Raw genomic sequence first — 40,466 nt, 5'->3', positions numbered from 1 at the left:
GGCCGCCACGTCGTCGATCGCAGCATTGGTGGCGAACAGTTGCGAGCCGTTGATCGCATCGGTCGAGGTCCCGGAGATCCGGCCGGCCGCCACGTTGGTGATCGTGCGCTCGTTGCCCACGCTGCCCACGCTCACGGTGCTCGTGGGGTTGGTGCCCTGGAAGTTGTAGGTCGTGCCGCCGATGGTCACGCTGGGCGTGCCCACGGCCGTGGTGGTGACCGAGCCGGAGCCCAGCGCCACATCGCCTGCATTGGCGCTCGCCGTCGCCGCATCGCCGATGGCCACGCCGCCCGCCTTGCCCACCGCGCCGGCCGTCGAGCCGTTGCCCAGCGCCACAGAGCCTTGGCCGATCGCCTTGTTCCCGTTGCCGATCGCGACCGCACCATTGGCCTGGTTGGCTGCCGTGGCCGAGGCCGTGCCGTCGCTGTTGGCGATGTTGTCGGCGCCGCCGGTGAAGGCACCGTTACCGCTGGCAAAGCTCGGATCGCCGATCGCGACGGCCCCGTTGCCGTAGGCGGTGTTGCCCGAACCGATGGACACGGCCTTGCCTCCGGTGGCGGTGGCGTTGGTGCCGATTGCAACCGCTTGAGCCGAATCCGCGCGGGCATTGCTGCCGGCTGCGATGGTGTTCAGGGCCGTGGCGCTGGCCAAGCGGCCGATCGCGATCGCTTCCGTCTGGGTCGCGGACGACTCTCCACCGATGGCGATGGCACTGGTTCCCGCTGCATTGGCGCCCGCGGTCGCGTTGCCGCCCAACGCCAGAGAACCGGAGCCCGAGGCGCGCACGGCCGTGGCGGCATTGGTCCCGCCCGAGCCGAGCGCGGTGGCGTTGTCGGCAGCCGCGGCGGCCCGGGTACCGAGCGCGAGGGCGTCGACTCCGGCAGCGCGGGTCGCGACGCCCATTGCGACGGCGCGAGCCTGAGACGCTTCCACGTCCGTGCCGACGGCGATGGCCGCCTCGGCCGTGGCGCCCGTTCCTGCAACCGTGCGTGCGCCAAGATTGATGGAGTTGATCTGGGAGGCGATCGACTGGAAGCCGATCGCGATGGCGTTGCGGCCGCCCGCGCTGGCGCTGCTGCCTTGCGCGACGGCATCCAGTGCTGAGGCGCTTGCCTGGGTACCGATCGCGATCGCGTTGCCCACGCTCGCTTTGGCGTTCAGGCCGATCGACGTCGTCGCGTTGCTCGCGACGCCGATGCCTGCGTTGGTGCCGATGGCGATGTTGTCGTTGCCGCTGACCAGATTGCCTGCCGAGGCTTTCAGGGTGGCATCGTAGGCGACCGTGCCGTCTCCTGTGCCGAAGGCGACGTTGCGCGTGCCCGTGACGCCCGAACCTGCGCCCCGCATCGCACTCGCGATGCCTCCCCCCATGGCGGTGTTCTGCGCGCCGCTGACCAGCGTTCCGGCGGCAATGCCCACTGCGGCCGAACCCGTATTGGCGCTCGTCGAGCCCGCGCCCGCGCCTTGGCCGACCGCGACTGTGCTGGCCCCGCTTGCGACCGACTGGGCTCCGAGTGCGAGCGAACTATTCCCCAGCGCCCGAGCGGCATTTCCTACGGCAGTGGCTGCTTCGTCGGTCGCCCTTGCGGTGGAGCCGATGGCGGTTGCCGTCTGGGCGGTCGACGCGGCTTGTACACCGATGGCAACGGCAGCGTTACCGCTTGCGGTTACGTCCGTACCGATTGCGATCGAACTCTCACTCAATGCGCCTGTCCCCGGAGCGGTACGTGCGCCGAGGTAAAGGGCATTGATCGCAGAAGCAATGGCGCCGAAGCCGACAGTCACGGCATTCAGTTGTGTACTGCTGGCGCCATAACCTATGGCAGTGGCTCCACCTGCAGTCGCTTGAGACTGCTGGCCCGCGCACGTGGCGGAGCCGCTGTAATAGTTGTATGGCGCCGTGGTGCATATCGCCGACTGCGCCTGCGCCAGCGACGGCGCGGCCACGCCACCCAGTGTCATCAGCGCCGTCATGAGCCCCGCGCGCAAGTGCCCGGAGGCGAGCAACGTGAGCGCGCCGGGCGCAGCCGCCACGCGGCTGCCGCCCCGCTTGCCTCGGGCGCGGGTGTTTTCCGACGCCGCGACCCAGGCGCCAAGGGATTCATTCCAAATTGAACAATAAGTCGTATTCATGGGGCTCCGTCCATTCGATTTAAACCGCGTCTCCCTGGAAATTGCTCTATTAACTGTTGTTTACAACTATTGACGACGGAGTTAACGATTGCAACTTGGCCTGTTGCTTTTCGGAGGAATTTGGTCGAACAGATTTAGATTTCCATATAAAAATCGAAAACCAATAGTAATATAAAGTTACTAATTAATTAAATTACTTACCTCATTTTTGGCCTTTTGAGATGTGACTTCCTTGTCGTTTTTTTGTTCTTTCATCGAAGACCCGATGAATAGCTGCCGCTTTTCGTGGCGTATTGCCGCGATTGCAGGAAAGTTGCGGCCGGGAGGCGACGGCGGACGGAGAAACGCCCGCGCTAGCGGTTTGGAAGAGGCCCCGGCGTCGCTGGGACAGCGTCCTCGACGCGAAGTCGCATCAGCGAACCACCTGCCACATGGGCCTGCAGGCCCTGACGCCCGCTGACGCTCTGCGGCAGGCCAGTTGCCTCGATGGAGTGGGGTCACCCGCCAAGCGCCCCAGCCCACACGGGATGTGTTTCCTCCAGCGATCGCCAGGATGGAGGGCGCCCGGCGCGAAGTCGTGACCGCCCGGCAAGAGCTTGAAGTGGCTGAACGCAGTTCCTGCAACGGCATTTCGCGATCACCTGGATGTTTCTGCGGGTGCCTACCTTCTCAAATTACCTCGCCGGCAGCCAGCACCAAATGGATCCGCCTTGCAAGGCATGGCGCGCCATATTCAAGGGCTTTTTCGATCAATATCTCCCCGGAAGCCGTTGCTCATACGCAACGACTTCCGGGTAAAGCTCTCGCAACCAAGGGTCTGCGTAGCGATTACATCGAAAAATGAATTGGTGAATGTCAATTTTGATATGAATAAAAAACCACAAACCCCGTTAAGCCGCTCACGATGCATGCCCGAAAGAAATCAATTTATTTAATTTCACGCGTCGTTGCCCCTGCCTCACGGTCGCGAATTCGAGAAGCTTGGGTGCCTCTGATGGACTGCGGTCCGACACAGACCACCTGCTGAGAGGATGCGTTTTGCAGGGTCAGATCAGGGCTCCAAGCGCTGCTGTGGCTGGTTGTCCGACCAGGGGCGGGGTTCTCGAGCGGGGCCTTCATGGCTTGGGCTGTTGCACGCAGCGTTCGGCATCTGCTCAACGACGCGGGCCGTCTGCGCCCAGAACGCCGACATCGAGAAATTCAACGGCAAGGTCCGCGACGAAGGTCTGAACAAGCAGTGATTCGAATCGCTTGCGCAGGCCGGCGAAAGGTCACCCGGCGGCGGCGCGACTACAACGAGAAGCGGCCCCACATTTCGCTGGGCCGCACCCGGCCGGCCAGGTTCGCCACCTGGCATCCCCGCCGGGCTCAGGATTCCATGGAAATCAACATCCGCGCCATTCGGGGAGCAGCAACATCCCCTTCCCTGGGGCCTCTCAAGAAGGACCGTGCAACTCACCCATGGGCGATGGGCCAGGATCTGAGCGTGGCGGTGCTTCTCCGATCAGCCCAGGCGCCACCTGCACGTTGTTGCGCCCCGCTCCCTTGGCCTGGTAGAGCATCTCGTCGGCCTGCTTGACGAGCGCGGCCGCCGTCGTGGCGCCGCCCCGGTAGAACGCCAGGCCGATGCTCGTGCTGATGGCGATCGTGCGCTGCTCGACGGCGAACGGTGCCTGCATCGCCACGATCAGCTTCTGGGCTGCGGACACCGCGCCATTCGGGTCGGGCAGGCCTTCCATGATCACCGTGAACTCGTCCCCGCCCAGGCGTGCGCGCACATCGCCGGCGCGCAGCGCCTGCGACAGCCTGCCCGCAAAGCCCCGCAGCAGTTCGTCTCCCGCCTGGTGTCCGAACTGGTCGTTGATCCGCTTGAACCCGTCGATGTCCAGGTACATCAGCGCCATCAGCTCGCCGGGCGATCCGTCGACCTGCCATGACTCGCCGGAGGGAGTGCCGCCAGTTTCGCCCCGGCACACCATCACGGTCAGTGTCGACGCACCACTCAGGCAGATTCAGCGCCTGCCGGGTGCGCAGACCGGTCGCAATACTCGATCAGGAGCTCGGTGAGGACCCGCACCTTCCGCGCGGGATGCGGACCTGGCGGGCGGATGACATAGGCACCGGCCGGAGGTGGTGGATGACGTGTCATGACCGGCACGAGTGCCCCGGAAGCCACATGTTCATGGGTGAGCCAATCGGGCAGGTAGGCAATCCCGAGTCCTGCTGTGGCTGCGGCGACCAAAGCAGTGCCGTTGTCGGCCTTGAAGCGCCCCTGCGGACGGACCGTGATGACCTTGTCGCCGTCTATGAGTTGCCAGGCCTCGGTTCCCTGCATGAGAGCCTGATGGGCGACGAGTTCCTCCGGTGTCTCGGGCGATCCATGCGCCTTGACATAGTCCGGACTCGCGACGAGCTTCCCGTGGATCGGGCCGATGCGTCTTGCAATCAAGTTGGAGTCCGGAAGATAGCCAACCCGTATCGCACAGTCGTAACCCTCCGCGATGAGGTCAACGAAGCGATCGCTGTAGCAGGTCTGGATATGAAGCCGAGGGTGGCGTCGTGCCATTTCCGCAAGGATGGGAGCGAAGTGAGTCGGGCCCAGAGAAAACGGCACGGCAACACGCAGGCGGCCACGAAGTTCACCGGCGGGCAGGATCGTTTCCCGGGCCGCGTCAATCTCGGCGCAGACCCTGGCTGCGTGGTCCCGGAACGTGGTCCCGGCTTCAGTGAGCGCAGCGCCGCGGGTGGATCGCGCAAGCAACTGGACACCGAGTTCCGCTTCAAGCCGAAAGAGGCGACGGCTGACGATGGACTTGGACACGCCGAGCCGGAGCGCGGCGGCCGAAACCCCGCCGGCATCGGCGACTTCCACGAACGTCCGCAGCTCTTCGATGTCCAACTCGGTGTTCCTCTTTCTGCGACACAGCTCGCCGCGGGATGGTACTACCGCGTCAAAAAGGGGAACAACACAATCCTGAGCTCGGGCTGCATCGCCGACGACGCATGTTTCCCGAAGAGCAATTCCGCTCACACCGGCACAAAGGATCCATCCATGACTTTTCGCAACGGCCTTGCTTCGCTTCTTCGTCCCGAAGACTCGGTACTCGTTCTCATCGACCACCAGCCCTACCAGCTCGCCAATCTGAACAGCCACGACCCGCAGGCGGTGGTGAACAACACGACCGCCTTGGCCAAGTCCGCCAAGGCCTTCGGCGTCCCCACCATCCTGACCAGTGTGATCGCGGCTCGAGGTGGTCTGATCTTCCCGCACGTCACGGACGTGTTCCCCGATCAGGAAGTGATCGACCGGACCTTCATCAACACCTGGGAGGATCGGAAGGTTGTCGATGCGGTCAAGGCAACGGGGCGCAAGCAACTGATCATCGCCGGCCTGTGGACCGAGGTCTGTGTCGCGATGCCGGCGATCCAGGCGCTGGGCGAGGGCTGGGATGTGACGGTGGTCACGGATGCGTCGGGCGGCACTTCGGTGGAGGCCCACGAGGTCGCGATCCAGCGCATGATCCGCGCGGGCGCGAACATGATGACGTGGTTGGCGGTGGTCTCGGAGTGGCAGCGTGACTGGGCCAGGACGGAACATGTCGCAGAGCTGACCGAAGTGCTCAAGCAGCACGTCGGCGGCAGCGGTATCGCGTACCTGTGGGAACAGCAACTGCTCAACACGCCTGTGCCAGGCAACGCAGGATGATCCGAGCGGGAACGAAGGGCCGGGATGCATTGCAGGCGCCGGTCGCCGAGCGGTCGCAGGCCCTCTACCGCGAACCCGTCTGCGCCGAACCCGGCCTGAACTGAAGGCGACTTCGTCGCTGTGCGCGGCCACATCCACTGCTGAGCGGACGAACTGCTGGTGCGCACACCAGACAGTGCCTCAGATCGAATAGCCGAGGACCATCGCGATGCCGGCCTGCTTGTTCGGCCGGACAAAACTGTCGCGCGTCAGGCGCCCCATCTTGATCGTGAGCGTATCGGTCTTGAACCACTTGTCGTAAAGCGCGTTGATCTGGCCGCTCGCATACAACTGCGCGAGGCTGCGATCGACGGCCGCCAAGAGCGCGGTGTCGCCATGGCGCACCATCACCGCATAGGGTTCGACCGACAGGGCGAGGCTGCTCAAGTTCAGCTTGTCGAGCGCCCTGTCATTCGAGGCCAGGCCTTGCAACAGCGAATCATCCTGCGCAAAGGCGCGCACCTTGCCTTCTTTGAGCGCCTTGTAGGCTTCGCCGTTGTTCTCGTAGGTGATGAGCTTCGCCTCGCGCAGATCTGTACCGGCGAGTTGCTTGAAGAGCTTTTCGGATGTCGAGCCCTTGCTCAGCGCCACGGGAAGGCCATTGAGGTCCTTCACTGCCGCCACATGCAGATCCTTGCCCGTGAGCACACGCATCCCGGCCACGAAGAAGGTGTAGCTGAAGTCGACCTTCTCCTGGCGAGCCACGGTGTTGGTCGTCGAGCCGCACTCCAGGTCGATGTCGCCGGCGAGCAGCTTCGGGATGCGTTCCGGCCCGGTCACGAGCTTGTACTGGATCTTGATGTCGGGCAGCTTGAGTTCGCGCTTGATCTCTTCGACGGCATTCAGGCACAAGTCGATCGAATAGCCAGCAGGCTGCTTTTGTGCATTGACGAACGAAAAGGGTGGCACGGCCTCGCGCACACCGAGCACGATCGTGCGCGTTTCACGAATCTTGCTCATCGTGTCGCCAGCAGCCTGTGCCGGCGACGCTGCCAGCGCGACAACGAGCGGAATCATCGTGGCGCGCACCACATGCATGGGGGAAAAGTACATAGGGACTGCGAGAACCTCAACGGGTATCTATGGGCTCGGCCCGTCCAGCGGGAGGACGCTCGGCCGCGAGTGCGTGTCGAGTTCCGCCTGCATGCGTCATCGAGAAGTGCGCGGCGATTATTTGCAGACCGCACGCTTTCTACTAGCCCTGAAGAATGGAATGCAGGTACTCATTTTTCAAAGCAATCGACGGTAGCGCGAGCGTCTCGCAGACCGTCAGGACGGGCCTGCGAGACGCTTGCCTTCATGCGTCGAAGCGCACGATGAGCTGAGTCCCCGTGTAAGTCGGCGTGACCTTGAAGCCCGGCGCATTGATGGCCGAGAAGCGGCCGGTCAGGGCGCCGCTGCTGATGACCGTGAGCGTGTCGCCCGCGCCGGGCGCGAAGCCGGGCTTGAAGCTCAGGTTCAGCGTGCCATCCAGGGCGGCCACCCCGGCCACGTTCAGCCTGCCGGCGCCGTTGCCGCCCAGATTCAGTTGCAGCGTCGTGCCCGCCAGTTGCGTGTAGGCGCCCGCCATGGTGATCGTCGAGGGCGCGTTGCAGACCAGCGTGCCGCCACCGACATAGACGTTGCCCTGGCCGAAGGCCCCAGCGGCATCCGCCTGCAGCGTGCCCGCCACGAGCTGCGTGCCGCCGGTGTAGCTGTTGCTGCCGCCGAGCGCGAGCGTGCCGCTGCCCTTCTTCGTGAGCTTGCCGGCGCCGGAGATGTTGTTGCGCCAGCTGTCCAGCGCGTTGAAGCCGCCGAGGCCGGCGTCCATGGTCACGACCACATCGCCGTTGAAGACGCCGTAGCCATCGGCTGCGTCGAACAGGTTCAGCCGGCCCCAGCCTTCGGGATCGTCCATCACCGGATAGCCCGAGGCCACGGCCGTGGTCTTGAGCACCACGCGGCGCTGCGTCGCGTCGAGGTAAGGCAGGCGCGTTTCGAGCAGCACCTCGGCTCCCTTGGGCACCACGGCGGGCTTGGTGGTGTCGCCCACCGGCTTGAAGCCGAAGGTCAGCCGGCGCAGGTAGTCGGCCTTGCTCGCGGCATGGTCCGCAAAGCGGTCGGTGGCGGTGCCTTGCGAATGGGCAAAGGCGTTGAAGGCGGCGGCATCGCCCGCGCCCACCGCGGCCGTCAGCACGCTCTGCGCCTGGGCATAGGCCGCGGCCTTGCGCGCGGCGTTGGCGCCGGTGGAAAGGCTCGCGGTCGCCACGGCCTGTCCGTGCAGGCGTCCGCCGACCACATCGAGCGGCGAATGCATGCCCGCGAGGATGCGGTTCTCGCCGAGCTCGAGGCCGCGCGCCACCATTTCCTGGAAGCGCTGCGGCACGACGTAGGCGGAGGCGATGGCGTCGCGCACGGCCTCGGCCGTGTGGCCGCTGACGAAGCCGCCGTCCGTGGCCGGAGTGCCGCTCTTGGCAGGCTCCAGCGCGGGCACCACCTTCACGCTGTTGCTCCAGCGCCAGGGCCGTGCGTACTTGTAGAAGCGCTTGGCGGGCTCGGTGGAGCCGTTCTCGCCGATGTTCTTGAGCAGGTCGACCACCGTGCCGAAGCCCGGGTTCGCGGCGCCGGCCACGCCCACGTCGTTGCCGCCGTCGTTGTAGAGCACCGTGGTGGCGTCCGCTGCGATGCCGGTGATGGTGGTGACCTGCTGCGTGGCCGTGCGCCAGGCGCTCGTGAGCGGGCCCATGCCGTCGCTGATGCTGTAGCCCTTGCCGCGGCGGTCGTCGAGGTAGGCGGCCAGTTCCTGCGCACTGGTGCGTGCGTTGGTGGCGTCGACGACGTACTGGATGTTGCGGTTCAGCACATCGGTGTTGAGCATCTTTCCATCGGTGGCGTCGCCCGGGACGCCGCTCCATGTGGAGGCGACGACCGCCGGAAAGCTTCCCTGCGCGGGGGCCGACACGCCTGCGTCGACCAGCAGCGTGCTGGGCTGCCAGAAGTCGAGGAAGCCGGCGACCACGCGCACGCCGGCATTGGTGTCCTTGGTCGCGTAGCGCGCATCGCCGCGCTGGTTGGTCGCGACGTTGTCGACGAAGGGCGGCACGGCGACGGCATCGGGAACGGGCGCCGTGTCGGTGAAGCCCAGGTCCTTCGGCGGACCTGCCACGACGACGGCGGGCGGATTGGTCGCAGCCGGTGGCGTTGCGGCGATCGGGAACGAGACGCCGCTGCCGCCTCCACCACCGCAGGCCGAGAGGCACAGGGCTGCGACGAGGGTGATGGCAAAGGGACGGGCGGAGGGCAGGAGATGGGCCATGGAGAAATGAATGGAGGGAGAAGTGAAGGCTCTGCGCAGAGCGAGCGATGCCCGCGGCCCCGGCAATCTAGGGACACAAGAAGTCATTCCCATGAACGCCGACGCACGGCGCCCCATCGTGTGGTGCCGGTGCCCCGAAAGCGGCTGAATTGACCGATCCGAGCCATCCGGTCAGCCACGCGTCAGATCAATTCCTTAATTGCCAAAAATCAATTTGCCGATTACCCGGAATATTGAGGCAATGGCCTTTGAATACGCGAATTTATGCGGCAATAAATTCACGAAAGCATCATATTCAATCCATAAAGTTTGCGCCTTCCGGATTCACCAAGCACCGGAAAAAGAATTTGATGCATTCCGAATTCAGATGCCATGACAAAACACATATCCCTCGATAGCAAGAACATAGATCTCCATCAATTGGCACGCGTCCCCGAAAACAGGCGCCGCGAGTTGCTGAAGCTGATGCTGGCCGGCTCTGTCACGGGCGTGGCGGCTGCCGCGCTGCCGGGCTGCGGTGGCGGCGGCAGCAATGGCGCCAGCGTACTTCCATTTCCGGCGACAGGGACCGGCGGCACATCGCCCACGAACTCGCCTGCCAGCGCCCCGCCTGCTGCACCGGGTGCCACGTCCCAGAAAATATCCAGCTTCACGATTTCCGTGCTTCCGGATACCCAGTTCTATCCCCGCTATGCGTCGGAAAAGATGGGCGAGCTCTACCAGAAGCTTTATGCGGGAATTGATCCCAAATACGACAACCCCTTCAAGACCCAGACGCAATGGATCGCACAGAACGCCAGCCAGCTGAAAATGCCGTTCACGATCCATCTGGGCGATATCGTCGACCAGTCCTGGTACTACAAGGCCGAAGGCTCGACGCCCTGGAGCGCCACGACCGACCTCGTGGGCAACGGCCAGATCGGCAACGGGCAGGTCACGAAGGAATGGGAGCTTGCAAGCCAGGCGATGCAGGTGCTCGAGGCCGCCAAGTGCCCCTACTCCATCTGCGCCGGCAACCATGACGTGGGCGCCATCGGCTCGGACATGCAGTGGGGACCCGACTGGGGCGTCGGCGTCACGGGCTTCGCCAACAACGACGGCTACCAGGACGGCGGCAGCCACCGCGTGGGCCTGTTCGAGCCCTACCTGCAGGTGTTTCCCGCGGACCGCGCGAAGCGGCAGGCCACCTTCGGGGGACGGCACGCATCCGGCTTTCACGAATACCACGTCTTCGAAGCCGAGGGGAACAAGTTCCTGGTGCTCTCGATGTCGTGGCGGGCGTCGGACGACGCGATCGCCTGGGCCAACCAGGTCATCCAGGCCAACAAGACGATCCCCGTCATCCTGGTCAATCACCAGCTGGTCGGCATCGGCAGCGACGGCAGGACCGCGGCGGACACGGCCTACTCGAACTACATGTGGGACAAGCTGATCAAGGACAACGACCAGATCTTCATGGCCGTCAGCGGCCACTACCACGGCTCGTGCATCGGCACGAAGAAGAACTCCCGCGGCAACGATGTCCACCTGATGGTGGTGGACTACCAGATGGCCTACATGGGCGGCAACGGCCTGATGCGCATGTTCGAGTTCGACCTGACCAACAAGAAGATCGTCGCCAGTTCGTTCTCGCCTTGGGTGCCGCTGAAGCCGGCCGCGACGCTCAACGAATTCGACGCCGCGTGGCTGTCCGATTCGAACCAGTCGTTCACGCTGGACATGGACTTCGCACAGCGGTTTTCTGCCTTCAATCCCGGCTTCTCCGTGCCCGCGGGGTCGATGGACGGCAGCCTGACCGATGCGGCCAAGAAGCTCATCCTGACGAACTACAGCCAGCCTCCGCAGAAGGCGGCCGCACTGCCGTCGGGCCCCGACGACTATCCGAAGGTCGACAACACGCTCGCCCATTGGCGCTTCTTCAACGCGACGGCCGCGGAGGGCGATCTCTTCCCCTATCAGCCCGGACAGCAGATCCAGGACGTCTCCGCGGGAGGCAAGAACCCCGTCTCGGTGAACACGTGGGCAGGACAATCAGGCGACCTGGTCTGGTCGAAAAGCCATCACCCGCTGTCGGCCGCGCCCGGCAGCCTGCGCTTCCTGAACGCCACGAAAACCAGGTTCACCTACTTCACCACCGACCAGGCCTCGACACTGAACGTGGAGACCTTCCCCAAGGGCTACACCATCGAGGCGTTCGTGTACATCGACCCGGGTTTCGACGCGACGAAGAACGGCTGGATGGGCATCCTGTACCGCCTGGGGGCGCGGTCGAACCTGCCTGGCTTCGCCTCGGACGATGGCGACTGCGCGCTGATGTTCGCCTTCTCGAACCTGATGGAATTCCAGTGGGAGGTCGCTCCGGTGAACCAGGCGACCAACCTGACCTGCTGGTCGGGCGGCGTGTCGGCCGGCCAATGGCTGCACGTCGCCATCGTCAACGACCCCGCAGCTTCATATGCGACCACCATGTACGTGGAGGGTGCGCCCGTCCTGCGCAACAACACCAACATGCAGGGCATCCAGTTCGTGGCCCCCACGCAGCAGCTCGCGATCGGCTGCGGGCAGTGGGCCGGCAACATGTCGACGGGCTTCCTGGGAAGCATCGGCGAGATGCGCATCGTCGGCGTGCCCCTGACTGCCGACAAGTGGCTGACGGCGCGGGCCTCCTGATCTGACTGTCTGCTCCCCTCGGGCCAGCCTGCCGGTGGCGGACAACGACGGCAGCGGTGTGACCGAAGCCTTGCAGGCCAGCTGTGGATTCCCGCGCGCGATCGACCCACACTTCCATCGAGCGTTGCTCCATTGAAATGTCCTTCCTGATCATTGTTCATCAGGCAGGCTGAGCTCTGCATGCGGATCAACGCCTCACGGAAAGCTGGGGCACTTCGAGATGGAAATCAACAGGAAGGATGCAGGTCGCTGGCCCGCGGCCTTCGTCGGCGTACTCGATGTGGACTTCGGTACCGTCGCGCGCCGAAGGGTAGGTGATCAGCTTTCGGGGCCACGCGGGCCTGCGTCGCAGCCTGTGCAGTGGTGTTTGTTGTCTCCATGCCCGAAGTCTTTCCGGGACCCGGACCAAGGGTAAGCACATGGCGCCTATGGCAGCCATGTTTTTCGCCTATTCATCGCCGTTTGCCGATGCGCGGCAGCGAAGCCGGCTTGCACGCGTTCATCCTCCCAGTCCCTGCAGTTCACCCGCCCGGTCCAGCGACCAGATGTTGCGCAGCAGCGTGCGCGCGCGCTCGATGCCGATCACCGGCGCCGCCAGCTCCAGGAGCTTGTCCTCGAGCTCCGCGTCCGACAGCGGCAGCTCGGGGTCGCCCTTGCGGTCAGGCTGCAGCCAGACGTGGCGCTGGCCGTCGACCGTCTCGATCTCCACGCGCGCCGAGCGGCGCCCGGGGAAGGCAGCATCGAGTTCGGGATCGACCGCGGTCGCGACGCGCGCCATCATGGCGCGCGTGTCTGCATCCACCAGCCGCTCGGGCGTGTACGCCGAGAGCCGCACGCTGCCATGCACCAGCGCCGTGGCCACCACGAAACGCATGCTGAAGCGTGCTTCGTTCTCCGTGCGCGGGTCCTCGTAGCAGGCGATGTCCAGCGCGGGACCATAGGTGGCCACGTGAACGCGCTGGATGTCCGAGGGCCGCAGGCCATGCCGGCGCACCAGTTCGAGCGCGGCGTCGATGGCGGCGAAGGTATGGCCGCAGCCGATGTGGTTCTTGAAGGTCAGCCGCGTGATGTGGAAGTCGCGCCCCAGCGTGTCGCCCACCGCCGACCAGTCCGGAGCGTCGCTCATGGCGCGGCCGAAGCCCGCCTCGCCCTCGAGCACATCGAGCGAGCCCGTCACGCCTTGCGCGGCCAGTTGCGCGGCGAGCACACCACCTTCGGCAGCGCGGCCCGCATGCAGAGGCTTGGACATCGAATCCATGCGGAAAGCCTGCTGCAGCCCCGCCGCGAAGGTGGCGGCCGTGGCCAGCGCATGGGCGAAGGACGCGCCGTGCAGCCCCAGCAGGCCGGCAGCGGAAGCGGCCGCGCCCAAGGTGCCCACGGTGCCGGTGTTGTGCCAATGGCGATAGTGCGCCCGCCCCATCGCCACGCCAATGCGGGTCGAGACCTCGTAGCCGAGCACCACGCCCCGCAGGAATTCAAGGCCGCTCGCGCCTCGATCCTGCGCGATGGCCAGCGCGGCCGCCACCGTGGCCGCGCCGGGGTGGTACATGGCATCGCGGAAGCTGTCGTCCACCTCGGCTGCGTGGGCGGCGGTGCCGTTGAGCAGGGCGGCCGCGCGAGGTGTCGCGAGGCGGCCGTCGGGCAGGCGGGCGCGCCCACGGTCGAGGTCCTCGGCAAGCAGCGCGCGAAGCTGCGGCATGGGCGCCACTTCCAGGCCGGGGAACAGCGCGGCATGCCAGTCGATCACCGCGCGCTTGGCGTGATGCAGCACCTCGTCGTCCAGCCGGGCCTGGCGGAATTCGGTGGCGTAGCGGGCGAATACTTCGGTGGCGTGCACGGGATGTCCGATCGGTTCGAGAAGAAGAGAAAAAGAAGACGGGAGGCGACAGCGCGTGCTGCCGGCCAACCGCTCAGGCCAGCACGGCCACCCCGTCGGCGGCACGCACGCCCAGCCCCTGCGGCAGCACGAAGACAGGATTGATCTCCGCCTCCACGAGCCGCTCGCCGAGCTGCGCCGCCATCCCCGAGAAGGCGACGATCGCATCGACCAACGCCTCGACGTCGGCCTTCGGCCTGCCCCGAAAGCCGTCCAGCAGCGGCCAGGTCTTGAGGTCCTGCGCCATCGACAGCGCCTCGGCACGGCCCAGCGGCTTCAGCCCCTGCGCGTCCTGCGGCAGCAGCCGCATGGCGGTGTCCTTGAAGAGTTCCGCCGTCACGCCGCCCATGCCCAGCAGGATGGCCGTGCCCAGCGCATCGCGGTGCATGCCCAGGATCAGCTCCGTGCCGCCCGACACCATTTCCTGCACGAGGAAGCGCTGCGGATGCACGCCGGTGCGGGCCTTCACCTCGGCCGCCATGCGGCCGATGCGCTCGCCGATGGTGTCGCCGGTCAGCCCGACCGCGACGCCGCCCACGTCGCTCTTGTGCGTGATCTCCGACGACAGGATCTTGAGCACGACGCGCCCGCCCAGTTCGCGCGCGGCGGCTTCCGCCTCGGCCGGCGCAGCGACCACCCGTTCCGCGGCGCACGGTACGCCGAAGCGCGAGAACAGCTGCTTGGCCTGCGCCTCGTCCAGCGAGCCGGAGGGCAGTTCGCCGATGTCCGCCGGCGGCGATGACGCATCGTCTCCCTCGGGCGCCACGAAGCGCTGCACGCGCAGCATGCCGGCCAGCGCGGCGGTGCAGCTCTCGGCGGCCGTGAATGCCGGCACGCCGCGCCGCGTAAGCAGTGCTCCCACTTCGGGCGCATGCGGGCTCACGTAGGCCATCACCGGCTTGTCGGAGTTCGGCAGGCATTCCTGGATGGCACCGGCCAGCAGCTCGGGCATGGCCAGGCTGGAGGAGCCGACGATGATCACCAGCGCGTCGTAGCTCGGGCTCGCCAGAAGCGCATCGATGGCGCCGCGCAGCAGGTCGGGGCGCAGGCCTGCGAGCGTCACGTCGATGGGGTTGCGGTCCAGCACGGCCTCGCTGCCGGTCTGCAGCGCGCGCAGCGTGTCGGCGGTGGCAACGTCGGGCGCGGGCGTGTCGAAACCCGCCACGCCCAGGTCGTCCGACACCAACGTGCCGGCGCCGCCGGTGGAAGTAAGGATGGCGACGCGCCTGCCGCGCAGCTTGCGGCCCGTGCACAGCGCGGCCGGAATGTCCAGCAGGTCGGAAAAGCTCTGCGCCCTGATCACGCCGACCTGCCTGAACAGCGCGTCGTACATGCTGTCGGCGCCCGCCATCGCGCCGGTGTGCGACACGGCGGCCTTGGCGCCCGCTTCCGAGCGACCGATCTTGAAGGCCACCACCGGCTTGCCGAGTCGCGCGGCCTTCAGGCATGCGGCGCGGAACCTGCCGGGGTCGCGCACGGTTTCGACATAGAGCGCGATCACCTTCGTGGCCGGATCCTCGGCCAGGTGGTCGATGAAATCGGCCAGTTCGAGGTCGACTTCGTTGCTCGTGGAGATCAGCTTCGACAGGCCGATGCCGCGCGCCGCGGCACGCGACAGCAGCGAGCCCAGGATGCCTCCGCTTTGCGAAACCACGCCGATGCCGCCGGCCTGGAACTCGTCCATCTCCAGCGCACCGGACGGCGACAGGACGATGTTGTCCGTGAGGTTGACGAGCCCGATGGTATTGGGCCCCAGGATGCGCATCGGCCCCGCCGCCTCGACCAGCTGCTGCTGGCGCCGCGCGCCCTCCTCGCCGGTCTCGGTGTAGCCGCTGGCCAGCACGATGGCCGCGGCGCAGCCGCGCTGCGATAACTCCTTCACCGCCAGGTGCGCGCGCTCGGCGCCGAGCAGCACGACGGCGACGTCCGGCACTTCCGGCAGCGACGCGATGTCGGGATAGCACGGCAGCTCGCCGATGCGCTCGACCTTGGGGTTCACCGGCATGATCCGCCCCGCGAAGCCGTGCTTCTGCAGGTAGGCCACGGGCCGGCCCGTGGTCTTCTTGGGATCGGCCGAGGCGCCGATGACGGCGACGCTGCGCGGGGAAAGCAGTTTGGCGATGGCTTCGTTCATGGCCTCACTCCTTCGAAGCCGTCCTGGCCAGGAAGGCCTCGACCGACGCGCGGTGCTCGCTGCTGGTGTAGCAGATGCCCTGCGCCTGGCTGCCCTGCGCGAACACGTCGTGCGAGGAGAGCTCGAAGCTCTGGTTCAGGATGGTCTTCGTCAGCGCCAGCGCGGTGGAGGACGCGGACGACAGTTCGCGCGCCCATGCCTGCGCGTCGGCCAGCAGGGTCTCGCCGCTGGTCTTGCGATCGACGATGCCCAGCGCGAGGGCTTCGTCCACCTTCACCTGCCGGCCGGTGAAAATCAGTTCCTTCGCCTTGGGCAGGCCCACGCGGCGCGGCAGGAAGTACATGCCGCCGCCATCGGGAATGATGCCGCGCAGCACATAGCTCCAGGCGAAGCTGGCCCACTCGCTGGCAATGACGAAGTCGCAGGCCATCGCGGTGTCCGCCCCAAGCCCGGAAGCAGCGCCGTTGACTGCCGCGATCACCGGCTTGGGCATGGTGTGGAGCAGTGCCTGCACATGGTGCACGCGCTGCTGGCGATGCCAGCCGTTGAAACCAACCTCGCCCGCCGGCGCGTTCATGCGCTTCTGCATCCCGCTGATGTCGCCGCCGGCGCAGAAGCCCTTGCCCGCGCCGGTCAGCACCATCGCCCGGATGGCCTTGTCGGCGGTCACGCGCTCCAGCACGTCGATGAATTCGGTGCGCATGTCGTCGCTCATGGCGTTGCGCTTGTCCGGGCGGTTGAATGTCACGGTCGCGATGGCGTCCGTCACCTGGAAGTCGATGAGGGTGTAGGTCATTTGCTGTTTTCCTGGGCTGGCCGAGTCAGCCGTTCAATCGGGCTTGATGCCGTTTTCCTTGATGACGCGCGCCCACCGCTCTTCCTCGGTTCGCACGTAGCTGTCGAGTTCCGCCGGCGCTCCGGCATTGATCGCAAGACCTTCGTGCTCGATCTTCCGCACGAAGTCGGGTGCGCGGGCGGCCTTGCGGCCGGCTGCGTTGAGGCGCTCGATGACCGCGGGCGGCGTACCGGCCGGCACGTACAGGCCGTACCAGCTCTCCACCAGGTAGCCAGGCACGCTGGCGGCGATGGCCGGAACGCCCTTGAATGCCGGCGACGGCTCGGCCGTGGTCACGCCCAGCGCGCGCAGCTTGCCGGTGTCGACGAAGGTGGACACCGCCGCCGCGGTGGCGAACATCATGTCGACCTGCCCGCCCAGCAGATCGGTCAGTGCGGGACCCGCGCCCCGGTAGGGAATGTGCGAGAGCTTGACCTTCGCGAGGTTGGCGAACATCTCGCCGGCCAGGTGGGCGGAGGTGCCAGCGCCCTGCGATGCGAAGGTCAGCTTGCCGGGATTGGCCTTCGCGGCGGCGAGCAGGTCGGCCACGGACTTGTAGGGGCTGTCGGGGCGCACCACCAGCACGTTGGGTCCGCGACCGATGAGGAGGACGGGCGCGAAGGCATTGTTGCTGCCATAGGGAAGCCTGGGCTGCAGCGCCGGGTTGACGGCATGGGCGAACGAGGCGACCACGACGCTGTAGCCGTCAGGCGCACTCTTGGCCACGTTGTCCGTACCGATCAGCGTTCCGGCGCCCGGCTTGTTGTCGACGATCACGGGCTGGCCGAGATCCTTGGACATCTCCGCACCCAGCGTCCGGGCGATCAGGTCGGTTCCTCCGCCCGGCGCGAAGGGCACGACCATGCGGATGGGCTTGTCCGGATAGGCGAATGCCACGCCGAACGCGGCGAGGCCGAGGAAAAGAAAGAAAAGCGCGCGCAGTCGGCGCAAGCCATAGGCAACCATGATCTGATGTCTCCAGAGCCAAGCAATGAATCCCTTGTGGTCGCGAGCGTTCTTGGCTACGCCGCGGGTGGGTTCATGAACTTTAGGAGGAAGTGATTCATTCAGGGCAGCCCAATTCCACTGGTTGGAATTATCCTAAGATGGCCCACGCCGGAAAGAGCTCGCTCGGCTCGGAACCATGTGATCAACGAGAGCGGGTCATGAGCCGGCCTCGCAAAGCCGCTGCATCTCACGACATGACTGACCAAGCTCGCCATTTCCTCGACCAAAAGCCCGGTCGATCACCCACGAACCGCTCGCTGGAACGGGGAATAGAGATCCTTCGCGCATTCCGTCCCGGCTCCGAGTTGCTGGGCAATGGCGAACTGGCCGAGCGCACCGGCCTGTCCAAGGCCACGGTGAGCAGGCTCACGCAAACGCTGGTGGGCAGCGGCATGCTGCAACTCGACAAAGCCGAACGGGCCTACCGGTTGGCGCCAGCGGTCCTGAGCCTTTCTCATGCGATGCGGACCGCGTCGCGCGTCTTGCAGGCAGCGGCCCCGCTCATGCTGGAGTTGGCCAGGCATCGCCATATCAACGTAGGACTGGCCGCGCCCGACAGGGAGGAAATGGTTTACCTGGAATCCATTCGCTACGCCAAGCGTGCGGCGCTGCGCCACGTGGTCTCCGGCCAACGCGTGCCGATGGAACTGACTTCGCTCGGACGCGCATACCTGGCTGTGCTCGCGCCGCAGCACAGGGCCCAGCTCATGCGGCTTCTTTCACAACGCCGCGTGCGCTGGAAGCAAATCGAGACCGAGATCGGGCAAGCGTGCGCCGATGTGCGCACCAAAGGCTTTTGCGCCGCGGCCTGGCAACCCGAGGTCGTCGCGCTGGCCACGCCGCTGCAGGTGGAAGGCACCATCTACGTACTGAACGTCAGCCTTTCGACCCGGGAGTCGATTGCTGCGATCGCGCAGGACCTGGGACCGGCGCTTCTCGGCTTGGCGCAAGCCGTCCGTCATGAACTGCTTCTGCAGGAGCCGAGGTCCGGTTGAGTCATCCGATGGCCTGCCGATTCCTCAACCACGCGCGTCGGGATGTTCGTGGCGGCTGACCGCCTACTGACAAATCAATCCGCGCGTCCGGCCTACCTTCGACGTGAAACAGACGCCGAAGATGTTCGATCCCGAGGTAGACAGGCCAGAGCATGACCCGGTCACGTCCGCGTTGCGCATCGGGGACGGTCTTTTCGTTGGCCCGGAACGCCCATCAACTCGCGCAGCAAAGGTCGACATTGCCGTCTTTTGAGCGCGCGAGACTTCCCCCGGGGCGAAATGTCGTTGAGCGTTTCGCTTTCGTCGTGGTGACAAGCTACGTCGGGATTCGCCCCGGCCAGGTGCAGACACGGCCGTCGGGACGAGGTCTGAGGCATCCGGTGCTAACCAGCGCCGAAGCGCATCTATACGCCTCGGCGCTGATGCCGCTCAGGCCACTTCGACGTTGATCCGCCTCGGCTTCGCGTGCTCTGCCTTGGGTATCCGCAGCTTGAGCACACCTTGCACCAGTTCAGCGGCCACCTTCTCGGTGTCCAGTTCCTTGCTGAGCGTGAAGACGCGCTGGAAACGCCCCATCCCGACCTCGGTGTGGCTGGTCTTCAGGCCATCGGGCACGGTCAGGCTCGACTCCGCTTCGATGGTCAGGGTCTCCGCTTCCACATGCAGGCTCAGGTTCTCGCGCGAGACGCCCGGAAGGTCGGCATAGAGAGTGATACCGCCCGCGTCCTCGACCACGTCGACGGGAGGCGTGAGTGCGGCGCTGCCGTAGCGCGACGCCTTCTGCCGGGGATCGGTGCTGGCCGGAGCACCGGAAGAACGAGTCTGGATGTCGTTGTTCATGGTGTTCATCTCCTTGATTTCACTGGACGGTGATGCGTCGCGGCTGCGCCGACGCGCGGCGGCGAACGGTGATGTGAAGTACGCCGTCGCGCAGCTTGGCGTCGACCGCTTCGGGGTCTGCGTCGTCGGGCAGCGTGAGCATGCGGCGGAACGCTCCCTCGAAGCGCTCGTTGATGTGCACGGCTGCCTTCGCGTCCGCCCCGGGCAGCACGCTCTTGCGCTCGCCGGCGATCGTCAGCAGACCGCGCTCGAGGTGGACCTCCAGGGTGGCCGGGTCGACGCCAGGCGCAAAGGCATAGATTTCCACAGCCTGAGCAGTCGCGCCGACATTCAGTGCCGGGAAACCGTTGCTGCCGAAGCCCCGGATGGTGGGGGCCAGGTCGAACGCCTGCTGCATGTCCCGCTGCAGGCGATCCATTTCCGCGAGCATGTCGCGCGGGAAGAAAGATCGGTACATGGCTGAGCCTCCAAATATCTGGAACGAGTAAGACCTGAAAACGGACCGAGGTCCTTAATGGGGCAGATGTTGCGAACTGCTCGACTGTGGAGGCCCGCTCGCGTAGGAGCGAGCCCGTGCCGTGAAGCGCGGCGAGCGGTATCGCCAGCGCGGAGGTCGCGATTCCGGATAGTTGAATTTCGCCAGTTCCTCACGCCCCTTCTGGGTGATGGCCAGCACTTGCGCGGCCGAGGCGGAACCGGACATGGACAGCGGATCCGAGGGCGATGGCACCAGGGCTACGACAAGCCCGGCGGCCCGAAGTATCCGGACCTGATCAATGTCCCCGCTGCGATAGAACGTGACAGGTAGGCGAGAGCCGGCGATTTGCTTGAGCAAGTTCATGGTCATTGCAGTACCTCCTTTTCGGTCGACCAGTTTCCGACGGAGGAGAAGATAGGCGATGCTTCGCCGATTTCAAGATGGAAATTTTTCTATCGGGTTGAAGCGCTGATAGTGCTGATCACCCTTTCTCCCTGGCGGCGCCGTTAGGTTGGCTACGGCGTGGGAGAAAGAGGCCGCCTTCGGACGGTTTCTTATGACGAAGGCCCCCTGAGATCGACTCGCGCGTGCTGAGCTCAGCGGTCGTTCGTCACTTTTGTTCAACACGCCAGCTCAGACCCGAGCTTCTCACGTTGCTTGCGCGACTGCGCAGACTCGCAGCACGGCAATCCCTTTGAGGCGGCTCATTCATACCTGCGAAACGGCGTCGCCATGGCCCACGCGAGGAAGCCGTGCGCCCTGTCCCTGAATCACTCCTCGTCGGTGTGCACGCCGGCCCACTTGGTTCGCAACCGGCCCGCCAGACAGCCGCCCATCGGCCGCTGGCTTCGCTCCGGCTAGCGAAGACATGGACGAAGCGCCTGCCGGACTCCAAGATTCGGAGCCGCTCGGAAAAAGGTGGCGGATCGCATTGGCCGGGCATCCGGAGCCGACCGCCGTCTTCCTGAGTTCTTCGCTCGGTGACGCCCGACGGGTGCGGGGACGGGACAGCAAGGGGGAAGCCTTCGTCACGCGCAGCGTGATGAACACCCCCTTGCAGGCGAAGCCGGTGCCCCGGCACCGGGCCCGCACAGTCACCGCGCAAGGCGAAGGACGAGGTAAGACGGACCACGGCCCCTGCCACGGACCGCGGCGCACCGCCACAGCCACAGCCACCGCCGTGCGGCGAGCGCCCTCACCTGCCGCGGGCAGGTCCGATCGAGAAAGGGATGTCCAAGGCAGCGCCAGCCCCCGCCCGCGCCAGGGATGCGCAAGGTGGCCGCAGGCCGTCCCCGCAAGGGGATGTGCGCGCCTGCGCGAACCTGCAGCAGCCCGACGGAGGCGAAGCCGCCGGGGCGCCCGCATCGATGCCCCTCACCACCGCGTCGCCCGCCATGGGGTGCATGTGTGTCCGCAGCGTGAACATCCCCCGTTCCGGTGATGTTTTAGTTCCAGCGAACCCCTACCCACGCTCCTCTTTTTAGGACGTTTGGTTACATGCAATCTGTTTTGGTTGCATTTTCAAACGCGTCCCGAATCCGGTTTTTTTCACTCAGGAGCAGGTAAAGACGATGGACCGCAGAAAGTTTTCGCTCACGATGGTCGGCGCAGCCGTATTGGCCGGATGCGGAGGTGGTGGTGGAGGCAGCAGTGGCGGATTCGCCTTCCCAGCGATCGCGAGCGCGCCGCCACCGGCACCAGCGCCCGCGCCTGCATCGGCACCCGCCCCCGCGGTCGATCCCGGCCCGGTCGTGCCCGCGGGCCCCGAGTTCGCCACGGCGACGGCCCTGCCGGCCGGTGCGGCCTTCCTGCAGACCATCGACGCGACCGATGGCGATGGCTATATCTCGCCCGGACAGGCCAACATTTGGGACCTGAACCAGGACTTCTCCATCGAGGACGGAGGCAATGACCAGTTCGATGGCGCCCTGCATCTGACGGTCGATGTCGGCGGCACGCAGGCACCGTTCCCGTCGGACCAGGTCTACGCGGAACTGAGCGCCCTGGGCCCGGAGATGGGCGCGTCGGACGGCGTCAAGTCCGTGCCCTTCACCTCGGACGCCCAATTCCTGAAAACCTCCGGCGGCTACGCCTTCCTGCATGCTGGCGCGGAGGTGCGCCTGCAGCAGACGCTGAACTTGGCCAGCGCCGTCGGCGGGGTGACGCTCGCCTGGAGCGGCGTCCCCAGCCAGGGCAACGCCGGCAGTCCGCTGGCGGATCCCGGCCAGTACGGCCAGGTGGTGGTGCGCGACACGGCGGGGGCGTTGCTGGCAACGCTCTTCAGGGTCGACGGCTCGGGAACGACAGGCGCGTGGGGCTCGGGCTCGCTGACGGCGTTCGCCGGCCAGACCGTGGTGCTGTCGTTCGAGCAGCGGGTCTGGGCGCAGGGCTCGGCGATCGACAACGTGTCCGTCCAGGATGCCAACAACACGGAGTTCGTCATCAACGGCGATTTCGAAGCCCAGGGCACGGGCTGGACGGTGACGGCCGCCAAGCTCGCGCAGAACGTGCGCACGGGCGTGCGCACGCTCAACGGCCTGGAGGTGCAGCGCACCTTCTTCACGCAGCCGAACCTGCTGTGGGCGCGCATCACGGACGTCTTCCACAACCCCAGCGCCGCGACGATCGACGCCGTGGTGTCCTACGACACCGACCTCGGCTCCGACGGCGGGGGCATCATCTACCCCACGCCGGGCGCCACGCAGAAGGCGCTGAGCACGTGGGACGGCACCACCGGCGACCGTGACATCGGCTTTGCTTTCGGCACCGCGGACAGTGTCATCTACACCTCCGCCACGACGCTGGGCATCCGAGACGGCAGCGAGAACGTCAGCGTCAGGTTCAACATCTCGGTGCCGGCCGGCGGCACCGTCACGCTGATGAACTTCGTGGTGCTGACGGGCACGGACACGGGGCTCACCGCCACGGACATCACGGCGCGGGCGACCCAGGCGGACACGCAGGCCGCGGACATCGCCAACAACTTCCGCACGAACTTCGCCTACCAGCGCGGCCTCACGCAGGCCCAGCTGGACACGCTGAAGAACTTCTAGGCGGGCGGCGACGGCGTCGAGGCGCCAGGCCCACCGGCATCGCGCCTTACGGGAATGTCTCGTCGAGCTCGTGCCAATCGGCGCCGGCTGATTGACCTTGGCATGAGCCAGTCGCTACATTGTTTCGGTGGAGCTTGGGAGAGACGGATTGCCCGGAAATTGGTACTACGTGCTTTCATGCATCGCCGCGGCGGTGCTCGCAGGCAATCTGTTCGCGACAGTGGTCGTGCTGCGCAGCGACTTCTATTCCCCGCTTCAGCAGCGCCTGCAACTGGCCCTGGTGTGGCTGATTCCCGTGCTGGGTGCGGCCTGCTGCGCGAGCTTCGCATCCATCCACGGGCGCGCGGTGCCCAAGCCCGACGAGCGCTTCCCGAAGCCCGATACCTTCGACCTCCCCGGTGGTGAGGGCAACAGTCTCTGAGTCCGTCGACGCCTGCAGCCGTCATCGGCGATGGCCCCGCGCACCGCTTTCCGAAATTCCCTCTCAAGGCACAACAAGGAGCAGATGAAAATGATGAGTTGGTCGATGGAGCACTGGCTCGTTCTTCTGGCCACAGCGGTGATCTTCGGGATACCACTGTGGCGGATCGTCGCGCGCACCGGGCATCCCTGTGTCATGGCGATCCTGTTCTTCATCCCGTTGATCAACGTTGGCATGCTCTGGTGGCTTGCCTGCGGGAAGTGGCCCAGCGCGCCGGATCGGTCCTGACGCATGCCGGTGTTCGCCGATGCCCAAGCCTTGCGCGAGTCGCTGCGCAAGGCCGGGCTGAACGACCATGCTCGCGGCATCGGGGCCTCCGTGCGGCCCGTGCTGCTGTTCGTTCGCCGCCAGGAGAAGGACGACACGTTACCCGTGGGCACCAGCAAGATGGCCGGCAACCCCGACCTGCCGCCTGGCATGCCATGGCCTATGCGTCCCGCGCTGGCCTCGCCCGAGCGCCATATGGCGCAGCTTCGCAAGCAGATCGAGGACATCCGCAATCCCAGGCCATCGATGTCCGAGACCGACATCGAGCACTTGCTGCAAACGATGCGTGCCAGCGGCGCCACGCGGAAGGACCTGGAACTCATGCGCGACGCGCTGCGCGGCCAGACGCAGCGCAACCCGAAGATGGACGCGAGCCGCATCGCGTGGCTAGAGGCTCGCATGGTCGCGCTGCAGACCGAATTTCCGCTGGCCTTCATCGCACAACTCGATCTGGGCCAGCTGTCCGCACTCCCCGGGTTCGATCCGGCCCTGCCGCGCCGCGGCGTGCTCTCCATCTTCATGGACGCGATCGGCGACGACGATGGCAAGACGCCGCTTCACCGCGTGTACTGGCACGATGTGAAGCCGGTTGCGCTGCGGCGGCGCGAGTGGCCGGTCGAGCTCCAGCGCTGGAGCGACCGCTGGACCTCCTATGGCCATCCCGCGCAACCCGAAGAGGCCTGGTCCCGTCTTGCGATGGCCGACCGTCTGCTGCCGCATTCAGGCCTCAGCGTGCCGCATCACTGGAAGACGGCCCTGCCGGAGCACAGCAGCAAGGCGATCTGGGCCTGGTTTCAGAAGCCGGACGCCCTGCAGCTGCTGCCTCGCCTGCCCCCGGGCGATACTGCGCCCGGAGGCAATTTCGGCGACCGCCTGGGCGGCTGGCCCGATGACATCCAGGGCCACGCCGAAGATGAGGTGGATCCGGCGGGCCGACACATCGTCGCGCCCGGGCGCACGCCCTGGAGGCATCTGTTCTCCTATGGCGGCGAATACCATGCCGGCGCTCGTCGCATGGACCCCGTGGCCAGCGGCGACGGCAACCACTTCCTCATGATCCGCGACGAAGACCTCGCACGGCGTCGGTTCGAGCGCGTGCGCGACGTCTATCAGTCGACCTGAGCGCCAGGCTCGGATCGGCAGGAGGCAGGTGATGCCGTGATCGAGCTAACCGAAGCCCGATGCCGTGTTTCCTGCCACCTACATCGGTGGGCGCCTGGAGCTCGACACCGACGTGATCAAGGAAGAAATGCGGGAGATGACGCACGAGTTCATGCGCACCTGCCCGAACCCCGGCGCCATCCTTTTCGAATGCACGAACATGTGCCCCTTCAGCGCTTTCGTCGCCGAGGAGTCCGGCCTGGCGGTGTTCGACCGCCACACGCTGATCAACACCTTCTACAGCGCGGTGAATCCGAGGAAGTATCTCTAGGTCCGCGCCACGGGCGGCCGCCAATTGATCTGACCTCCCTGGAGTGCGAGTGGCACGCCGCCTTGGTCGACCGCTTGGGAAACCTGCCTGCTTGTCACGCTGAACTGCTTGCCGCCCGGTGCGCCTATCGAAGGAAGCGCCCGGGCGCGAACGGCAGCGGATCGATGTCGCACGGCTCGCCGCGCATCAGCGACGCCAGCAGGCGAGCGGTTCCCGGCCCGGTGCTGAAGCCGATGTGCTGATGGCCGAACGCGAGCCACAGACCGGGGTGCCGGGGACATTCGCCGACGATGGGCCGGCTGTCCGGCAGGGTGGGCCGGCTTCCCATCCAGGCCTGCGCTTCGAGACGGCTTTCCAGAGGAAACGCTTCACGCGCCGCGCGCTCCGCCAGCTCGAGCTGAACAAGATTCCTCGGTGCATCGCGCTGAGCGAGTTGCACGCCGGTGGACAGGCGCAGGCCTTGTGCCATGGGCGAAAGCACGTAGGCGCCGCCCGTGTCGTACACGGGCCGTCCGAGCGAGGCGTTGCCCACCGCGTTGTAGTGCATGTGATAGCCGCGCTCGAAGGCCATCGGCACCGACAGGCCGAGCGATTTCTGCAAGAACTCACGGGTCCACGGCCCCAGCGCGAGCACGACCTTGGAGGCCTCGAGCACCGCGCCGCTCTCCTCGCGCAGCTCCCAGGCACCGCCCGTACCGGATCGGCCGAGTCCGCCGATGGCCGCCTGCCTGACCTGTCCTCCGCGAGAAACGAAAAGCCTGGCGTACGCCTCCACGACCTGGCCCGGGCTGTCCACCGAATCGGTGTCCTTGATCCACAGCGCGCGCGGAAAGAGAGGCTTCAGGTGAGGCTCGAGGTCCGAGAGATCGTCCGCGTTCAGGACCTGCGTGGCGACACCGAAGCGCTCGAAGGTCTCACGCGACAGCCGACTGCCAGCAAAGCCCCCCTCGCTGCGATAGAGAAACAGCCACCCATTGGTGCGCAGGCGTTGCGCCGCCTGTGCCTCGACGAGCAAGCGCCGGTGCTCCGATATCGAAAGGCGGATCAGCGCGTCCAATGCGGCGGCGGTCTCCTGGAACACGCTGGCGCGCGCGCAGGCGAGAAAGCGCACGGCCCATGAGAGGTTCCTGGCGAGGAAAACGGGGTCGTAGCGAAAGCTCGCCGCGGTGTTCTTCAGCAGCCTCGGCAGCACCGACCACAGCCCGGGATGATTGAACGGCATCAGCGAACTGCGCGCGATCACACCGGCGTTGCCGTACGAGGTCTCGCGACCCGGCGCCGTGCGGTCGAAGAGCGTGACCTCATGCCCTCTGCGTTGAAGCTCCAGGGCGCACGACACGCCGACGATGCCGGCGCCCACAATGGCAACAGTGTTCTTGTTCATTCCCACGATTTTCGTCGGCGGCGAAGGCTAGCCCAGATAGGCGACATCCTCGGGCTGCAGCGCCAGCGGATCGAGCTTCTTCCTCGTGAGCCAGGAATACACCGGCGGCACGCGCTCAGCCAGCGACTCGACACGGATGTCCATGAGGCAGGGGCCGTCGTGGTCGAAGGCTTCGTCCAGTGCCGTGATCAGTTGCTCGGGGGTCTCCACCGTCCAGGCCTTGAGGTCGAAGGCCTGCGCGATGGCCTGGCCACGCGGCGGCAGGAAGTCGACGCCGAAGCATTCGTCGTGGCCCTTGAGGCGATGAAGGCCCTTGATCCATCCGAAGCAGCCGTTGTTGAACAGCATCAGCAGCGCCGGGACCTTCTTGCGCACCAATGTCTCGAGTTCGCCCACGGCCATGTTGAAGGAGCCGTCGCCGAACATGCCGATGGGCCGGCGGCTCTTGTCCGCATACCAGGCGCCAACCACCGCGGGAATGGCCGAGCCGAGTCCGCCGAAGGCGCGGGGGATCACGAAGCGGGTGCGGCGGTCGCCGATGCGCAGGAAGCGCGTCATGTAGGGCGTCGGCGTGCCGGCATCCGAGAGGATGTGCACGGCCTTGCCGTGCTGCTCGAGGCGGCGGTTGAACTCGCGCACCACGCGCTCGGGCCGCAGCGGCACGTCGTCGAGCGACAGCACCGACTCGGCATGCGACCAGAAGTTCGAGCGGTAGGCGTTGAGGTGGTCAACCCAGTCCTGGTGCTTCGAGGTGTCGAAGTCCGCAGGCGCCTCTTCCAGCATCTGCCGCAGCACGAGCTGCGCGTCGCCGGCAATCGACAGCAGATTCTCGTAGTTGTTCGCCAGGCGCTCGGGGTCGATGTCGATCTGCACCACGCGCTTGTTCAGCGTCGTCTTCGGGAAGGTCCATCCGACGGTGACCACGGAACCCATGCGCGAGCCGACGAAGACAACGAGGTCGGACTCTTCGAGCGCGCGGTTGGCATGCGGATGAAAGCCGTTGTCACCGATCACGCCAATGGCCAGCCGATGCTCATCCGGCAAGGCGCCCTGGCCGGTGATGGTGTTGACGACCGGAATGTTCAGCCGCACCGCGACATCGGTCAGCACGCTGCCGGCACAGGAGCGGTTCACGCCGCCGCCGGCCACGAACAGCGGTTTGCGCGCGCTCTCGAGCAGGCCGAACAGCGCGTCGAGCTTGCCGGGCGCCGGCGCCATCGGAAACGCGGGGAAGGTCCTGCACTCGGGCTCGGCATGCAGCGAGATCGTGGCAGGGTCGATCTCGGCGAGCAGCATATCTTCCGGGATCTGCAGGTGCACGGCGCCGGGCGTGCCCGAGCAGGCAACGCGAAAGGCACGGCGGATGATCTCGGGCAGCTTGTCCGCCGACTTGACCTGCACCGACATCTTCGTCACGGGCTCGAACAGCTTCGCGCAATCGAGCTCGGTGATCATGCCGCGGCCTTCGCCGGGCAGCGGGAGGTCGATGGTCAGAAGAATGACTGGCACCGAGGACGCGTTCGATTCAGCCACCGGCGGCAGCGAGTACATGGCGCCGGCGCCCGACGGACATTCGAAGATGCCGGGCTTGTCGGTGAGGCGTGCATACGCGTCGGCCATGTAGCCCGCGCAGCGCTCGTCGCGCGCCATCACGTGCTCGATGTCGCCCATGCGGCGCTGCAGCGCCTCGTAGAACGGGACGTTGGTGTCCCCGGGCACGCCGAAGAGGACGTCGACGCCGTAGTTGATCAACATTTGCACGAGCACATCTGCACCACGCATGGGTAGCTCCAGTTTCAGGAAGGATGGATGAAGAGACAGGGGCGGCCGCCGGCCCCCTGCAGGGTGCCGGTGCCCAGGAGACGAACGGTTCAGGCGAAGGGGATCGGGCGGACGACCGATCAGGCGTGCGCGGGCTCGCCCTTGTGCCTGGGTGCGGGCGCGGAAGACGGCACGCCCAGGCCCTGGTAGTAGTGGCCGACCTTGGTGGCCAGGAACTGCCCGAGCGGCGCCTGCTCCTGCCCGACGAAGCCGTGCGCGGGAAGCTGGCCCTGCCGCAGCAGCTCGAACACGCCGACAACGCCGGCGGCCGTGGTCAGCTCGATGGCGGTGCGGTCCTTGCCGCGCAGCGGCGCTCCGAACACGCGCCCGACGCGCGTCTCCTGCTCGAAGCGGCCGTCGCGCATGCCCGAGGCCGAGGCGAAGAGGATCACCACGTCCTCGCGGCTGTGCGGCACGGCATGCTCGAGCACCTGGCGCAGCAGGTCGCGGCGCTCGATCAGGCGCAGGTCGTGCAGCAGGAAGTTCATCGCATCGCGGTGGCCGGGGTAGCGGATGGTCTTGTAGTCGAGGTTGCGGACCTTGCCCTGGAGCGTCTCGCACAGCGTGCCCAGGCCGCCGGAGGTGTTGAAGGCTTCGAAGGCTTCGGCATCGAGCGTGAAGGTCTCGTGCCCTTCCATCGGTTGCACCGACACCAGCTGGCCGTTCACGATGGCGTCGCACGGGTTGCAGTACTCGTTGATGACGCCGTCGATGCTCCAGGTGAAGTTGTAGCGCAGGCTGTTGGTGGCATTGCGCGTGAGGGCGCCCACGCGCAGGCGCAGGTCGTAGAGCTCGTCGAAGCGGCTAGCGAGATAACCGCCGAGCATGCCGATCACACCGGGTGCCAGACCGCTCTGGGGCATGAGGACCGAGGTCGCCGTCTTCGAGATCTCGCGGATGGCCTTGGTGGCCGCCACGTCCTCGGTCAGGTCGAAGTAGTGCACGCCGCATGCCGCGGCTTCCAAGGCCACGCGCTGCGCGAGGAAGAACGGCAGGCAGTTGATCACCACCGAATGCGCGCGCAGCACGGCGCGAAGGTCTTCGGTGCTCTGCACATCGAGCGAGATGCGCCGCACCAGGGGATCGCCTTCGTCGCCGCGACCCGCCCTCAGGTCAGCCAGCGTCACGGGCAGGCGGTGGTATTCCGCAATCATGTCGGCCACGGTGCTGCCGACCTTGCCGGCCCCCAGAACCAGAACTTTCTCGATCTTCACTTGGGTCATTTCATTTCTCCTGCGGGGCACCGTCGCCCTGTAAAAGAACTGTAAAAGTGAGTCTTGGCAGTTGATAGAGCGCAGATCGGCGAAAGGGCTGCGCGCTTCGTCGATACGACGACGCCGTTCGTCGGCTTAGGCCATCGCGGCCTCCTCGTTTGTCCCGATTGGCCCCGGAGGCCCGATCCGTGACGCTTGCAGTGCTTGCGATCGGTGCGTCATGCACCCCGGTTTTTCCGTCGCAGGCGCCCCCAGCCCCAACCCCAGGTCATGACTTTCAGGTCTGAAGTCGCTGCGCGCAACGAAGCGCCGCATGCCCGGCCGAAACCGACGAAACGGCGCGCCGGGCTGCATTTCGCCAAAGACGCCGACGGTATGACGAGAGAATTCCGTCATCCTGACGATGTGCCGCGTTGATTGTGACAGTCCGGACTTCTAGACTTGGACCCGGGCTGGAAAGCGATACTTTCCTTTTCTTTTTGTGGCGAGCTTCTTGCTTGGAGTGAACGTGCTTACCAAACGAATCCTTCTCCGTGCCCTCGTGGCTGTGACAACCGTCTGCGCGCTGGGCTCGACCTTCGCCCAGGAATCCGCTGAAAGCTCGCTGGCCCGCGTGCAGCGCACCAAGGTGTTGCGCGTCGGCGCCGTCGCGGGCGCCATTCCATATTTCGCCAAGGACATCACGACCGGCAAGTGGGAAGGTTTCGGCCCCGACTTCGCGGAGAGCCTGGGTCAGAAGCTCGGCGCCAAGGTCGAGTACGTCGAGACCACCTGGGGCAATGCGGTGCTCGACCTGCAGTCCAACAAGATCGACGCCATGTTCGGCATGGCCCCCACGCCGGCGCGCAAGGAAGTGGTGGGCTTCTCCGACACGCTCTTCGACAACACCTACACCGTGGTGTGCAAGAAGGGCATCCCGCAGAAGACCTGGGAGCAACTGAATTCGCCCGACATGAAGATCGTGGTGGACGTCGGCTCCAGCCATGACCAGCTCGCCACGCGCGTGCTGCCCAAGGCCGATGTCTCGCGCCTGGAGAACTCGGGCGCCGCCACGATGTCGCTGCAGGCCGGCCGTTCCGACTGCCAGATCCTCGTGATCCTGCTGGCCCAGCCGCTGCTCGCCAAGCGCGGCTCCATCGGCACCATGTACATCCCGCAGCCGGTCTACACCGCTCCGGTGAGCATTGGCCTGCGCAAGGAAGCCGACACCGGCATGCAGAAGGCCGTCAACGCCTGGCTGGCCGATGTCCGTGCGAAAGGCGACGTCCGCAGCATCATCCTGAAGAACATGGAGAAACTCGCGGGCGTGCCCGCCAGTGCCTTCCCGCCCGAAATCAAGTTCTGAGGGCGCTTCGATGGACGGCGTGGAATCTTCGAGCGAGCCGAAGAGCCGCTCTGCACTCGGCACGGCGCTGCTGATCATTCTGGCCCTCGCGGGCGCCTGGGCCGCCCTGCGGCACTTCTCCGGTGGAGTCCTGGGAGCCGGGGCGGGCGGCTACGACTGGGACTTCGGCGTGCTCTGGAAGTACCGCAGCCTGCTGATGTCGGGCCTGCTCTACACCTTGCTCTTCACGGTGATCTGCGTGGTGCTCGGGCTGCTCGTCGGCCTGGTGACGGGCCTGGGGCGGCTGTCGAGCAACCCGGTCATCACGGCGCCGCTGCGCGCCTACATCGAGGTCTTCCGCTGCACGCCGGTGCTGGTCCAGCTCGTCTGGTTCTACTACGCACTGCCAGTGCTGACGGGCATAGAGATGTCGGCGGTCGTGGCCGCCACGCTGTGCCTGTCGCTCTACGGTGGCGCCTTCTATTCGGAGATCGTGCGCGGCGGGATCATCTCGATCGACGCCGGCCAGACCGAGGCCGCCAAGGCGCTGGGCATGACGCGGCTGCAGCTGCTGCGGCGCGTGATCCTTCCGCAGGCGTTCAAGAAGATGGTGCCGCCGCTGATGAACCAGTCGATCATGCAGCTGAAGAACACCTCGCTGCTGTCGGTGCTGGCCGTTCCCGACCTGCTCTACCAGGGCCAGGTCATCGCCCATGACACCTACCGGCCGCTGGAGCTCTACACCTTCATCGCGATCGCCTACTTCGCGGTTCTGCTGCCCATCACGATCTGGGCCAAGCGCATGGAATTCGGCTCCGGCCCGAAAGAGGTTTGACATCATGGCCCGCCCCCTGATCGAAATCGCCAACCTGAAGAAAGCCTTCGGGCAGAACGTCGTCTTGAAGGACATCTCGCTGCAGATCGAGCGCGGCCAGGTGGTCGCGATGATCGGGCCTTCGGGCTCCGGCAAGTCGACGCTCTTGCGCTGCATCAACCTGCTGTCGATCCCGAATGCCGGGCGCATCACGGTCGGCGAGCAGACCATCGAGTTCGACGGTGCGCGCACCGCGCTGCCCAGCGAGCGCAGCCTCGCGCGCTTCCGGGCCTCGACCGGCATGGTGTTCCAGCACTTCAACCTCTTCCCGCACATGACCGCGCTGCGCAACGTCATGGAAGGGCCCGTCACCGTGCTGAAGACGCCCAAGGCGCAGGCCGAGGCCGAGGCGCGCGCGCTGCTGGCGAAGGTCGGCCTGCTCGAGCGGGCCGACTACTACCCGGACAAGCTCTCGGGCGGACAGAAGCAGCGCGTCGCGATCGCGCGTGCGCTGGCCATGAAGCCCACGGTGATGCTGTTCGACGAGGCGACCTCCGCGCTCGACCCGGAGCTGGTCGGCGAAGTGCTCAACGTCATCAAGGGCCTCGCCCGCGAAGGCATGACGATGATCCTGGTGACGCACGAGATCGGTTTTGCGCGCGAAGTGGCCGACCAGGTGATCTTCATGCGCGACGGCATCGTTGCCGAATGCGGACCGCCGGGTATCGTGATCGACAACCCTCGGCAGGAATCGACACGTGCGTTCCTCGGGCGCTTCAAGGCGTCGTCGGAAGCCGCCAGCAGCAGTAGCAGCAACGTCGTCGCGGCCGTGGCGTGAGCATGCCGCCCTGGCGCTCGGGCCAGTGCCACTGCGGCGCGGTCCGATTCGATTTCTCGTCCGACCTCCTCAAGGGCGTGCAATGCAACTGCAGCTACTGCATCCGCAAGGCGGCGCTGCATCACCGCGTGACGGCGGGCCGATTCATCCTGAGGTCGGGGCAAGAAGAGCTGTCGGTCTACCGCTTCGGAACGCAGCGCGCCGCGCACTTCTTCTGCCGGCACTGCGGCATCCACACGCACTGTCACCCGCGCTCGGCGCCTGAGCAGGTGAACGTGAACCTGCACTGCGTGGACGAGGTGGCCACGATGGCCCCCGCCATCGAGATCTCAACGTACGACGGCCGCAGCTGGGGCACGTGATTTCGACAGTGCACCCGATGACGGCCGCGACGCGGCCGCTTCGGCCACCAGCCAGTCGCGAAATGCCCGCACCAGGCGATTCTCGGCAGCAACTTCAGGCACCACGACGTAGTAGGCCCGCTGCGTCAGCAGCGCCTCGCGGAACAGCACGACCAGCCTGTCGGAGGCCAGCTCTTCCTCGACGAGGAACTTCGGGACCAGCGCAATGCCCAGGCCGTTGGCCGCCGCTTGCGCGAGCATGGCGAAGTGCTCGAAGCGCGGGCCGCGCATCGCATGCGCCGCGCTCACCTTGACCTGCTCGAACCACTCCGACCACTGCATGGGACGCGACGATTGATGAAGAAGGCACTGGCGCGCCATGTCTTCGCGCGTGTGGATGCCGCTGCGGCGCTTGAACTCGGGACTGCACACCGGGACCACGCTCTCACCGAGCAGATAGTCGCAGGAGGCACCCGGCCAGAAGTCGGCGCCGAAATGGATCGCCGCATCGAAGGGCTCGCGCGCGAAATCGAAGGGCTCGGTTCGCGCCGCGAAGTTGACGGTCACGCCCGGGTGCAGCGCGGCAAAACGCTTCATGCGCGGGATCAGCCATCGCGTGCCGAAGGTCGGCAGCACCGCGAGGTTGAGCACCTCGCCCATGCCGCCCATGGTCATCACGCGCTGGGTGGCGCCGGACACGCCGTCCAGGCCGCTGCGAAGCTCCGCCGCATACACGCGGCCGGCCTCGGTGAGCACCACACGCTGGCGCACGCGGTGGAAAAGCGCCGTGCCCAGTTGATCCTCCAGCAGCTTGATCTGTCGCGAGATGGCGCTCTGGGTCAGATGCAATTCCTGCGCGGCGCGCGAGATGCTGGCGTGGCGTGCCGCGCTCTCGAAGGCCAGCAACTGGCCCATGGGGGGAAGAAATTCGCGTCTGAACATGATGATCAAAGCGTAAGACTGTTGGCACCAATCTTGAATGCAGGGGGCTGGATGGCGGCCCGAGTTGATTCCAGTTTGACATGAAATCGTTCCGACTTTTCGCTATCCATCATCCGTTGCCCTGGCGATAGTGATGCCCCGACACCGGCGCCCGGACATTCGCTTCGATCGGGTCACAATCCACTCATTTCCGCTGCAGGGGCCGCCATGGACTTAAGACTCGACGACCTGGACCGCCATCTGTTGACGCTGCTGCAGGCCAATGCGCGCGAGCCCGCCGCCAATCTCGCGCGCAAGCTCAAGATCGCCAGGACCACCGTGGTCGCGCGCATCGCGCGGCTGGAGCGCGAGGGCATCGTCTCCGGGTACGGCGTGCGCCTCGGCCAGCGGCTGGAGCAGGCCGCGGTGCGGGCCTTCTGCGGCCTCAGCGTCAATGCGAAGAGCGCCCCCGCGATCATCAAGGCGCTCGAGCGCTTGCCCGAGGTGGAGGAAGTCTGGGCCGTGAGCGGCCAGTTCGACTACATGGTGCTGCTGCGGTGCGGCACCCCCGAGCAGCTGGACACGCTGCTCGACCAGATGGGACAGATCGACGGCGTCAACCAGACGCAGACCTCGATCGTGCTCAGCCGCAAGATCGATCGCCGCAGCACCGTGGAGTGAATGGCAGGCTCGACGATATGACGACAACCCGTGACGCCGGCGCCTTCCTGGGCGTGCTGATGCTCGACACGCGCTTCCCACGCCCGCCGGGAGACATTGGCAACCCCGAGACCTTCAGCCGCCACGGCATCCCGGTGCGGTTCCATGTGGTCGCGGGCGCTTCGCCAGAGCGCATCGTGAAGCAGGCCGACCCTGCGCTGCTGCAGCCCTTCGTCGATGCCGCACGGGCAATGGTCGACCAGGGCGCGACGATGATCACCACCAGTTGCGGCTTCCTGGCCGCCTACCAGGACACACTCGCCAACGCGGTGCCCGTTCCCGTCGTCACCTCGAGCCTGCTGCAATGCAAGGACTTCGCACGGCCGGGCATCCTGACCTTCGATGCGGCTTCATTGAGCCCCGCCATCCTGGCCGCGGCCGGCGTGCCGCAGGAAACGCCCATGCAGGGCATGGCGCCCGGGTGCGAGTTCCACCGGCGCATCCTCCACAACGAGACACAACTCGACCTCGTTGAGGCCGCCCGGAATGTGGTGGACGCCGCACGCCGCCTCGTGGAGTTCTCACCCTCGGTCGAGGACATCGTGCTCGAGTGCACCAACATGCCGCCCTACCGCGAAGCAGTTGCGCGTGCGACAGGGCGCCGCGTGCACGACATCGAAACGCTGCTGGTCGCGCGTTGGGTGGAGCACGGGAAGACCCGCCGCACGTAGGCAAGAAAAGGCCCGCAGAACCACTCCGCGGGCCAAGGCTGGCTCCGGGGGCGCGCCGCAAGCCGGTCGCGTCTTCCACCGCCGCCCCTCCTCCTCCTTCTCCTCGAATTCCCGTTGGCGGGCACGCCGTCGAAGGCCGTGCCTGCGGCCGAATTGCGCGACCAATACGGTCCCTGTTTTGGTGCCAATACAGTTATTTATAACGATTCAGGCCGTAAATGGAATGCCTTCGGCAAGGCACCGTACGATTTGCGCGGCTTCTATTTTTTATTTTCAACCCCTTTTTCAAATCAATCCGATCAGTTAATCATTTTTATTTATTCCGCAATCCATCAATCCCGCCAGCGCCCTTTGGCCGCCTGACGCGGAAGAATTTTTATCGTTTCGGATTTCATTTTCTTCATCTCTTGGAGATTTCATGGACACCAATGCCGGTCGATCGATATTTCCCGCTCCGCACCCCAGCGTTGCGTGGATGGATGGTGATTTTGTCAATTGGGAGCAGTGCACCTTGCATGTTCGCACCCAGGCAGGATTTTTCGGTGCGAACATATTCGAGGGACTGCGCGCCTACTGGGATGAAGCCACCCAGAAATCGTACATCTTCCGCCTGGACGACCACCTGAAACGGCTCGAGCAGTCGATGAAGATCATGCGGATGAAATCGCGCTTCGATACACCGACGCTTCGCCGGGCGACGATCGATCTGCTGAGCCGCTGCGAATTCCAGGCGCATGCGCAAATCAACCTGTCGACGTATTTCAGATATTCCGGCCCCGGCGAACCGCTGGTCGCCACCGAAGACACGGGCGCGCACATCACCGCGATTCCGTTGCCGCGCTCCCCCAAAATCGAGAAAGGGGTTGCCGCCGCAATTTCCACCTGGCGCCGAATTTCGGACGACTGCATTCCACCGCGCGCGAAGGTCGCGGCCAATTATCAGAACAGCCGCCTTGCGCAAAACGAAGCGCGCTTCAAGCAATTCCTCCCTGCGCGCAGCCGGTTGTCCGACGAGGCGGCGTTCGCGCACACGCACACCGGCCGCTTCCTGCCTGGCAGCCGAAGCCAATGCGCCAGCCGCCCACAAATACTTCTTGTCGAACACGACGACACGATGTCGGCCTACAGCGGCGACCGTGCCGGCAGGAGACCGTCTGCAGATCTCAACATCCGCAGGACCGAGCAACCATGACGTTTGGCGTTTTCCTGGTGGAGGACGAGCCTCAGGTACAGGACAGTCTCAAGGTCGTGATCGAAGGCTTTCTGCGCGCCGAGGTGATCGGGGCGGTCCAGACAGAGGCCGAGGCCGTTACCTGGCTTCAGGCGCACGAAGGAGGCTGGCACCTGCTCGTGGTGGACCTGCTGCTTGCGCAAGGGTCCGGGCTTGGCGTGCTCGCATCGCTGGCCCACTGCCCGCAAAAGGGCACGGTGGTGGCGCTGACCAACGCGGCCTCGCAAGACAACCGGGAAGAGTGCCTGCGCCTCGGCGCCGATGCGGTCTTCGACAAGGCGGCCGAAGTCAACGAATTCCTGACCTATTGCGCCGCCCGAGCGGAGGATCATTCCGGCTAGGGATCGCGCCCGTGCGAAACCATCAATGGAAGAGCACGGCAATCAGGATGATGATGGGAATTGGCACGCCGAGGAAAAACAGAAGCAGTGAGCGCATGGTTCATCTCCGTTTGGGGTGAGAAGAGGTTCAGAGGTCACGGCGACGACCGCCGTAGGTGGCACTCAAGCTGGCCACGAAGGCACCGATCAGCAGCGAGATGAAGATCCACAGCGTGCTGTACGCGGACGCCTTGCGGGCGGTGTCGGCGGCCGCCCTTGCCTTGTCTTCCGCATCCTTGAGCCCGGCCTGGGCCCGGGTGAAGGTGTCGTTCACGCGCTTCTCCGCATCCTGCTGGCTCAAGCCGGTGCGCTGCGCCACCAGCTGGCCGGCATAGCGCGTGTCTTCGGGCGGAAGGCTGCCGGCGCGGATGCCGTTCGCGAAAATGCGCCCCACCTCCACCGACGCGGCGGTACCGGATCGCTCCGTCGTGGCCTGCTGCGCTGCGGCCGCGCCGTCGGCCGGCGCCGCTGCGGCGTTCGGATCCTTGCGGAACAGCGCGTCGACGAAGTAGGCACTCCTACCAGCCGACTCTTCCCTCCCTGCGCCAGCGCCAGGGGTTCCTGTCATGGCGGAGGTGGCTGCGGACGCAGCCCCTCCCGCGACCGTGGCCCCCGCTTGCGCTCCGGTGCCCAGGATCGCTCCGATCGTCGAAGTGAGCAGCGCTGCCGTGATCAGCGTGGCCACGGCCCACGCGAGAAAGCCGTGCGCCGTGTCCCTGAAGTACACCTCGTCGGTGTGCACGCCGGCCCACTTGGTTCGCAACCGGCCCGCCAGATAGCCGCCCATGCCGGAGGAGGCAATTTGCGTGAAAGTGATCCAGGCAATGGCCGAGATACCAATGGCCGTGACGCTCGCGCCTTGCCCGGACCAGGGAGACACCGAAGACATACCCAGTCCGGTGCCAAGCAGCAACAGGATCAGCGACAGCGCACATGCGCCGACTGCGCCCGCGAAGATCGCACCCCACGAGACGCCGCTTGCGGCTCGCACTGCAAACGCCTCGTCGTCGAGGGATACGGACCCCAATGGACTGCGGCGCAGAGGATCGGTCAGTTCGGCCATTGCTTTCTCCTGTTCCTGAAATAAGGCAACACACTGCGCAGCGGCAGACGCCCCGTGGGTCGGCGGTGAAGCTTTTGCCGGGTAGGCGGGGAAGCCGCCGCTACCGGGATTGCGCCAAGGTCGGAAACTGGCCGGCCTAAGGCGGTGGTTCCGTCTTGAAAAGGCCCCGAACGTTGAGCGCGGCCAAGCAGACCTGGAGGGCAACGAGGGCCGTGGCGGAAGTGTGCAAGGCCCAGACGGTCCACAGCACATTGCTGAGCAGGAAAGTCCCGAAGCCCACGTTCCTGCGCGGCTTCGCGCTTGATGCGATCAACCAAGCCGCGGAGAGGGAGGCAACGAACGCCGGCCATTGAACGAGATCAAGGACTTCGCCCATGGCGTCACGCGCCGGCAGCAATCGCCGGTTGCATCGCCGCCGCACCCGCCGACTCGGCCAGGCGTTGCGCCACGGCATTCAGCAGGGCGCCCGCAAAGCCGCCGCGCGCCCTGGCATCGGTGCGAGCGCTGGTCACAACCCGTGGCAACGAACTCCATGAAACGCTGCAGCCCGCGTCGACCAGCGCTTTCACCAGCGCAACGTCTTCGCTGCACGCGAGATGCCGGAACCCGCCGACGCAGCGGTACGCCGCAGCCGAGACGCCAAGGTTCGCGCCATGCACGTGGGTGTGGGATTCGCAGTCCGAATAGGTCTCCTGGAAATGCGCCTGGAGCAATGCCGCGTGGCGGCCGTGAGGCGACCAGTCCCGCACGGACACCGTTCCGCACACGACCTCTGTCTGAAGAGAGAGTTGAGCCGCCAGCCAGTCTTCGGAAACCAGCGTATCGGCATCCGTGAAAGCCAGCCACCTCGCCCCTCTTGCCAGCAGCGCCTTCGCACCCACGGCGCGTGCCATGCCGACGTTTCGTGCGCGGATGGTCACGGTCATGACGCCGCAACTGGCCGCCAGGATGCCGGTGGCGTCCGTGCAATCGTCCAGCACCACGATCGTCTCGACGGGCTCGCCCATCAGTGCGGCGTGCTGCGATGCGAGGCGCACCGAGGACAGGCATCCGCGGATCAGTTGTTCTTCGTTGTGCGCCGGGATGACGATACCTAGCATGGTGGAGCCTTCTTGCCGTAGTGCGTTTCGGGGTCGGATTGCCAAGTACCCAAGATAGAGATCGGCCCCGCTATGCCGCGTCAGGCGACGCGCGGGGGCCCTGTAGGCGATTGGCATCCAGGGAAAGGAAAACAGCCGGGCGACGCGGCCGCATGGACTACGCGCGGGTCACGGCACGGGTGCTAGAAGAGTTGAACTTCCAAACTCAGGAGCACGCCCATGGCAGCATCGAAAGACGGCAAGTCAAAGTCGGCCTCTACCTCACCGTCGTCGTCGATAAAGGAGGTGAAGCCGAACCTGCATCAGCAGAGCCACGAGACGCAACGGTACGGCGAGATCATCAAGCTTCCGAATGGACTCTCGGAGAAGGTCTGCAAGCAAAGCGTGGCGCTGCTGAACCAGTGCCTGGCCGACACGATCACGCTGCGCGACATGTACAAGAAGCACCACTGGCAGGTGGTGGGGCCGACTTTTAACCAGTTGCACCTCATGTACGACCAGCACTACGAAGGCCAAGTGCTGCTGGTGGACATCGTCGCCGAACGAATTCAGCTGCTTGGCGGTGTCGCGCTCGCCATGGCGCCCGACATCGCCGAGACCACGCAGATCGCACGACCGCCCCGTGGACGCGAACCGGCTGCCGTGCAGTTGCGCCGACTGGCCGAGGCGCATGAGCAGATCATCATCTCGGCGCGTGATGCGGCTGAGCAGGTCGACAAGTCCGGGGACGCCGGCAGCAACGACGTGTTCGTCAGCAACGTGCTTCGCACCAACGAACTGCAGGTGTGGTTCCTGACCGAGCACCTGGTCGCCGCTTCGCCGGTGACTGCCTGACGCCGCTGGTGGTGCCAAGGGCCCCGCGCGACAGCCGCTGCTTCACATGTCCGAACCCGCGCTCGCCGATGCCTTGCGGCAACTGCAGCTTCGCTACGGTTGCGACCTCGCGCTGAAGCACCTGGTCGACGCGGGCATCGACGCGCTTCCCAAACCGGGCGCCGGCCGGACCCTGGCGCGCTGGCGTGTGCTGGCCGATGTGGCGGCCCATGACCTTTCATTGGTGAAGCTGTTCGAAGGGCACACCGATGCGCTCGCCATCCTTGCCGAACTCGGCGCTGCGCCGGCCGCACCTGCGCTTGCGCGCTGGGGCACCTGGTGCGCGGAGCCGCCCGACGCGCGCGTGATGCTCGACGCGACAGAAGGCCACCGCGTTCGTCTCACCGGCACCAAGGCCTGGTGCTCGGGCGCCGCGAGCGTGACTCACGCCGTCGTGAGCTGCTGGAACGCGGCCGGCGAACCGTGCCTTGCGGCTGTCGCCATGGATCAGCCCGGTGTACGAGTGACCGGCAATGGCTGGCATGCCGTCGGCATGGCAGCGAGCGCCAGTGTCGATGTGCGCTTCGAC

General features: G+C 65.8%; 38 protein-coding genes (1 of these 38 only partly in view). 20 read left to right on the top strand and 18 right to left on the bottom strand.

Annotation, left to right across the window (positions count from 1 at the left end):
• On the bottom strand, positions 1–2,133 hold a 2,133-nt coding region (locus EJP69_RS29095), incomplete at its 3' end, for an ESPR-type extended signal peptide-containing protein (protein WP_276318411.1).
• Positions 2,134–2,729: 596 nt separating this feature from the next.
• Between EJP69_RS29095 and EJP69_RS29755 the strand changes: the two genes are divergently transcribed.
• Positions 2,730–3,068, top strand: a complete 339-nt coding sequence (locus EJP69_RS29755) for a hypothetical protein (protein WP_126473883.1) — start codon at positions 2,730–2,732, stop codon at positions 3,066–3,068.
• Between the two features lie 501 nt (positions 3,069–3,569).
• Here EJP69_RS29755 and EJP69_RS29085 read toward each other — a convergent pair.
• Entirely contained in the window at positions 3,570–4,112 is a 543-nt protein-coding gene (locus EJP69_RS29085; RefSeq protein ID WP_240652329.1) for a diguanylate cyclase domain-containing protein, read from the bottom strand.
• A gap of 23 nt (positions 4,113–4,135) precedes the next feature.
• Positions 4,136–5,032, bottom strand: a complete 897-nt coding sequence (locus EJP69_RS29080; RefSeq protein WP_126473881.1) for a LysR family transcriptional regulator — start codon at positions 5,030–5,032, stop codon at positions 4,136–4,138.
• Between the two features lie 153 nt (positions 5,033–5,185).
• Here EJP69_RS29080 and EJP69_RS29075 point away from each other — a divergent pair, with 153 nt between their 5' ends.
• Positions 5,186–5,839 carry a hydrolase gene (locus EJP69_RS29075; RefSeq protein ID WP_126473879.1) on the top strand — a complete coding sequence of 218 codons (654 nt, stop codon included), beginning with the start codon at positions 5,186–5,188 and terminating at the stop codon, positions 5,837–5,839.
• 180 nt (positions 5,840–6,019) lie between these two features.
• On the opposite strand, the gene EJP69_RS29070 is transcribed toward EJP69_RS29075, so the two are convergent.
• Both EJP69_RS29070 and EJP69_RS29065 read right to left on the bottom strand, forming a co-directional pair.
• A complete protein-coding gene (locus EJP69_RS29070; protein WP_126473898.1) occupies positions 6,020–6,916 on the bottom strand; it encodes an amino acid ABC transporter substrate-binding protein in 897 nt (298 codons plus the stop codon).
• A gap of 259 nt (positions 6,917–7,175) precedes the next feature.
• Positions 7,176–9,173: a phosphatase PAP2 family protein gene (locus EJP69_RS29065; RefSeq protein WP_126473877.1), complete on the bottom strand. Its 1,998-nt coding sequence runs from the start codon at positions 9,171–9,173 to the stop codon at positions 7,176–7,178.
• Between the two features lie 420 nt (positions 9,174–9,593).
• On the opposite strand from EJP69_RS29065, the gene EJP69_RS29060 reads away from it, so the two are divergent.
• Positions 9,594–11,843 (top strand): LamG-like jellyroll fold domain-containing protein, encoded by a 2,250-nt coding sequence (locus EJP69_RS29060; RefSeq protein WP_240652325.1) that lies wholly within the window; start codon positions 9,594–9,596, stop codon positions 11,841–11,843.
• A gap of 499 nt (positions 11,844–12,342) precedes the next feature.
• Here EJP69_RS29060 and EJP69_RS29055 read toward each other — a convergent pair whose 3' ends face one another.
• The 4 genes from EJP69_RS29055 to EJP69_RS29040 all read right to left on the bottom strand — a co-directional run bounded on the left by EJP69_RS29055 (position 12,343) and on the right by EJP69_RS29040 (position 17,654).
• Complete coding sequence (locus EJP69_RS29055; protein ID WP_126473875.1) at positions 12,343–13,680, bottom strand: MmgE/PrpD family protein; 1,338 nt, start codon at positions 13,678–13,680, stop codon at positions 12,343–12,345.
• A 73-nt stretch (positions 13,681–13,753) separates the two neighbouring features.
• Positions 13,754–15,853 carry an acetate--CoA ligase family protein gene (locus EJP69_RS29050; RefSeq protein ID WP_126473873.1) on the bottom strand — a complete coding sequence of 700 codons (2,100 nt, stop codon included), beginning with the start codon at positions 15,851–15,853 and terminating at the stop codon, positions 13,754–13,756.
• Positions 15,854–15,857: 4 nt separating this feature from the next.
• Positions 15,858–16,649, bottom strand: a complete 792-nt coding sequence (locus EJP69_RS29045) for an enoyl-CoA hydratase/isomerase family protein (RefSeq protein WP_093307585.1) — start codon at positions 16,647–16,649, stop codon at positions 15,858–15,860.
• A gap of 33 nt (positions 16,650–16,682) precedes the next feature.
• Positions 16,683–17,654 (bottom strand): tripartite tricarboxylate transporter substrate binding protein, encoded by a 972-nt coding sequence (locus EJP69_RS29040; protein ID WP_093307584.1) that lies wholly within the window; start codon positions 17,652–17,654, stop codon positions 16,683–16,685.
• Positions 17,655–17,890: 236 nt separating this feature from the next.
• Between EJP69_RS29040 and EJP69_RS29035 the strand changes: the two genes are divergently transcribed.
• The gene (locus EJP69_RS29035; protein ID WP_093206261.1) at positions 17,891–18,691 is read left to right on the top strand and encodes an IclR family transcriptional regulator; all 801 of its coding nucleotides are present in this window, start codon (positions 17,891–17,893) and stop codon (positions 18,689–18,691) included.
• A 429-nt stretch (positions 18,692–19,120) separates the two neighbouring features.
• Here EJP69_RS29035 and EJP69_RS29030 read toward each other — a convergent pair whose 3' ends face one another.
• Genes EJP69_RS29030 through EJP69_RS29020 form a run of 3 tightly spaced genes read right to left on the bottom strand, consistent with a single transcriptional unit; the run spans position 19,121 to position 20,378 of the window.
• Positions 19,121–19,531, bottom strand: coding sequence for an Hsp20/alpha crystallin family protein (locus EJP69_RS29030; protein WP_240652324.1), 411 nt, complete (start codon positions 19,529–19,531; stop codon positions 19,121–19,123).
• A gap of 19 nt (positions 19,532–19,550) precedes the next feature.
• Positions 19,551–19,988: an Hsp20/alpha crystallin family protein gene (locus tag EJP69_RS29025; protein WP_093206260.1), complete on the bottom strand. Its 438-nt coding sequence runs from the start codon at positions 19,986–19,988 to the stop codon at positions 19,551–19,553.
• A gap of 54 nt (positions 19,989–20,042) precedes the next feature.
• Entirely contained in the window at positions 20,043–20,378 is a 336-nt protein-coding gene (locus EJP69_RS29020; protein WP_093206259.1) for a hypothetical protein, read from the bottom strand.
• A gap of 1,202 nt (positions 20,379–21,580) precedes the next feature.
• On the opposite strand from EJP69_RS29020, the gene EJP69_RS29015 reads away from it, so the two are divergent.
• The 5 genes from EJP69_RS29015 to EJP69_RS28995 all read left to right on the top strand — a co-directional run bounded on the left by EJP69_RS29015 (position 21,581) and on the right by EJP69_RS28995 (position 25,242).
• The gene (locus EJP69_RS29015; RefSeq protein ID WP_126473869.1) at positions 21,581–23,062 is read left to right on the top strand and encodes a hypothetical protein; all 1,482 of its coding nucleotides are present in this window, start codon (positions 21,581–21,583) and stop codon (positions 23,060–23,062) included.
• A gap of 148 nt (positions 23,063–23,210) precedes the next feature.
• Entirely contained in the window at positions 23,211–23,483 is a 273-nt protein-coding gene (locus tag EJP69_RS29010; protein WP_126473866.1) for a hypothetical protein, read from the top strand.
• A gap of 30 nt (positions 23,484–23,513) precedes the next feature.
• The gene (locus EJP69_RS29005; RefSeq protein WP_148112201.1) at positions 23,514–23,771 is read left to right on the top strand and encodes a Sec-independent protein translocase family protein; all 258 of its coding nucleotides are present in this window, start codon (positions 23,514–23,516) and stop codon (positions 23,769–23,771) included.
• A gap of 3 nt (positions 23,772–23,774) precedes the next feature.
• Positions 23,775–24,932, top strand: a complete 1,158-nt coding sequence (locus EJP69_RS29000; RefSeq protein ID WP_126473862.1) for a DUF1963 domain-containing protein — start codon at positions 23,775–23,777, stop codon at positions 24,930–24,932.
• 64 nt (positions 24,933–24,996) lie between these two features.
• Positions 24,997–25,242, top strand: a complete 246-nt coding sequence (locus EJP69_RS28995) for an aspartate/glutamate racemase family protein (protein WP_206169397.1) — start codon at positions 24,997–24,999, stop codon at positions 25,240–25,242.
• 124 nt (positions 25,243–25,366) lie between these two features.
• On the opposite strand, the gene EJP69_RS28990 is transcribed toward EJP69_RS28995, so the two are convergent.
• From EJP69_RS28990 to EJP69_RS28980, 3 genes are all read right to left on the bottom strand, one after another.
• Positions 25,367–26,626 (bottom strand): NAD(P)/FAD-dependent oxidoreductase, encoded by a 1,260-nt coding sequence (locus EJP69_RS28990; protein WP_126473860.1) that lies wholly within the window; start codon positions 26,624–26,626, stop codon positions 25,367–25,369.
• Positions 26,627–26,653: 27 nt separating this feature from the next.
• Entirely contained in the window at positions 26,654–28,408 is a 1,755-nt protein-coding gene (locus EJP69_RS28985; RefSeq protein WP_126473858.1) for a thiamine pyrophosphate-binding protein, read from the bottom strand.
• 119 nt (positions 28,409–28,527) lie between these two features.
• The gene (locus tag EJP69_RS28980) at positions 28,528–29,670 is read right to left on the bottom strand and encodes a saccharopine dehydrogenase family protein (protein ID WP_126473856.1); all 1,143 of its coding nucleotides are present in this window, start codon (positions 29,668–29,670) and stop codon (positions 28,528–28,530) included.
• A gap of 532 nt (positions 29,671–30,202) precedes the next feature.
• Here EJP69_RS28980 and EJP69_RS28975 point away from each other — a divergent pair.
• The 4 genes from EJP69_RS28975 (at position 30,203) to EJP69_RS28960 (ending at position 32,999) form a co-directional block, all read left to right on the top strand.
• A complete protein-coding gene (locus EJP69_RS28975; protein ID WP_240652323.1) occupies positions 30,203–31,006 on the top strand; it encodes a transporter substrate-binding domain-containing protein in 804 nt (267 codons plus the stop codon).
• Positions 31,007–31,202: 196 nt separating this feature from the next.
• Entirely contained in the window at positions 31,203–31,820 is a 618-nt protein-coding gene (locus tag EJP69_RS28970; protein WP_240652328.1) for an amino acid ABC transporter permease, read from the top strand.
• A 4-nt stretch (positions 31,821–31,824) separates the two neighbouring features.
• Positions 31,825–32,637: an amino acid ABC transporter ATP-binding protein gene (locus tag EJP69_RS28965; RefSeq protein ID WP_126473850.1), complete on the top strand. Its 813-nt coding sequence runs from the start codon at positions 31,825–31,827 to the stop codon at positions 32,635–32,637.
• Between the two features lie 2 nt (positions 32,638–32,639).
• Entirely contained in the window at positions 32,640–32,999 is a 360-nt protein-coding gene (locus EJP69_RS28960; RefSeq protein ID WP_126473894.1) for a GFA family protein, read from the top strand.
• On the opposite strand, the gene gcvA is transcribed toward EJP69_RS28960, so the two are convergent.
• Positions 32,967–33,920 carry a transcriptional regulator GcvA gene (gcvA, locus tag EJP69_RS28955; RefSeq protein WP_126473848.1) on the bottom strand — a complete coding sequence of 318 codons (954 nt, stop codon included), beginning with the start codon at positions 33,918–33,920 and terminating at the stop codon, positions 32,967–32,969. The genes EJP69_RS28960 and gcvA overlap by 33 nt on opposite strands.
• Before the next feature lie 207 nt (positions 33,921–34,127).
• Between gcvA and EJP69_RS28950 the strand changes: the two genes are divergently transcribed.
• The 5 genes from EJP69_RS28950 to EJP69_RS28930 all read left to right on the top strand — a co-directional run bounded on the left by EJP69_RS28950 (position 34,128) and on the right by EJP69_RS28930 (position 36,862).
• The gene (locus tag EJP69_RS28950; protein ID WP_126473846.1) at positions 34,128–34,580 is read left to right on the top strand and encodes an Lrp/AsnC family transcriptional regulator; all 453 of its coding nucleotides are present in this window, start codon (positions 34,128–34,130) and stop codon (positions 34,578–34,580) included.
• A 17-nt stretch (positions 34,581–34,597) separates the two neighbouring features.
• Positions 34,598–35,290, top strand: a complete 693-nt coding sequence (locus EJP69_RS28945) for an aspartate/glutamate racemase family protein (RefSeq protein ID WP_126473844.1) — start codon at positions 34,598–34,600, stop codon at positions 35,288–35,290.
• Positions 35,291–35,404: 114 nt separating this feature from the next.
• A complete protein-coding gene (locus tag EJP69_RS28940; RefSeq protein ID WP_126473842.1) occupies positions 35,405–35,653 on the top strand; it encodes a hypothetical protein in 249 nt (82 codons plus the stop codon).
• 55 nt (positions 35,654–35,708) lie between these two features.
• Positions 35,709–36,482, top strand: coding sequence for an aminotransferase class IV (locus EJP69_RS28935; RefSeq protein WP_126473840.1), 774 nt, complete (start codon positions 35,709–35,711; stop codon positions 36,480–36,482).
• Positions 36,479–36,862, top strand: coding sequence for a response regulator (locus EJP69_RS28930; protein WP_093206251.1), 384 nt, complete (start codon positions 36,479–36,481; stop codon positions 36,860–36,862). The genes EJP69_RS28935 and EJP69_RS28930 overlap by 4 nt, the downstream gene beginning before the upstream one ends.
• Positions 36,863–36,989: 127 nt before the next feature.
• Here the strand turns inward: EJP69_RS28930 and EJP69_RS28925 are convergent, their stop codons facing one another.
• Together EJP69_RS28925 and EJP69_RS28915 are read right to left on the bottom strand one after the other, a co-directional pair.
• Positions 36,990–37,964: a hypothetical protein gene (locus EJP69_RS28925; RefSeq protein ID WP_126473839.1), complete on the bottom strand. Its 975-nt coding sequence runs from the start codon at positions 37,962–37,964 to the stop codon at positions 36,990–36,992.
• A gap of 380 nt (positions 37,965–38,344) precedes the next feature.
• Complete coding sequence (locus EJP69_RS28915; protein ID WP_126473835.1) at positions 38,345–39,064, bottom strand: glycosyltransferase family 2 protein; 720 nt, start codon at positions 39,062–39,064, stop codon at positions 38,345–38,347.
• A gap of 219 nt (positions 39,065–39,283) precedes the next feature.
• On the opposite strand from EJP69_RS28915, the gene EJP69_RS28910 reads away from it, so the two are divergent.
• A complete protein-coding gene (locus EJP69_RS28910; RefSeq protein ID WP_093206248.1) occupies positions 39,284–39,898 on the top strand; it encodes a Dps family protein in 615 nt (204 codons plus the stop codon).
• A 46-nt stretch (positions 39,899–39,944) separates the two neighbouring features.
• Positions 39,945–40,466: the 5' portion of an acyl-CoA/acyl-ACP dehydrogenase gene (locus EJP69_RS28905; protein WP_126473833.1), read on the top strand. It continues 489 nt past the right edge of the window; only the first 522 of its 1,011 coding nucleotides appear in the window; the start codon lies at positions 39,945–39,947; the stop codon falls past the right edge of the window.

This window comes from Variovorax gossypii, assembly GCF_003965815.1.
Classification (GTDB): Bacteria; Pseudomonadota; Gammaproteobacteria; order Burkholderiales; family Burkholderiaceae_C; genus Variovorax; species Variovorax gossypii.
This window is presented reverse-complemented; position numbering and strand designations above follow the sequence as displayed.

Coding starts and splice junctions, on each gene's coding strand:
- EJP69_RS29085 (WP_240652329.1), bottom strand. CDS start 4,112: ATGGTGTGCCGGGGCGAAACTGGCGGCACTCCCTCCGGCGAGTCATGG.
- EJP69_RS29075 (WP_126473879.1), top strand. CDS start 5,186: ATGACTTTTCGCAACGGCCTTGCTTCGCTTCTTCGTCCCGAAGACTCG.
- EJP69_RS29070 (WP_126473898.1), bottom strand. CDS start 6,916: ATGCATGTGGTGCGCGCCACGATGATTCCGCTCGTTGTCGCGCTGGCA.
- EJP69_RS29065 (WP_126473877.1), bottom strand. CDS start 9,173: ATGGCCCATCTCCTGCCCTCCGCCCGTCCCTTTGCCATCACCCTCGTC.
- EJP69_RS29050 (WP_126473873.1), bottom strand. CDS start 15,853: ATGAACGAAGCCATCGCCAAACTGCTTTCCCCGCGCAGCGTCGCCGTC.
- EJP69_RS29045 (WP_093307585.1), bottom strand. CDS start 16,649: ATGACCTACACCCTCATCGACTTCCAGGTGACGGACGCCATCGCGACC.
- EJP69_RS29040 (WP_093307584.1), bottom strand. CDS start 17,654: ATGGTTGCCTATGGCTTGCGCCGACTGCGCGCGCTTTTCTTTCTTTTC.
- EJP69_RS29035 (WP_093206261.1), top strand. CDS start 17,891: ATGACTGACCAAGCTCGCCATTTCCTCGACCAAAAGCCCGGTCGATCA.
- EJP69_RS29030 (WP_240652324.1), bottom strand. CDS start 19,531: ATGAACAACGACATCCAGACTCGTTCTTCCGGTGCTCCGGCCAGCACC.
- EJP69_RS29025 (WP_093206260.1), bottom strand. CDS start 19,988: ATGTACCGATCTTTCTTCCCGCGCGACATGCTCGCGGAAATGGATCGC.
- EJP69_RS29020 (WP_093206259.1), bottom strand. CDS start 20,378: ATGACCATGAACTTGCTCAAGCAAATCGCCGGCTCTCGCCTACCTGTC.
- EJP69_RS29015 (WP_126473869.1), top strand. CDS start 21,581: ATGGACCGCAGAAAGTTTTCGCTCACGATGGTCGGCGCAGCCGTATTG.
- EJP69_RS29005 (WP_148112201.1), top strand. CDS start 23,514: ATGGCCCCGCGCACCGCTTTCCGAAATTCCCTCTCAAGGCACAACAAG.
- EJP69_RS29000 (WP_126473862.1), top strand. CDS start 23,775: ATGCCGGTGTTCGCCGATGCCCAAGCCTTGCGCGAGTCGCTGCGCAAG.
- EJP69_RS28990 (WP_126473860.1), bottom strand. CDS start 26,626: ATGAACAAGAACACTGTTGCCATTGTGGGCGCCGGCATCGTCGGCGTG.
- EJP69_RS28985 (WP_126473858.1), bottom strand. CDS start 28,408: ATGCGTGGTGCAGATGTGCTCGTGCAAATGTTGATCAACTACGGCGTC.
- EJP69_RS28980 (WP_126473856.1), bottom strand. CDS start 29,670: ATGACCCAAGTGAAGATCGAGAAAGTTCTGGTTCTGGGGGCCGGCAAG.
- EJP69_RS28970 (WP_240652328.1), top strand. CDS start 31,203: ATGTCGGGCCTGCTCTACACCTTGCTCTTCACGGTGATCTGCGTGGTG.
- EJP69_RS28965 (WP_126473850.1), top strand. CDS start 31,825: ATGGCCCGCCCCCTGATCGAAATCGCCAACCTGAAGAAAGCCTTCGGG.
- EJP69_RS28960 (WP_126473894.1), top strand. CDS start 32,640: ATGCCGCCCTGGCGCTCGGGCCAGTGCCACTGCGGCGCGGTCCGATTC.
- gcvA (WP_126473848.1), bottom strand. CDS start 33,920: ATGTTCAGACGCGAATTTCTTCCCCCCATGGGCCAGTTGCTGGCCTTC.
- EJP69_RS28950 (WP_126473846.1), top strand. CDS start 34,128: ATGGACTTAAGACTCGACGACCTGGACCGCCATCTGTTGACGCTGCTG.
- EJP69_RS28945 (WP_126473844.1), top strand. CDS start 34,598: ATGACGACAACCCGTGACGCCGGCGCCTTCCTGGGCGTGCTGATGCTC.
- EJP69_RS28935 (WP_126473840.1), top strand. CDS start 35,709: ATGGACACCAATGCCGGTCGATCGATATTTCCCGCTCCGCACCCCAGC.
- EJP69_RS28930 (WP_093206251.1), top strand. CDS start 36,479: ATGACGTTTGGCGTTTTCCTGGTGGAGGACGAGCCTCAGGTACAGGAC.
- EJP69_RS28925 (WP_126473839.1), bottom strand. CDS start 37,964: ATGGCCGAACTGACCGATCCTCTGCGCCGCAGTCCATTGGGGTCCGTA.
- EJP69_RS28915 (WP_126473835.1), bottom strand. CDS start 39,064: ATGCTAGGTATCGTCATCCCGGCGCACAACGAAGAACAACTGATCCGC.
- EJP69_RS28910 (WP_093206248.1), top strand. CDS start 39,284: ATGGCAGCATCGAAAGACGGCAAGTCAAAGTCGGCCTCTACCTCACCG.